This window comes from Vreelandella sulfidaeris Esulfide1, assembly GCF_054072535.1.
On the sequence record NZ_CM133364.1, the window covers coordinates 114,595 to 172,265 of the forward strand.

General features: G+C 54.1%; 52 protein-coding genes (2 of these 52 only partly in view). 36 read left to right on the top strand and 16 right to left on the bottom strand.

What is annotated here, in order from left to right; translation table 11 throughout:
• Positions 1-220, top strand: partial view of a flagellar hook-basal body complex protein FliE gene (fliE, locus tag ACW44H_RS00520; protein ID WP_457506193.1) — the 3' portion only. 113 nt of this gene lie to the left of the window's left edge; the window shows 220 of its 333 coding nt (coding positions 114-333); its start codon lies beyond the left edge, outside the window; its stop codon occupies positions 218-220.
• 45 nt (positions 221-265) lie between these two features.
• On the opposite strand, the gene ACW44H_RS00525 is transcribed toward fliE, so the two are convergent.
• Complete coding sequence (locus ACW44H_RS00525) at positions 266-631, bottom strand: flagellar protein FlaG (protein WP_113271029.1); 366 nt, start codon at positions 629-631, stop codon at positions 266-268.
• Between the two features lie 349 nt (positions 632-980).
• Between ACW44H_RS00525 and ACW44H_RS00530 the strand changes: the two genes are divergently transcribed.
• The 26 genes from ACW44H_RS00530 (at position 981) to ACW44H_RS00655 (ending at position 28,480) form a co-directional block, all read left to right on the top strand.
• Positions 981-2,672: an HD domain-containing phosphohydrolase gene (locus tag ACW44H_RS00530; protein WP_457506194.1), complete on the top strand. Its 1,692-nt coding sequence runs from the start codon at positions 981-983 to the stop codon at positions 2,670-2,672.
• Positions 2,673-2,883: 211 nt separating this feature from the next.
• A complete protein-coding gene (fliS, locus tag ACW44H_RS00535) occupies positions 2,884-3,300 on the top strand; it encodes a flagellar export chaperone FliS (RefSeq protein WP_113271031.1) in 417 nt (138 codons plus the stop codon).
• A gap of 7 nt (positions 3,301-3,307) precedes the next feature.
• Positions 3,308-3,712 carry a flagellar protein FliT gene (fliT, locus tag ACW44H_RS00540; protein ID WP_457506195.1) on the top strand — a complete coding sequence of 135 codons (405 nt, stop codon included), beginning with the start codon at positions 3,308-3,310 and terminating at the stop codon, positions 3,710-3,712.
• On the top strand, positions 3,709-4,983 hold the full coding sequence (fliK, locus tag ACW44H_RS00545) for a flagellar hook-length control protein FliK (protein ID WP_457506196.1): 1,275 nt from the start codon (positions 3,709-3,711) through the stop codon (positions 4,981-4,983). Before fliT ends, fliK begins: the two co-directional genes overlap by 4 nt.
• Positions 4,967-5,260, top strand: coding sequence for an EscU/YscU/HrcU family type III secretion system export apparatus switch protein (locus ACW44H_RS00550; RefSeq protein WP_457506197.1), 294 nt, complete (start codon positions 4,967-4,969; stop codon positions 5,258-5,260). Before fliK ends, ACW44H_RS00550 begins: the two co-directional genes overlap by 17 nt.
• Positions 5,261-5,366: 106 nt before the next feature.
• Positions 5,367-5,699 carry a flagellar transcriptional regulator FlhD gene (gene flhD, locus ACW44H_RS00555; protein ID WP_447045184.1) on the top strand — a complete coding sequence of 111 codons (333 nt, stop codon included), beginning with the start codon at positions 5,367-5,369 and terminating at the stop codon, positions 5,697-5,699.
• The gene (flhC, locus tag ACW44H_RS00560; RefSeq protein ID WP_113271035.1) at positions 5,696-6,238 is read left to right on the top strand and encodes a flagellar transcriptional regulator FlhC; all 543 of its coding nucleotides are present in this window, start codon (positions 5,696-5,698) and stop codon (positions 6,236-6,238) included. The genes flhD and flhC overlap by 4 nt, the downstream gene beginning before the upstream one ends.
• 252 nt (positions 6,239-6,490) lie before the next feature.
• Entirely contained in the window at positions 6,491-7,360 is an 870-nt protein-coding gene (gene motA, locus ACW44H_RS00565; protein ID WP_113271036.1) for a flagellar motor stator protein MotA, read from the top strand.
• The gene (gene motB, locus ACW44H_RS00570; protein WP_457506198.1) at positions 7,357-8,304 is read left to right on the top strand and encodes a flagellar motor protein MotB; all 948 of its coding nucleotides are present in this window, start codon (positions 7,357-7,359) and stop codon (positions 8,302-8,304) included. The genes motA and motB overlap by 4 nt, the downstream gene beginning before the upstream one ends.
• Before the next feature lie 42 nt (positions 8,305-8,346).
• Positions 8,347-10,434, top strand: a complete 2,088-nt coding sequence (cheA, locus tag ACW44H_RS00575) for a chemotaxis protein CheA (RefSeq protein ID WP_457506199.1) — start codon at positions 8,347-8,349, stop codon at positions 10,432-10,434.
• Complete coding sequence (cheW, locus tag ACW44H_RS00580; protein ID WP_113271039.1) at positions 10,431-10,928, top strand: chemotaxis protein CheW; 498 nt, start codon at positions 10,431-10,433, stop codon at positions 10,926-10,928. Before cheA ends, cheW begins: the two co-directional genes overlap by 4 nt.
• A gap of 133 nt (positions 10,929-11,061) precedes the next feature.
• The gene (locus tag ACW44H_RS00585) at positions 11,062-12,339 is read left to right on the top strand and encodes a methyl-accepting chemotaxis protein (RefSeq protein WP_113271066.1); all 1,278 of its coding nucleotides are present in this window, start codon (positions 11,062-11,064) and stop codon (positions 12,337-12,339) included.
• A 57-nt stretch (positions 12,340-12,396) separates the two neighbouring features.
• Positions 12,397-14,568, top strand: a complete 2,172-nt coding sequence (locus tag ACW44H_RS00590) for a methyl-accepting chemotaxis protein (RefSeq protein ID WP_457506200.1) — start codon at positions 12,397-12,399, stop codon at positions 14,566-14,568.
• The gene (locus ACW44H_RS00595; RefSeq protein ID WP_457506201.1) at positions 14,565-15,437 is read left to right on the top strand and encodes a CheR family methyltransferase; all 873 of its coding nucleotides are present in this window, start codon (positions 14,565-14,567) and stop codon (positions 15,435-15,437) included. The genes ACW44H_RS00590 and ACW44H_RS00595 overlap by 4 nt, the downstream gene beginning before the upstream one ends.
• A gap of 91 nt (positions 15,438-15,528) precedes the next feature.
• Positions 15,529-16,590 (top strand): protein-glutamate methylesterase/protein-glutamine glutaminase, encoded by a 1,062-nt coding sequence (locus ACW44H_RS00600; RefSeq protein WP_113271042.1) that lies wholly within the window; start codon positions 15,529-15,531, stop codon positions 16,588-16,590.
• A gap of 105 nt (positions 16,591-16,695) precedes the next feature.
• Positions 16,696-18,396, top strand: a complete 1,701-nt coding sequence (locus ACW44H_RS00605; protein WP_457506202.1) for a methyl-accepting chemotaxis protein — start codon at positions 16,696-16,698, stop codon at positions 18,394-18,396.
• Positions 18,397-18,468: 72 nt separating this feature from the next.
• Complete coding sequence (gene cheY, locus ACW44H_RS00610; RefSeq protein WP_113271044.1) at positions 18,469-18,858, top strand: chemotaxis response regulator CheY; 390 nt, start codon at positions 18,469-18,471, stop codon at positions 18,856-18,858.
• 41 nt (positions 18,859-18,899) lie between these two features.
• On the top strand, positions 18,900-19,595 hold the full coding sequence (gene cheZ, locus ACW44H_RS00615) for a protein phosphatase CheZ (RefSeq protein ID WP_445532413.1): 696 nt from the start codon (positions 18,900-18,902) through the stop codon (positions 19,593-19,595).
• Between the two features lie 104 nt (positions 19,596-19,699).
• Positions 19,700-20,866 carry a flagellar biosynthesis protein FlhB gene (gene flhB / locus ACW44H_RS00620; protein ID WP_457506203.1) on the top strand — a complete coding sequence of 389 codons (1,167 nt, stop codon included), beginning with the start codon at positions 19,700-19,702 and terminating at the stop codon, positions 20,864-20,866.
• Entirely contained in the window at positions 20,863-22,950 is a 2,088-nt protein-coding gene (gene flhA / locus ACW44H_RS00625; RefSeq protein ID WP_457506204.1) for a flagellar biosynthesis protein FlhA, read from the top strand. Before flhB ends, flhA begins: the two co-directional genes overlap by 4 nt.
• A 59-nt stretch (positions 22,951-23,009) precedes the next feature.
• Positions 23,010-25,193: a flagellar biosynthesis protein FlhF gene (gene flhF / locus ACW44H_RS00630; protein ID WP_457506205.1), complete on the top strand. Its 2,184-nt coding sequence runs from the start codon at positions 23,010-23,012 to the stop codon at positions 25,191-25,193.
• Entirely contained in the window at positions 25,190-25,756 is a 567-nt protein-coding gene (locus ACW44H_RS00635) for a hypothetical protein (RefSeq protein ID WP_457506206.1), read from the top strand. The genes flhF and ACW44H_RS00635 overlap by 4 nt, the downstream gene beginning before the upstream one ends.
• Positions 25,757-25,781: 25 nt before the next feature.
• A complete protein-coding gene (locus ACW44H_RS00640) occupies positions 25,782-26,210 on the top strand; it encodes a flagellar protein FlhE (RefSeq protein WP_457506207.1) in 429 nt (142 codons plus the stop codon).
• Positions 26,211-26,236: 26 nt separating this feature from the next.
• Entirely contained in the window at positions 26,237-26,938 is a 702-nt protein-coding gene (locus ACW44H_RS00645) for an RNA polymerase sigma factor FliA (RefSeq protein ID WP_113271051.1), read from the top strand.
• Between the two features lie 40 nt (positions 26,939-26,978).
• A complete protein-coding gene (locus ACW44H_RS00650) occupies positions 26,979-27,800 on the top strand; it encodes a motility protein A (protein WP_113271052.1) in 822 nt (273 codons plus the stop codon).
• Positions 27,801-27,805: 5 nt separating this feature from the next.
• The gene (locus tag ACW44H_RS00655; RefSeq protein WP_457506208.1) at positions 27,806-28,480 is read left to right on the top strand and encodes an OmpA/MotB family protein; all 675 of its coding nucleotides are present in this window, start codon (positions 27,806-27,808) and stop codon (positions 28,478-28,480) included.
• Between the two features lie 47 nt (positions 28,481-28,527).
• Here ACW44H_RS00655 and ACW44H_RS00660 read toward each other — a convergent pair whose 3' ends face one another.
• A complete protein-coding gene (locus tag ACW44H_RS00660) occupies positions 28,528-29,106 on the bottom strand; it encodes a hypothetical protein (RefSeq protein WP_457506209.1) in 579 nt (192 codons plus the stop codon).
• A 208-nt stretch (positions 29,107-29,314) separates the two neighbouring features.
• Between ACW44H_RS00660 and ACW44H_RS00665 the strand changes: the two genes are divergently transcribed.
• Together ACW44H_RS00665 and ACW44H_RS00670 are read left to right on the top strand one after the other, a co-directional pair.
• Positions 29,315-31,426 (top strand): adenosylcobalamin-dependent ribonucleoside-diphosphate reductase, encoded by a 2,112-nt coding sequence (locus ACW44H_RS00665; protein ID WP_447045202.1) that lies wholly within the window; start codon positions 29,315-29,317, stop codon positions 31,424-31,426.
• 60 nt (positions 31,427-31,486) lie between these two features.
• Positions 31,487-32,278: a ribonucleoside-diphosphate reductase gene (locus ACW44H_RS00670; protein WP_457506210.1), complete on the top strand. Its 792-nt coding sequence runs from the start codon at positions 31,487-31,489 to the stop codon at positions 32,276-32,278.
• 95 nt (positions 32,279-32,373) lie between these two features.
• Here the strand turns inward: ACW44H_RS00670 and ACW44H_RS00675 are convergent, their stop codons facing one another.
• Together ACW44H_RS00675 and uvrA are read right to left on the bottom strand one after the other, a co-directional pair.
• On the bottom strand, positions 32,374-33,117 hold the full coding sequence (locus tag ACW44H_RS00675; protein ID WP_457506211.1) for a Crp/Fnr family transcriptional regulator: 744 nt from the start codon (positions 33,115-33,117) through the stop codon (positions 32,374-32,376).
• Positions 33,118-33,315: 198 nt separating this feature from the next.
• Entirely contained in the window at positions 33,316-36,162 is a 2,847-nt protein-coding gene (gene uvrA, locus ACW44H_RS00680; RefSeq protein ID WP_113271058.1) for an excinuclease ABC subunit UvrA, read from the bottom strand.
• A 203-nt stretch (positions 36,163-36,365) separates the two neighbouring features.
• Here uvrA and ACW44H_RS00685 point away from each other — a divergent pair, with 203 nt between their 5' ends.
• The 4 genes from ACW44H_RS00685 to ACW44H_RS00700 all read left to right on the top strand — a co-directional run bounded on the left by ACW44H_RS00685 (position 36,366) and on the right by ACW44H_RS00700 (position 40,123).
• Positions 36,366-37,745, top strand: coding sequence for an MFS transporter (locus tag ACW44H_RS00685; protein WP_457506212.1), 1,380 nt, complete (start codon positions 36,366-36,368; stop codon positions 37,743-37,745).
• An 86-nt stretch (positions 37,746-37,831) separates the two neighbouring features.
• Complete coding sequence (gene ssb, locus ACW44H_RS00690; RefSeq protein ID WP_457506213.1) at positions 37,832-38,449, top strand: single-stranded DNA-binding protein; 618 nt, start codon at positions 37,832-37,834, stop codon at positions 38,447-38,449.
• Positions 38,450-38,501: 52 nt separating this feature from the next.
• The gene (locus ACW44H_RS00695) at positions 38,502-39,392 is read left to right on the top strand and encodes a sugar nucleotide-binding protein (protein WP_113269866.1); all 891 of its coding nucleotides are present in this window, start codon (positions 38,502-38,504) and stop codon (positions 39,390-39,392) included.
• Positions 39,389-40,123, top strand: coding sequence for a lysophospholipid acyltransferase family protein (locus ACW44H_RS00700; protein ID WP_113269865.1), 735 nt, complete (start codon positions 39,389-39,391; stop codon positions 40,121-40,123). The genes ACW44H_RS00695 and ACW44H_RS00700 overlap by 4 nt, the downstream gene beginning before the upstream one ends.
• Positions 40,124-40,224: 101 nt before the next feature.
• Here the strand turns inward: ACW44H_RS00700 and fabB are convergent, their stop codons facing one another.
• Both fabB and fabA read right to left on the bottom strand, forming a co-directional pair.
• Positions 40,225-41,442: a beta-ketoacyl-ACP synthase I gene (gene fabB / locus ACW44H_RS00705; RefSeq protein ID WP_457506214.1), complete on the bottom strand. Its 1,218-nt coding sequence runs from the start codon at positions 41,440-41,442 to the stop codon at positions 40,225-40,227.
• Positions 41,443-41,455: 13 nt separating this feature from the next.
• Positions 41,456-41,971, bottom strand: a complete 516-nt coding sequence (fabA, locus tag ACW44H_RS00710) for a 3-hydroxyacyl-[acyl-carrier-protein] dehydratase FabA (RefSeq protein ID WP_113269863.1) — start codon at positions 41,969-41,971, stop codon at positions 41,456-41,458.
• Between the two features lie 283 nt (positions 41,972-42,254).
• Between fabA and ACW44H_RS00715 the strand changes: the two genes are divergently transcribed.
• Positions 42,255-44,096, top strand: a complete 1,842-nt coding sequence (locus tag ACW44H_RS00715) for a putative bifunctional diguanylate cyclase/phosphodiesterase (protein WP_457506215.1) — start codon at positions 42,255-42,257, stop codon at positions 44,094-44,096.
• Positions 44,097-44,206: 110 nt separating this feature from the next.
• Here ACW44H_RS00715 and ACW44H_RS00720 read toward each other — a convergent pair whose 3' ends face one another.
• From ACW44H_RS00720 to ACW44H_RS00755, 8 genes are all read right to left on the bottom strand, one after another.
• Complete coding sequence (locus ACW44H_RS00720; RefSeq protein ID WP_457506216.1) at positions 44,207-45,475, bottom strand: class I SAM-dependent methyltransferase; 1,269 nt, start codon at positions 45,473-45,475, stop codon at positions 44,207-44,209.
• The gene (locus ACW44H_RS00725) at positions 45,472-46,236 is read right to left on the bottom strand and encodes a DUF1365 domain-containing protein (RefSeq protein ID WP_457506217.1); all 765 of its coding nucleotides are present in this window, start codon (positions 46,234-46,236) and stop codon (positions 45,472-45,474) included. The genes ACW44H_RS00720 and ACW44H_RS00725 overlap by 4 nt, the downstream gene beginning before the upstream one ends.
• A complete protein-coding gene (locus ACW44H_RS00730; protein WP_457506218.1) occupies positions 46,233-47,606 on the bottom strand; it encodes an NAD(P)/FAD-dependent oxidoreductase in 1,374 nt (457 codons plus the stop codon). The genes ACW44H_RS00725 and ACW44H_RS00730 overlap by 4 nt, the downstream gene beginning before the upstream one ends.
• On the bottom strand, positions 47,603-48,388 hold the full coding sequence (locus tag ACW44H_RS00735) for an SDR family NAD(P)-dependent oxidoreductase (RefSeq protein ID WP_457506219.1): 786 nt from the start codon (positions 48,386-48,388) through the stop codon (positions 47,603-47,605). Before ACW44H_RS00735 ends, ACW44H_RS00730 begins: the two co-directional genes overlap by 4 nt.
• Before the next feature lie 36 nt (positions 48,389-48,424).
• Complete coding sequence (locus tag ACW44H_RS00740; RefSeq protein ID WP_457506220.1) at positions 48,425-48,856, bottom strand: nuclear transport factor 2 family protein; 432 nt, start codon at positions 48,854-48,856, stop codon at positions 48,425-48,427.
• A gap of 60 nt (positions 48,857-48,916) precedes the next feature.
• Complete coding sequence (phrB, locus tag ACW44H_RS00745; protein WP_457506221.1) at positions 48,917-50,329, bottom strand: deoxyribodipyrimidine photo-lyase; 1,413 nt, start codon at positions 50,327-50,329, stop codon at positions 48,917-48,919.
• An 87-nt stretch (positions 50,330-50,416) separates the two neighbouring features.
• Positions 50,417-51,337, bottom strand: coding sequence for a MerR family transcriptional regulator (locus tag ACW44H_RS00750; RefSeq protein ID WP_196238093.1), 921 nt, complete (start codon positions 51,335-51,337; stop codon positions 50,417-50,419).
• Positions 51,338-51,575: 238 nt separating this feature from the next.
• On the bottom strand, positions 51,576-52,628 hold the full coding sequence (locus ACW44H_RS00755; protein WP_457506222.1) for an NAD(P)/FAD-dependent oxidoreductase: 1,053 nt from the start codon (positions 52,626-52,628) through the stop codon (positions 51,576-51,578).
• A gap of 159 nt (positions 52,629-52,787) precedes the next feature.
• Here ACW44H_RS00755 and ACW44H_RS00760 point away from each other — a divergent pair, with 159 nt between their 5' ends.
• Positions 52,788-53,696: a TIGR01777 family oxidoreductase gene (locus tag ACW44H_RS00760; RefSeq protein ID WP_457506223.1), complete on the top strand. Its 909-nt coding sequence runs from the start codon at positions 52,788-52,790 to the stop codon at positions 53,694-53,696.
• Here ACW44H_RS00760 and rapA read toward each other — a convergent pair.
• The gene (gene rapA / locus ACW44H_RS00765; RefSeq protein WP_457506224.1) at positions 53,693-56,638 is read right to left on the bottom strand and encodes an RNA polymerase-associated protein RapA; all 2,946 of its coding nucleotides are present in this window, start codon (positions 56,636-56,638) and stop codon (positions 53,693-53,695) included. The genes ACW44H_RS00760 and rapA overlap by 4 nt on opposite strands.
• 114 nt (positions 56,639-56,752) lie before the next feature.
• A complete protein-coding gene (locus ACW44H_RS00770) occupies positions 56,753-57,556 on the bottom strand; it encodes a redoxin family protein (protein WP_457506225.1) in 804 nt (267 codons plus the stop codon).
• Positions 57,557-57,621: 65 nt separating this feature from the next.
• On the opposite strand from ACW44H_RS00770, the gene ACW44H_RS00775 reads away from it, so the two are divergent.
• On the top strand, positions 57,622-57,671 hold the 5' portion of the coding sequence (locus tag ACW44H_RS00775; RefSeq protein WP_113269855.1) for a hypothetical protein. The gene runs 196 nt beyond the window's last position; only the first 50 of its 246 coding nucleotides appear in the window; its start codon is at positions 57,622-57,624; the stop codon falls past the right edge of the window.

Genomic DNA, 57,671 nt, shown 5'->3' on the forward strand with positions numbered 1-57,671 from the left:
CGGTTTTGGTGGTGAGCTACAGGCCTCGATTCAGCGCATTAACCGACTTCAACAGACTGCTAATAGTCAGGCGATGGCTTTTCAGGCGGGTGACCCTAACCTGCAGCTTAACGATGTGATGGTCGACATGCAGAAATCCAGCGTTGCTTTTCAAATGGGGCTTCAGGTTCGCAACCGCTTAGTATCTGCATATCGAGATGTTATGAATATGCAAGTGTAATGGTTATTGCCCTTGCTGATGGTGCGATGCTCGTTGCGTCGTGCTTTAGGCTTCCAGAGAGATTATCTGGCCTTGCATCTCTTCTAGCCGTTCAGCAATTTTTAATACTTCTTCCGCTGGGATCTGGCGTATTACTTCTCCCGACTCTCGGTCTACTACTCGCGTAATCACGCGTGAAGTATCTTCGCTTAACTCAAATTCTAAACCGCGTGGGCGCATTGCTTCGTTAATGCGTTGAATGGGTTCGATCAGTTCGCCGCCAGATATTTTTCGTTCGTCCTTGTCTGCGTGGTTAAGTGGTGCGTTCGTTGGTGCTAGTTGAGCCAGCGTTTTTTCTAGCCGCTGACTTGGATTTAAGTTGGCAAGCGTCGATGACAACAGTGTTGTTGCTTCGGTGGGTAGTGAGCTCATAGGGCACGTTCCTCTTTAAAGTCAGCTCCGGCAGCCAGTCGTGGTGCAGCAATGCAATGAGAAACGGCAGCCATAGCTCGGATTTTTATTTCTAGTTATACGCCACAAGATCATTATCGGCAGGACTTTAAAAATCTTTACCCTCCTCAGTGTTTAGTAGTGTTTGCTTACTTCTGAGAGCGCTACATATATATAACCGCCTGTCTTTGCTTGCTGCACTGCTTGCTATACCCCGCTTAATAAGCATGAGAATGATGCTCTTTTTGTACATACGCCAAGCTGATCGCATCTGATATGCTTCGTCGCTTTGCGGTGAGCTAATTAACGCATGAGAGCAAGTGAGGCGAAAATGGTAGCGCAGCAGGATGAGTTTGAAACAATAGCAAACATAACAGCAATCGAGTCTCTGCTGGGCACGTTAATCGAAGGCGGCGGTGTTTCACTTTGCCTTGATGCGGCTGGTGCTCGCCCTGAGCCCATTGTCTTAATGGAGCAGCACCCTGGGCAAACACTGGTGATGGATCTTTCATCTGTCAGTTACTTACTTCACCACCTTCAAGACGGGGCAGCTTTCTACTTACGCGCGCAGGCGCAGGGCAAAGTAGTCCAGACGCCGCTACTGCATTTGACAGAAACACGCCAGGCAGGTGGGCGTTTTCTGTGTTGCTGTGACTATCCTGCTACGTTGGCTATTTTGCAGCGACGCGAGTCATTCCGCGCTGAATTGCGCATGGGGATGGTGGTGATGGCAGGCCTGTATGGTAGCGATACGGATGTGGTAGAAGGCGAGTTGCGAGACCTTTCCCAAGACGGCTGCCAGCTTGAATTGCCTTTAGCGGCCAGTGGTCTATTGGCGGCAGCGGTGAAACCTCTAACACTCGCGTTCACTTTTCCCGATGGTACTTATTTTGAAGTGCTTGGAAATGCCCGTCATCAAAAAACAGATGCTGAACGCCATCTGCTGCGTGTTGGCTTCAACTTCGTTGAGTGCAGCGCAGAACAGGAACGGCAGATTTGGTATTTTGTATGTGAAATAGAGCGCGAGGCGGCCCGTTATAAAAAAGAAGAACAGAGCGAGCGTCAGCCTTCTCCATTATTTGCGCTGCCCAATAAGCGCTCTGGCGCGGGTGAAATGCTTGGGCGACGGGATATCAAGCGCTACGCTACGCCGATGGCGCGTCGGTTGGTAAAAGTAGCGGCCTACCTGGATGCGCAGCTGCTGTCGTTAAAGCAAGGTAGTGATATCGATGGTCGCCAGCTCTCTCGCTATGCTGATCGAATATTGGAGCTTCACGAAGAGGATCGTGAAGCGTTGCTATTTGCCTCTCGCTGCCTATCTCCTGAGCCCTTGTTAGTACGCCACTGTATCGCGGTGGCTATTCATTTGCTCGATTTTGTGGGTGCCAGCATGCCGCGTGAATTGCGCAAAGCAATTGTGGCCAGTGGCCTTATCCATGATCTTGGTAAAGCACTGGTTCCCCAGGTCTTGTTCAAGGCGCCGCACTTTGAGGCGAGTCACCGAGAGGCGATCAGTGAGCATGTCCAGCTGTTGTTTGATCGCTTACATAACTGCCAGTGGCTATCGGCGGGTATTGCACAGGCCGTTATTAGGGGAATTAATGAGCGTATGGATGGCAGTGGATATCCTGAAGGCGCGGACAAGGGTGACCTTAGTGAGCTGGCGAAAGCCAGTGCCGTCGTCGATGTAGTCGAAGCGATGCGGCGTGATCGTGCTGATCGTCCGGCTAAAACAGCGCAACAAATTTATCGGCATTTGCTCCAGCATCCGCACCACTTTGATATGCGCTGGATTAAGCGCTATATCGAGCATTTCAAGGCCTTGCCCGTGGGGTCGCTGGCGTGTTTCTCCAGTCAGCAGCAGGGGTGGGTTTTGCGCTTAGATGACAAGGGCAATCCTGTCGAGGTGCTGCTTGCCCCCACCGTAGAGCCGCCCATGCGTGACAACGTGGGGGCGGTGGTGCGGGACAATATCACTGAGCGCCTTGGACGAGCTGTGAGCGAGATAGCTGTCTCTACCTGAGAGGGTAAAGCGTGTTAGGCATGCGGGAATGATTGGCTTTTTGTGTCAGCAATAAGTTTTCTACATAAAAGCCGTGCTGTCGTTAAAGTCTATCTCTCTTGCGCCGATATAAAGCAGTAGCAGAATGAAGATTGCTATTTAATTAAACATTTAATATTCGTGATTAGCCTGCGTTAAAAGGGTATTAAAATCACGTACAGGAGTTCCGCTTATGACTTACTCTCGCGGTGGCGCCGCCTATGGGCGGGGGGCTAATGCTTATGCGCGCGTCGGCGTAGAAAGCGGAGTGATGTCGGCAGACCCTCACCAGCTTATCGTACTATTATTTGACGGCGCTCAGGCCGCTATCCGTGCTGCGCGAATTCATATGCAGGCAGGCAATACGGCTGAGAAAGGCAAGTCGATATCGAAAGCGATTGATATTGTTAATAGTGGCCTGGCAGCTGCGCTTGATAGAGAAAAAGGCGGAGAGATTGCCGAGCGTTTGGCATCGCTTTATGACTATATTGCGCGCCTATTGTTGGCAGCTAACCTGCGCAACGATGAAGAGAGCTTAAATCAGGCCGAGCGCTTGCTTGAAGATATCGCCTCAGCCTGGCGTGATATTGGTCAACGGCAGAGTGCGTGAGGCAATAATGTCAGCTTTCCCATCCGCTCATGATAAACGGGCTCAAGAGACGCTGCTCACTAGCTATGAAACGCTATTGAGCAGGGTTGAACACATGAATGAGCTGGCCAATGCCGAGCAGTGGGCGGAACTAATTGATCAGCGTACAAGCTATGTGGTGTTGGTAGAACAGCTGCGCGAGCTGGATTTAACCGTATCTCTTGATGCCACTGCCCAACAGCGCAAATCAGAACTGCTTGAACGTATTCTTGAGCACGACGTTAATATTCGGCGTCGCTTAGTGGCGCGCCGTGATGAGCTCGGTAAGCTAATTGAAGTATCGCAACGTCAGCGAGACTTGCACCGTGCTTATGCACCGCAGCAAGGCACTGCGGGGCCATATACAGAAGATGATGCGACGAGGTCGACGTGAGCGGTATTACACCTCTCATTGATACGCTCTTGCACCAAGTGCTGGGGCGACAAGGTGAGGTGTCTTTGAAGCGGGCGCTGGATCAGCCGGTGAAGCCTATTTCGTATAGCGAAGGGCCGCGTGCGGTAATGGGCGATTCAAATTTGGATGGTCGTTCATCGACATCGCCGCTCAATGATCTAAAACGTTTGCCTCTTCCTCTGGATGGAGGGCGAACGTTGCCACGTGGTGAGGCGTTGCCTTCATCACCTGGGTCAACGCAGACGCATTTTAGCCCTGCTGCGCGAACGATTGCCGATGTGCTGCTACGTTTCCCCGCGCCGCCCTCTGTGATGCGGCCCGACGTGGCTCTTATTACCAGCCAAGAAACACCCGGGGCCAGTGCGGTAGCGACGCGATTAGAAGCCAGTATTCGTGATAGTGGGTTGTTTTATGAATCGCACCTAAAGCGCTGGTTTCAGGGCGAGGGAACTCGCCAGCAGCTAATGAACGAACCGCAAATGAAGTCTGGATCTCGTCAGCATGCCGCCTTTTTGCCCACGGGTCAGAATGTTACACAGGCACTGATGAGTGCGAGGTTGGCGCCTCTAGTGGCGCAGCCAGTGGGGCAGGGGGGAATGGCAATTTTACCCAATGTGCCGTTAGTGCCTGCCACGGGTGATCAAGCCTTGTCTGCTCGGTTGGGTGGCGCGACGTCCTCTTTATCCACTGGTTCGACGGCAGCTTCGGCCGCCTCTCCCCAGGCTTCTGCTGCTCCTGTTCCTATGGCTGGCGGGGGGCGTGAGAGTAGTCAGGCTAAAGTAGAGTTAAGCCATGCAAGAGAAATGACAGAGCTGGTAGCTAACCGCCCAGCGCGCGAGATTGTGCATGAAAGCCTGCAGAGTTTGGTACGCCAGCAGCTTGAGATGCTGGTTATGCCGACTATCCGCTGGGAGGGGGATGTCTGGGCAGGCATCTTTATGGCCTTAGTGATCCATCTACCCGCCCGAGAGAAAGGGCAAGAAGATGGGTCGCATGAGGGCGAGCCGGAAGGCGGGTGGCGCTCTGACATGCAGCTAGATGTTCCCAATTTGGGGGCGTTCAACGCGTCGCTATGGCTTTATCGAAATGTGTTAAGTATCGATTTCACCACCGAAAGTACTCAGGCGTATCAGCGCATCGACGCTGGGCTGCCCATGTTAGAGAAGCGGCTAAGTGCCTTGGACTTACAAAAAGTGCAGCTGCGCGCACGCTTTATCGAAGTGGAGAGTGCCCATGGCCACCCCGGGTGAGCGCCGCCGACAAGCCGTTGCACTGGCTTATCAAGAGAATGACCGTGCGCCCCGAGTCGTGGCGAAAGGCTATGGAGATCTGGCCGAGCGCATCATGGCAGAAGCTCAACGACAGGGTATTTATGTGCATGATGCACCTGAGCTTGTGGCGCTGTTAATGCAGCTAGATTTGGACGCAGAAATTCCTGCAGGTCTCTACCAAATCGTTGCAGAACTGCTGGTGTGGGTGTTCGAACTATCAGAAGCAGGGCTAAGCCCTCGCAATACGACTGAGTAGCCAATTATAGACGTTGTATGCAACCATGATGGCTGGTAATTAAAAGTCATTAACGGCGCTAGTATAATGGACACAATGTCGCGCCTGAGTCATTTAATGGAACATCATGAGTCAAACCAACTTTCTCGATGAAATTCAGGAAATAAACTTAGCTTATTTGCTTCTGGCGCAGCGCTTGCTTGATGAAGATCGTGAGGCTGCCATGTTTCGCTTAAAAATAGATAGCGATGTTGCCGAGCTAATTGTGTCACTTAACGCTCGCCAGCTGACTAAGCTTGCACGAACCAGTCAGTTGCTGTGCCGCTTCAGCCAAACAAGTGCTGAACGCTTGCGCCAGCTCACTGACAATCCGCGTGATCAAGGTTTGGCCGGTTTGCATGCGTCGCTGATGTTGGCCAGTGAGCCGTTTGAGCCAATGCCGCCAGGAGAGACAAAGTGAGCCAGAAAAGCTTGGTCGATGAGATGCATCAAGTGCAACTGGCCATCGAATTGATCGAGCTTGGTGCGCGATTACAGGTGCTTGAAACAGAAACAGCATTAAGCCGCACGCGGTTAATTAAGCTGTATAAAGAAGTGCGCGGCATGTCGCCCCCAAAGGGGATGCTGCCTTTCTCCACCGATTGGTTTATTACCTGGCTGCCAAATGTTCATTCGTCGCTGTTTTATAACATATACATAAGCCTAAGGGAGAGGGCGAGCTGTGAGCGTATTGATGCCTTTGTTAAGGCGTATCGTCTCTATGATGAGCAAATGTCGCTTGACAATATGGAGTCGGTTCTTGGGCTGACACGTGCTTGGACATTAGTGCGCTTTTTTGAGAGTGATTTGCTGCAACTCAATGAATGTACGCGTTGCAACGGACAGTTTGTGGCTCACGCCCATAGTCCAGCTCAGCAATATGTGTGCGGAATCTGCCAGCCCCCTTCGCGGGCGGGAAAAACGCGCAAAGCGCAGCAGGATAATAGTGAAAAAATGTAACAATTCCCGTGCCGTTTCCACGAATGGCTGGAATTAGGGTATAAGAAGTAATAATAAGCGTGTAGTGATAAAAGATGAGTGTATCGGCCTAGATAGCTGCAAAATTCGGTGATGCTTTCCCATTAAAAAACAGTTTAGCCCTAGTATGATAAGGCTAATTTATGCTTGAGACGGAATGCTACTTAACCATCAGAACCGGCGGTTAGGTTTTGGTTCCCTTACTTAATACTGAATACCGCAAGGACCCTGCTTGTGCTGATACCTCTAGGCTATGTAATCGTATTGCTGTCTGTGTTTGGTGGCTATGTGCTGGCAGGTGGCAGCTTAGGCCCCCTGTACCAACCGCTTGAGTTGCTTATTATTGGGGGCGCGGGTGTTGGTGCATTTATCGCAGCGAACAATGGCAAGGCGATTAAGGCAACGTTCAAAATCCTACCGCGGCTCAAACGTGCTAAAAAATATAACAAAGCACTCTATATGGAGCTTATGGCGTTGCAGTACAAGTTACTGTCTAAAATTCGTCGTGAGGGCATGTTAGGCATTGAGCGAGATATTGATAATCCGCAAGAGAGTCCACTCTTCCAAGAGCATCCTACGGTACTCGCCGATCCTCATATCATGAATTTCCTGACGGACTATCTGCGCTTAATGGTAAGCGGCGGCATGGAGCCTATGGAAATTGATGAGTTGATGCTGCATGAAATTGAAGTCTTTGAGCAGGAAGCCCATGTCCCCATCGATGCGATTGCCAAAGTGGGCGATGCGATGCCTGCCTTTGGCATTGTCGCAGCGGTCATGGGGGTGGTTAAAACACTTACATATGCTGACGCTTCACCCAGTCAGATGGGTGAAATGATTGCTCATGCGCTAGTGGGCACCTTTCTGGGTATTTTGTTGGGCTATGGTTTCGTCAGCCCACTTGCAAGCTACATCGAACGACAGGCTAAAGAAGCAGAAAAAATGCTTCAGTGCATTCGCATTACGCTACTCGCAAGCTTGCACGGTTACGCGCCGCAGTTAGCTGTTGAATTTGGCCGCAAAGCCCTTTTCGCCGCTGAGCGGCCGAGCTTTACGGAGCTTGAAGAGTACGTAAGGGATGCGAAAAAGGCCGGTAACGCATGAGTAAGGGTGGTGACAAGCGTCCGATCGTCATTCGGCGCAAAAAAGTGGTTCATGCTCACCACGGTGGCGCTTGGAAAATTGCCTTAGCGGATTTTATGACCGCCCTGATGGCCTTTTTTTTAGTGTTATGGATCCTCAGTATCGCCAGCGAAGAAGAGCGGAGGGGAGTCGCTGAGTACTTTAGCACTCCGCTGGTAACCGCTATTACCGGTGGCGACAGCTCAGGTAGTACCAGCGTGATTCCAGGCGGCGGGCCAGACCCAACACACAGCGATGGAGAGCGGGCGCGCATTGATACCCTTCAGCGCACTCGTCCAAGTATGCAGGAGCGACGTTTTTTCAGGGACGTACAAGAGCGGATTGAGCGCGCCATTGAACTTGATCCAGAACTGCGCCAGTTACGCTCACAAATGCGCTTTGACTTAACCCGTGAAGGGCTACGCATACAGTTATTAGATACTGATCAGCGACCCATGTTTGAGTTGGGGAGTGATCAAGTCGCGCCCTACATGCGCAGTTTGCTACGCACGATTGCACCGCTGCTTAATGAACTCCCCAACGAGTTAAGTATTAGTGGGCATACCGATAGCGTGCCCTATGCAGGCGGCTATCGCGGCTACAGTAATTGGGAACTTTCCAATGATCGTGCCAATGCCTCACGCCGCGAGCTTATTTCTGGTGGGTTTGATCCAGGTCAATTGCTACGTGTGTCAGGCTTTGCAGATCGTGTGCTGTTGCCCGAGACTGAGCCAACCGACCCTATCAACCGCCGTATAGAACTGGTAGTGCTGCTACCTGAGATAGCCGATGCCATCCGTAATCCAACCATCATGGGGCCGGAAAGTGTATCGCCGGAAGCTTCAATCGATGCGCTAGAAGCTTCAGCCGAAGCGCAAATTGAATCAACACAACAAGACGAGCCTCAGGCGCAAGATCCCGAGTGACCAGAGCCCGTCATAAAATACGACGTTAAGGTGGAGCGGTGCATGGATATAGCGGATTTTTTTGACACCTTTTTTGAAGAGGCAGAAGAGCTGCTGTCGGATATGGAGCAGCATTTGTTAGAGCTGGATGTCGATGATCCAGACAGTGAGCAGCTCAATGCTATTTTCCGTGCCGCCCACTCGATCAAAGGAGGGGCCGGAACCTTTGGTTTTACCGTGCTGCAGAAAACCACACATATTTTGGAAAACCTTCTCGATTACGCACGTAAGGGCGAACTGACGCTGCGAGCCGACCTCGTCGACACCTTTTTAGAGGCTAAAGACATCATGCATGAGCAACTCGATGCCTACCGCAGCGAAGAGGAGCCAAATCAAGAGGCATTTGAGCGCATTTGCCAAACGCTGCAACAAATTGCCCTGGATGAAATAGGCGAACAGTTAGATGGGCCAGCGACGCCAGCCGCTGAACCACAAGCGCCGTCAGCGCCTGCGCCCAGCAGTGAGGCGAAAGAGAAGCTAGCCGACGGCCATCTGTTGGTCGCGCTGCTTAATGTTAACGATAAAGATCGAGTGTTGCTGGTTGAAGAGTTAGAGCAGCTAGGCGAAGTACAGTCCCAATCAGGCGACGCGAAGCGCTATGAGGTAATCCTCAAAAGCAGCGACAGTGCTGACGATATTGAAGCGGTCATGTGTTTTATTATCGAACCGGATCAAATTGAGATTATGGCCATTGAGGGCGCTACTGAGCCAGCCAGCGCTGTGTCAACAACCCATGAGCCAGAAGCGCCGGTGGCTGTAGCCCCTGCGCCACAAGTATCGACGGAAAAACCATCAGCTACGGCAGGGCCAGCAAAGGCAGTTGCCAAAGAGAAACCTAAAAAAGCCGCCGCTGAATCGTCTTCAATTCGGGTGTCTGTGGATAAAGTCGACCAAATTATCAACTTGGTGGGTGAGTTGATTATTACCCAGTCGATGCTTGATCAAACGGTGAGTGATTTAGAAGACCAGTCCGTGGGTAACAGCTCATTGCAAAATGGCATGAGCCTGTTACAGCGCAACGCACGTGACCTTCAAGAAGCGGTCATGTCGATTCGTATGATCCCAATGGAGTTTGTCTTCAGTCGCTTTCCCAGGGTGGTACGTGACACCGCCGGTAAATTAGGCAAAGAGATCGAGCTGATTACCGAAGGCAAATCGACCGAGCTGGATAAAAGTCTGGTTGAAAGAATTACCGATCCATTAACGCACTTAGTGCGTAACAGCCTTGATCACGGTGTGGAGATGCCGGATGTACGCGAAGCTATCGGCAAGCCGCGTACAGGCAAATTAACGCTATCGGCGCGCCATCAAGGTGGCAATATTTTGATTGAAGTGCGCGATGATGGCGCCGGTATGGACCGTGATCGTCTGCTAGCCAAGGCACGTGAAAACGGCATTAACGTATCTGACACCATGTCCGATGAAGAGGTCTTTCAGCTCATTTTTGCCCCCGGTTTCTCAACCGCTAAAGAAGTCACCGACGTATCCGGTCGTGGCGTGGGCATGGATGTGGTGAAGCGGAATATTCAAAGCATGGGCGGTCGGGTTGAAATCCAGTCGAAGCTAGGCGAAGGCACCAACACGAGGATCGTATTACCGCTTACGCTGGCTATCTTGGACGGTATGTCCATTAAGGTCGGCGGCGAGACATTTATTCTTCCGCTGTCTACCGTGCTTGAGTCACTTCAACCCTCAAAAGACGATATGTACGCCATGGCCGGAGACGACGTGGTGATCAAAGTACGCGACGAATATCTGCCGGTGATCGCTATTCACGAAGTGCTGAATGTCGAAAATGCGATTACTGATCCTACCAAAAGCATCGCCGTTATTGTGCAGGGCGAAGGTCGCCGTTACGCCATGTTGGTCGATGAGTTGATCGGACAGCAGCAAGTCGTAGTCAAAAATCTGGAAGACAATTACCGCAAAGTACCCGGCATCTCGGCCGCGACCATTTTAGGCGACGGTAGCGTTGCGTTGATTCTGGATATTACTGGTTTACACCGCCTGAGCCGATATAAAAAAGAGGCAGGCAAAAAAGTAGTAAACAATCAAAACCTATCATCTTTTAAGGAGGCTGAGCTGTCATGAGTCAAGCCAACAATGGTGCGGTGCTAGCCGCAGAAGCCGAAAACCGCGAATTTTTAGTGTTCTCACTAGGCGATGAAGAGTACGCCATTGATATTTTGAAAGTGCAGGAAATTCGTGGTTACGAAAACGTAACGCGAATTGCTAACGCACCTGACTTTATTAAAGGGGTCACCAATCTACGCGGCGTCATCGTACCCATCGTGGATCTACGCATTAAATTTCACTTCGATAAAGTCGAGTACGGTGGTCAGACGGTCGTGATTGTGGTCAATGTTGCAGATCGCGTGGTTGGCATCGTGGTCGATGGTGTTTCCGACGTCATGACACTGACCCCCGAACAGATTAAGCCGGCGCCAGAATTTGGTGTCACGCTCTCGTCTGATTTCCTGAGTGGATTGGGCAGCCTAGACGATCGCATGTTGGTATTAGTAGACATTGATAAGCTATTAACCAGCGACGAAATGGCGTTAGTGGAAAGCACCAGCAACCACTAAGACCCATCAAGCACGGCACAGGGAGTGTGCCCCCTCCGTTCTTCCTAATGATGCATTCTCGCGCTACGGAAAGTGCTTGCGAGTGCCGACTATGCGTGGAGTAAAAGGCGTGACACAGCGAATGCGGCAATTAATGAATAATATGACAGTTCGCTTAAGTTGGGGGCTCGTATTAGCAACCCTTTCGGTACTTGTCTTAATTGCCAGTGGTATCGGCCTTTATGCTTTGCATCATGGCGCGGCAATCGTGCAGGCATCTAACGATGTGCAAACCCAACAAGCTCTCTTCAGCGCTTTTGCCGCCACAATTCGTTGGGTGCTCCTCGGTATCGTGGTCATGACAATTGCCACGGTTATTGTGGTTATCTGGGGTGTAACCGCCAATGTATTACGCCCGCTGGATCGTTTAGTCAGTCATTTTGAGCGCATGGCCCAGGGTGACTTAAGCCAATCTATCACTTCGCCGGGTAACAATGAGATAGGGCGTCTTTATAGCGCTATGGCGCACATGCAGAGCGCTCTATCGCAAACGGTAGGCACCGTACGGACTAGCGGCACATCGATTTTCGAGCGCTCACAACAAATTGCCAGTGGTAATAACGATCTCTCCTCGCGAACGGAGCAGCAGGCATCTTCATTGGAAGAGACAGCTTCCAGCATGGAGCAATTGGCCTCTACGGTGGGCCATAACGCTGAAAATGCCCGCCAAGCCAGTCAGCTGGCCGGAAGCGCGACTTTGACGGCACGCCGCAGTGGCGAAGAAGTCGGAGAGATTGTTAACACTATGCAGGATATCAGCGCAAGCTCTCATCAGGTCGCTGACATCATTACCGTTATCGATAATATTGCATTTCAAACCAATATCTTGGCACTGAATGCTTCTGTGGAGGCTGCCCGTGCTGGCGAGCATGGTAAAGGCTTCGCCGTGGTCGCTCAGGAAGTTCGTAGCTTGGCCAGTCGGAGTGCATCGGCGGCAAAGGAGATACGCACGCTGATTGAGGCCTCGCTCAGTAAGGTTGATAGTGGCACCCAGCGGGTAAATCATGCCGGGGAAACGATGCAGGGCTTGGTGGCTGCTGTCCAGCGTGTCAGCGATATCATGGACGAAATCGCGGCAGCTTCTGAACAGCAAAGTAGTGGCATTGGTCAAGTGAATCAAGCCGTTGCACAAATGGATCAGGTTGTGCAGCAGAATGCCCAGCTGGTCCAACAGGCTGCAAAAAATGCCAATGAGCTTGAAAGCGAAGCCGCTCGCTTACGAGAAGCGGTGGAGCGTTTCCGTGTTGCTGGGACATCAAATCAAAACGCGCCTTCTTCCTTTTCTACGGTTGCTTCGCCTGAGGCATTGCAGCCGCTATTAGCTGGCCGTAGGCAGCCAGAGAAGCATGACGAAGAGTGGGCATCATTTTAAGCTGCCGAGTAGGGTCGGCACGCTTCTGTTAACAAAAAAACACTAATAAGGCAGTCTATGCGTAACAATCAGCCAGTCTCTCAGCGTGAAATCGAGCTAAAAGAAGATGATTTTTTAGTCTCGCGTACCGATACCAAAGGGCGCATCACTTATGCGAATCCTGCGTTTATCGATATTAGTGGTTTTGAACACGCAGAGCTGATGGGCGCGCCACATAACTTGATACGTCATCCGGATATGCCACCGGCTGCCTTTGCAAATCTCTGGCAAACCGTGCAGACAGGGGAAACGTGGCGCGGGCTGGTTAAAAACCGCTGTAAAAATGGTGATCACTACTGGGTGGATGCCAGCGTGACGCCGATTATTGAAGATGAACAAGTGGTGGGCTACACCTCGGTGCGTGTTCAAGCTGCGCGGGATGCCATTGAGCGGGCAGAGCGGGCATACGCTGATATTCGCGAAGGCCGCAATAAGCGGCTTTATTTAGATAATGGCCGTCTACGTCAAAAAGGGGTGTTCAACCGTTTGGCACGGGTGCGCTTCGACACCATCCGGGCGAAATTGACAGGCATGATTGTCGTGGCAGGGCTGCTGCTGATAGTTAGCGGTGGGCTAGGGCTGTATGGCTTGAATGCATCGGGAGAGCGTTTGGGTCAGCTAAATAATGATGGTTTACGTGACGTTATCCGTTTACAGCAAATCGACCAAACCATTGCCCAGACCCGTCAAACGATGATCGAGCCTGAACGCATGGATCTGATCAATACGCGCTTTGAAATGGGCGAAAGTATTGAGGCGAGCACTGCAGAAGTCGCCGCCGTATGGCAGGAATACTACTCTCGCGATGTCAACAAAACCGAACTTGCCACTGAGTTTAATCAACAGCTGCAGACTTTTTTACAAAATGGCATGGGGCAAGCGGCGAGTGTGCTTCAGGCGGAAGAGACCTACCAAGCTTTCACCGGCCTGGATGCGGTCATCGATGTGATGAACAGCGATGGCCGCGCCTTGTCAGGCATGGTCAACCAGATGATTGCCCAGAAACAACAAGCAGCTGAAGCTATGGCGCTTGACGCGCAACAAGACCAAACCACCATGTTGGGTGCGCAAGCCATCGTGCTTGGGGTTGGCTTATTATTGCTGATTTTGATTGGGGTGGTTACCTTGCGTTCGATTGTTCGTCCATTAAAAAGTGCAGCGCGTTTTACGCTGCAAATAGCGGGCGGTAACTTGGCGACGAAGGTGCCTCCTCAACGGCGCGATGAAGTGGGCCAACTGATGGACTCGCTGAATACCATGCGTAAAAGCCTCAGTAATATTATTGCTGACGTCAAGGGAGGCATTGATGTTGTTACTCCCGCCGCCCAAGACATCGCCAGTGGAAACGAAGAACTATCGTCACGCACTGAACAGCAAGCGGCTTCTCTGCAGCAGACTGCCTCCAGCATGGAGGAAATGACCTCTACCGTGCGGCAAAACAGCGAAAACGCTCAAGAAGCTCGCCGTCTAGCCGATAACAATGCTATCCAGGTAACGAGTACTGGCGAGCTGATGACGCAGCTGGTCGACAGTATGCAGCGCATTACCCAAAGCTCCCAGCAAATGGCCGATATTATCAACGTGATCGACTCAATAGCGTTTCAGACCAATATCCTTGCGCTAAATGCGTCGGTAGAAGCAGCACGTGCAGGGGAGCATGGCCGTGGTTTTGCCGTGGTGGCCGAAGAAGTCCGTAATCTAGCTGGCCGCAGCGCAGGCGCTGCACAAGAAATACGTGGTCTGATTGACGGCTCTAATCACGAGGTAAGCGCGGGGGCCAGTTTGGTAACTAAAGCTGAAGCGGCGATCAGCGAAGTGGCAGAAGCTGCGCGTGGTGTGACGCAAATCATGCACGAGATTTCGGCTGCTTCTGAGGAACAGAGCCATGGGATTGCCCAGGTTAACCAAGCGGTAGCAGAAATGGATCAAGCGACCCAGCGCAATGCGCTACGCGTACAAGAGACGGCACGTGCAGCGGTTTCCCTAGAGAAGCAGGCGGGGCTATTAGCGCTATCGGTAGAAGCATTTCGATTAAATAGTAACGCGGGATTACGTCCGCCTGCGGTGACAGCAGTCAAACAAGTGGCACAGATGCCTAACGTGCTTACTGCTCAACAACCTGGCGCAGCGTCGCCGAATTCGCCCGTTAAACGGCAAGCAGCCTCAGTAGAGGAGTGGGAAGCGTTTTGACCGAACAACGTGAACGGGTTGTAGAGACTGGCCAGTGGGCATCCAGTAATCAGATTGAGCGAGATCTGGTGCTCACCGATGCGGATTTTGCGCGTATTCGTGAGTTGATTTATCAGCGCGCCGGTATTGTGCTGGCTGAACATAAGCGCGAAATGGTCTACAGCCGCTTAGCAAAGCGGCTGCGTCATCATGGCATGACGCGCTTTACGGATTATTTAGTGCGCTTAGAGCGGCAGCCAGAGGCCAAGGAGTGGGAGGCGTTTACTAATGCGTTAACCACCAATCTCACGGCTTTCTTTCGCGAAGCACACCATTTTCCGTTGTTAGCTGAGCATATAAAAAACAAACAAGACCCGGTCACCATCTGGTGTTCGGCAGCTTCGACGGGTGAGGAGCCTTACTCACTGGCGATGACGCTGCTGGAAACACTGGGTGCTAAAGCATCGCAAGCTAAGGTGATTGCAACCGATATTGATACTGATGCCTTGGCAAAGGCCCGCGCGGGCGTCTACCCCCTAGAACAGGTACGTAAGCTCGATGAAGCGCGGGTAAAACGCTTCTTTCAGAAAGGTACCGGTAACCATTCGGGCTTTGCTCGAGTGCGGCCAGAAGTGTCAGCCTTAGTCGAGTTTATGCCGCTTAACCTGCTGGCGCCGCAATGGCCGATTAAAGGCCCTTTTGATGCGGTTTTCTGCCGGAATATCATGATTTATTTTGATAAAGATACTCAGTCCAAAATTCTTAAGCGATTTGCGCCACTGATGAAGCCCGATGGGTTGCTGTTTGCAGGCCACTCAGAAAATTTTTCATATATCAGTGATGCGTTCAAGCTGCGTGGCCAGACCGTCTATACCCTGGCTAAAAAATGAATAAATGTCGTGTCTTTATGATCGCTTTAGGCGCTGTTGCTCCGGCGGTTGCAATCACACATCAGGCGTCTATAGCAATAGGAGGCGTGCTTTGAGCGCAGCCAAGATCAAAGTTTTGTGTGTCGATGATTCGGCGCTGATCCGCGATTTGTTAACAGAAATTATTAACTCCCAGCCCGATATGGAAGTCGTCGCCGTCGCGCCTGATCCTATTGCGGCCAGGGATTTGATCAAGCAGCACAACCCTGATGTGTTGACCTTAGACGTCGAAATGCCGCGTATGGATGGTTTGGACTTTCTTGAGCGTTTGATGCGCTTGCGTCCCATGCCGGTGTTAATGGTGTCGTCGTTAACCCAAAGTGGTTCAGAAATTACCCTGCGTGCGCTTGAACTTGGCGCGCTGGATTTCGTCGCCAAACCGAGCCTTGGCATTCGTAATGGCATGATGGAGTACGCGAACGAGATCGCTGAAAAACTGCGCGCCGCGGCGCGTTCACGGCCTCGTCAGGCGCGGCATAAAAACACTCCGCCACCAGAAGCTTTGAAAGCCCCGTTAGTAACCAGTGAGAAGCTGATTATTATTGGTGCTTCGACCGGCGGCACCGAAGCGATTCGAGCGGTGCTTGAACCCTTGCCCGCCAATGCCCCTGCGATTTTGATTACCCAACATATGCCCGGTGGTTTTACTCGCTCATTTGCTGAACGGTTAGATCGGCTGTGTCGGATTACCGTGAAAGAAGCGACCGATGGGGAGCGAATTCTGCCCGGGCACGCCTATATTGCGCCGGGCGATCAGCACCTTAAGCTTGCGCGTAGTGGTGCCAACTACGTTGCGCGTTTAGATAGCGGCCCGCCGGTTAACCGCCATCGCCCTTCGGTAGACGTACTGTTTCATTCAGCGGCTCAACACGCAGGCAAGAACTCCATCGGAGTGATCCTTACCGGCATGGGAAAAGACGGTGCAGTAGGGCTGCTTGAAATGCGCCAAGCGGGCGCGCCTACCATTGCTCAGAATGAGCAATCCTGTGTGGTCTTCGGTATGCCCCGTGAAGCTATTGCGGTCGGGGGCGCAGTAGAGGTGGTTGCGTTAGATGACATTCCCACACGTATGATGGCGTTGATCGCAGCGTCAGGTCGTGCCCAGCGTGTGTAATGTTATCAATAAGTACTGAGTTAAAGTGCTTAGCAGAAATGCCTAGCATAAAAATGTTGCATAAACTCGGCATAAAAACCTAATAAGCTCGCAAGGGAATTTCCAATGAACCGTTTACTGCGTAATTTGAGTATTCACGCCGCTGTGATCACGGCGCTCGTCTGTTTTGTTGCCCTGATTTTAGTAATTGCGGGCATGGCGGTTGTGGCTGACCGTAATTCACAAAGTAACCTGACGACGCTCAGTAATATTAGCGATGCGCAGTTAAATGAAATTAACCGTGCCGACTCGCTGCTAAACCAAGCGATGCTGGCGATGGAAACCGCCTCAAACTATTTGATGGTCGGCCAGACCCAGCAATCTAATGCGCAAGTCGCGATTGCAGGCGATCGGATTGCGCGTGCCGAAGAGCGTTTTGAACGCTTTGCCGCAGTCTCTCTGTCGCCCCAAGGAAAAGCGTTAGGGGACGCTTTAACTGCTGATTTTCGGAGCGTGCTCGGGCTAGTTAAACAGCAACACGAAACATTCGAATATATGGACTTGACCAGCTTCAACAACCTGCGTGACGAGTTGGTTGAGCCCTTGAGCAATTTGGCGACGAGCATGACGGCGTTTGTGGAGTACGGTTTCCAGCGGGTAGATGCCATCCGCACGGATGCGGCGGCTCAGGGCAACCTGTTTACCATGATCAATGCGGGCGTCGTTATCTTCGCAATGCTGATGACCTTGGTCATTTATTTGGGCCTACGCCGTACGGTGATTTCACCTTTAGGTAACGCCGTAGAGCGTCTGGATGCCATCGCTGAGGCTGATCTGACTAAGCCGCTGCCGGAAGCAGGTAAAAATGAGATTGGTCGCCTGTTTAGTGCCATGGCGACCATGCAGCAGAATCTTACCAATATCGTTAGCCGCGTACGTGAAGGCAGTAATGAAATTCACCACGGCACCCGCGAAATTGCCAGCGGTAACGCCGACCTTTCATCGCGCACTGAACAGCAGGCCGCTTCGATCCAAGAAACCGCCGCCAGCATGGAAGAGATGACCGCCACGGTAAAGCAGAACGCCGATAACGCCCGCCAAGCCAGTACATTGGCAGCAGATGCCTCCACCACGGCAGAACGCGGCGGGGAAGTGGTGGCGCAAGTGGTTCAGACCATGCACGGCATTTCTACCAGCTCGAAAAAAGTGGCTGATATTACCAGCGTTATTGATTCTATTGCCTTTCAAACCAATATCTTGGCGCTTAACGCTTCGGTAGAAGCCGCGCGTGCTGGCGAGCAAGGCCGAGGCTTTGCGGTAGTGGCCGGGGAAGTGCGTAATTTGGCCAGCCGCAGTGCGGATGCTGCCAAAGAGATTAAAACGCTGATTGATGTCTCGGTAACGCAAATTCAGCAAGGTTCTACGCTGGTCGAGCAGGCAGGCACCACGATGTCGGATGTAGTCACCGCCGTTCGACGTGTGACGGATATCATGGATGAAATTTCCGCCGCCTCCCAAGAGCAGAGCGATGGTATTGAGCAGGTCAGTCAGGCCGTTGGCCAAATGGATCAAGTGACCCAGCAAAACGCGGCATTGGTACAAGAAGCCTCTGCAGCAGCCGCCTCGCTTGAAGAGCAGGCCAACCGATTGGAACAGGCAGTCGCCGTGTTCAAATTGTTGGGTATGCAGGCTGCGGCACACCAGGTGCTACCCTCTGCGTCCTCAACTTACACACCTCCCAACGCGATGCCTGCCCCTAAGGCCGGTCAGCAAGCCCGTCCACCTGCTCCGCAGCGGAGCGACCAAGAAGAGTGGGAAGAGTTTTAAAGAAACGTTTTAAACCCCTGACTGTGTATTTTCCAGTTACCCCTGTGCCATGTACTGAATAGAGGATGACCGATGGCAGATAAAAACATGAGTTTCCTGGTTGTAGACGACTTTCCCACCATGCGTCGGATCGTGCGTAGTCTACTTAAGGAACTAGGTTTCACTAACGTGGATGAAGCAGAGGATGGTCAGGATGCGCTCAATAAGCTGCGTGCTGGCAATTTTGATTTTGTCGTTTCGGATTGGAATATGCCCAATCTGGATGGCTTGGAGATGCTCAAGGAGATCCGTCAGGACGACGCTTTAAAAAGTCTTCCCGTGCTGATGGTGACCGCAGAAGCGAAGAAGGAAAACATTATAGCGGCGGCTCAGGCGGGTGCGAACGGCTATGTCGTTAAGCCGTTCACTGCCGCCACCCTGGAAGAGAAGCTCAATAAGATCTTCGACAAACTGGGTATGTGAGCGACTGAGCCTACGGGCTTGGTTAATGAGGAGACAACATTATGAGCCAGAATGAGCAGTCCGATTCTGCCCAGCTGTCCGAGCAAGCCGCTGAAGACCTAATTCATCGCATCGGTAAGTTGACGCGCATGTTGCGCGAGAACATGCGTGAATTAGGGTTGGATAAAGAGATTGAGAAGGCGGCAGTAGCCATTCCCGATGCACGCGACCGCTTGCACTATGTCGCCACCATGACGGAGCAGGCAGCAGATCGAGCGCTCAATGCCGTTGACCGTGCACAGCCGCTGCAGGATCAGTTGTCAGACCGAGCGGAAGCGCTAGATAAGCGCTGGGCCGAGTGGTTTGAAGCGCCAAAAGAGCTGGACGAGGCCAAGGCACTCGTCGTTGAGACACGCACTTATCTCAGCGACGTGCCCGATGTGGTGTCAGCGACTAACAAAGAGCTGATGGAAATCATGATGGCCCAGGACTTTCAAGACCTGACCGGCCAAGTGATCAAGAAGATGATGGACGTGATCCATGAGATCGAGCATCAGTTGGTGCAGGTGCTTATTGATAACGCGCCGGGCGCCCATGCACGAGAAACGTTGCAGCGCAAGGCCGAGGATCAGTGGAAAAGCGACAATGCACGGCGTAACGAAGAGCTTTTGAACGGGCCACAAGTGAAGGATAATGTTCCTGATACCGTCTCTGGACAAGACCAAGTAGACGACTTGTTGGATGAATTAGGCTTTTAAAGCGCGTTATTAAACGCCCTCTGGGCACGCAAGCACGCTATTCAGCCGTCCCTATGGGCGGCTGAATACGTGTTAAGCTTCGCTTCACCTGGCCGGATACCCGAATGGCAGATAACGATAGCGACCAGGAAAAGACAGAAGAGGCCACCCCCAGGCGAAAAGAAAAGGCCCGCGAAGAGGGGCAGGTGCCCCGTTCCCGCGAGTTAAACACCTTTTTACTTCTGCTGGGCGGCGTCATTGGCCTTTATAGCATGGGCAAAATGCTTTATGACCAGTTGGGGGCGGTGATGGAGCAGGCGTTTTTGTTTGAGCGTCGCCAGGCAATGGAAAGTACGCCCATGCTGGTCAATGCGCTGGATCTTGGTCAGCGCACTTTATTTACCATGATGCCGCTTTTTTTACTGTTAGCCGTGATTGCATTAGTAGCCCCGGGGCTGATGGGAGGCTGGTTGATATCGGCTAAGTCAATGCAGCCCAAGTTTTCCAAGCTAGATCCTATTAAGGGCGTAAAGCGTATCATCTCCACCCAGGCACTGATCGAATTGGCAAAAGCGATCGCCAAGTCGGTGCTGGTAGGGGGCGTCGCCGCGATTTTTTTGTATTTCAACATCGGCAAATTTATGGCGCTCATGGATCAGCCCATCCAGCAAGCGCTGACCAATGCACTGACCATGGCGGCTCAGGCGGCCGGGCTAATGGTACTGGTGTTGATCGTGGTCATTTTGATCGATGTTCCTTTCCAGCTCTGGGACAATGCTAAAAAGCTGCGCATGAGCCAGGAAGAGATCAAGCGTGAGCACAAAGAATCGGAAGGCGACCCGCAAGTGAAAGCGCGCATTCGCCAGCAGCAGCAGGCCATGGCGCGTGGCAGGATGATGAGTAAAGTACCGCAAGCAGATGTCATTATTACCAACCCGACTCACTATGCGATAGCGTTGTCTTACCAAGAAGGCAGCATGGGTGCCCCGCGGCTGGTAGCAAAAGGCGCCGATGCGGTGGCCGCGCGCATTCGTGAAATCGGCGAAGAGGCAGGGGTGCCAAGATTGCAGGCTGCGCCATTGGCACGTGCCTTGTATTATCACGTGGACCTAGAGGCGGAGGTGCCTGCCGAATTGTATACCGCAGTGGCGGAAGTAATGGCTTGGGCTTACCGCCTCAAGCAAGTAGCACACCAGGGAGGCGAGATGCCTCCAACCCCCGATAATCTGCCGGTTCCCCCGGATATGGAAAGCCCCGGGCATGGCGCCGGTGGTAATGAGGCGCAACCATGAAAGGCTTAAGTCAGCTAATAGGTCAGCGCGGCTGGGTGGGTGATGTGCACATGAAGCTGCTAGTCGGGCCTCTGCTCATCCTGATGATTTTGGGCATGATGATTGTGCCCTTACCCCCTTTCGCCCTGGATTTGCTTTTTACCTTCAATATCGCTCTGGCCATTATGGTGCTAATGGTCAGCATGTTTACGCAAAAACCGCTCGACTTTGCGGCGTTTCCCGCTGTGTTGCTATTTACAACGCTGCTGCGTCTGTCGCTCAACGTCGCCTCCACCCGCGTGGTACTAATGGAAGGACACCAAGGCGGTGCGTCGGCTGGTAAAGTCATTGAAGCGTTTGGGGCTTTCTTGGTCGGCGGTAATTTCGCCGTGGGCTTAGTGGTCTTCCTGATTTTGGTCATCATCAACTTTATGGTTATCACCAAAGGTGCTGGCCGTATTGCTGAGGTAGGTGCCCGTTTTACGCTGGATGCGATGCCCGGTAAGCAAATGGCCATTGATGCCGATCTGAATGCTGGCTTAATCGGTGAAGAAGACGCCAAAAAGCGCCGCGCAGAAGTCGCTCAAGAGGCTGATTTCTTTGGTTCGATGGACGGTGCAAGCAAGTTTGTCCGTGGCGATGCCATTGCCGGTTTGGTGATTATGGTGGTCAATATCATCGGCGGGCTGATGATTGGCATGCTGCAGCATGATATGGGCTTTGCCGCGGCAGGGCAGACCTACATGCTGCTGGCGATCGGTGACGGTCTCGTGGCACAAATCCCCGCCCTGGTCATCTCGACCGCAGCGGGTGTCACGGTATCTCGGGTGAGTACCGACACGAATGAAGACATTGGCCAGCAAATGCTCAGCCAACTGTTCGTTAACCCTCAGGTGCTAATATTAGCCGCCGTAGTGATGGGCCTACTGGGCATGGTGCCCGGCATGCCCAATTTGGTATTTCTGCTCTTTACTGCGCTATTGGGTGGTTTGGCGTGGTTTATTATACGCCAAAAAGATCAGGCGCTGGTTAAAGAGGAAATTGCCGCGGCCCCTGTACCATTACAAGAAACCCCCGAAGCGAGTTGGGAAGATGTGCAGTTGGTCGATACGCTTGGGTTGGAAGTGGGCCATCGCTTAATACCGCTGGTTGACTCGCGTCAAAAAGGCGAGCTGCTCGGGCGGATTAAAAGTGTGCGTAAAAAGTTTGCGCAAGAAGTGGGCTTCTTACCGCCGGTCGTGCATATCCGCGATAATTTGGAGCTGCCACCCAACACCTATGTGCTCTCTATGAAAGGCGCTGAGATTGGCCGTGCCGAGGCGCAGCCGGGTAAATGGCTGGCGATTAACCCGGGGCAGGTCTCAGGCGAGCTGCAGGGCACCCAAACCCAGGATCCGGCCTTTGGTTTGCCCGCTGTTTGGATTGATGCCAATCAGCGTGAACATGCCCAGGTATACGGTTACACCGTTGTTGATGCCAGTACGGTGATAGCGACTCACTTAAACCACCTATTGCATCGTCATTCACCCGAAATGTTGGGCCGCCAGGAAGTTCAGAGGCTGCTCGATAAAATGGGCGATGATCAAAAAACGCTGGTCGAAGAAGTGATTCCAAAAGCCATTTCGCTAACGGTATTGCAGCGTATCCTGCAAAATCTGCTCGATGAAGATGTCTCTATTCGTGATATGCGCACCATTTTGGATACCCTGGCGGAGTTTGCTGCGCAGCAAAAAGATCCTAATGAGTTAACGGCGCTGGTGCGGGTCGCCCTGGGCCGCGCGATTGTCCAGCAATGGTTTGCAGGCCAGGAGACGCTCAATGTAATGGGGCTGGATGCCCAGTTGGAGCAGGTGTTGGTGCAGGCCATGAATGGCAACGGTGCAATGGAGCCTGGGCTGGCAGAGACACTGATGACGCAGGCGCAGCAGGCGCTCGAACGCCACGAAAGCTCAGGCGAGCCACCTGTGCTGGTCGTGCAGCATTCGCTAAGGGCGGTGCTATCACGCTTCTTACGCCGTCGTCTACGCCATATGTCGGTACTGTCCCAGGCAGAGATTCCTGATGATCGTACATTAAGAGTGACTACCGTGGTGGGCGGACGATAGTAACCCCCTGCCGTGATAGGCTAACGTTGATCATTTCCAGTATAGGCAAAGGGTAAGTCATGAGTGTTAGACGTTTCGTGGGAGCCAACAGTCGTGATGTGATGCGCCAAGTGCGTGAAACGCTTGGTGAAGATGCCCTGATTGTGGCCAATCGGCGTACCGAAGGGGGCGTTGAAATCTTGGCCATGGCGGACGAAGCCATTGACCACTTTGAGCCTTCACCCGAGCCTACACCACCTGAATCGCCGGCCTCCCCCCCGGCGCAAGACCCGATGCAGGCAATGAGTGAGCGCTTACTGCGTGAAATGCAGGATATGCGAGCGCTGTTGGCAACCAATCAATCCGCCAATGCTGCCGTCTCACGCCAGGTAACGCCGACAGGTACGGCCGCAAGGCTGCGGCAGCTGCTATGGAACGTTGGTTTTAGCAGTGAGCTCGCTGATGAGCTGCTTGTAGGATTGCCTGAACCGCTAACCGCGTTAAGCGGGGATAGTGAAGCGCCGCTGCAGTGGCTGCGGCAACAATTAATGGAACGTCTCTGCGTGCTCAGCGATGAGCCAAGCTTCTTCGATCAAACCGGCATCGTCGCATTGGTAGGGCCAACAGGGGTGGGGAAAACCACCACTACCGCTAAGTTAGCGGCACGCTTTGTGTTGCGCCACGGCACGCGCCCAGTGGCGCTGGTTACCACCGATAGCTTCCGGATCGGCGCCCATGAGCAATTGCGCATCTATGCGCGACTGTTGGATACGCCCATGTACGCACTGGATGCCGAACAGCCCATCGACGATTTGCTGGGTCGTTTGCAGGGCAAACAGTGGGTGATTATCGATACCGTAGGCATGAGCCAGCGTGACCAGCGAGTCATAGAGCAAATTGCCCACCTTCAAGGGGGGCGCTCCCGAGTGCGCCTGGTACTACTGCTGAATGCGGCCAGTCAGCCGGAAACGCTCGAAGAGGTCGTGTTACGTTATCGGCAGGCGGCGCGGGCCGCGGGTGCAGAACTAGACGATTGTATTATCACCAAGCAGGATGAGGCGGGTCGCCTTGCACCGGTGTTGGATATTGTTATGCGCCATGGCATGCGCGTGCTGTTTGGGTCTTATGGCCAGCAGGTGCCGGAAGATATGGCGATTGCCAGTGCTGATACGTTGGTGGATCAAGCGCTGAAAACGGCGACGCCGAACCGTGAGCGCGTCCACCATGTTGATGCGCCAATGGGAATGCCACGCTGGTCGCGTGATGTATTGGGACAAGGGCGTCGCTTGTCGTCGCTACTGGCGCGGTTACGCCAACGGATTACTGGGTTTTCAGAATTAGAGGCGATCTGGGACTTGGCTTCACTACCGAGCCGTGTGCAGGAAGAGCGTTTGAATGCTTTGCTCGCCGGTTATCCGGCGGCGAATACTACCTTGGGCATGGCGTGGTCAGCACGGCGAAACGAACGCGGCTGTGATTGGGCAATGCCCGACATTGGCCTGGATACAGATGGCGCATGGCTGGCGTTACCCTGGCTACAGCATCGCCATGCCGCGGGCTGGCAGCCGCGCTTAGCCGCGCTGACTGAATCAAGTGGTGTAGCGGTACACTTACTACCACGTTTACCCGAGCCCGACGCGTTGGCGTGGCTGGAAGCCGAGCATTTGACCTGGGTCAGCCAAGTGGCCCCCAGTCATCGGGTATTCTTTCACCATGAGCGCCAGAGCATTCGGCAGTTGTTTAGTGACAGCGTGCTGACGCACCAAGTGGGTGTACGCTTTCGTGGTCAACCTGTACAACTTTGGACCGCCTACGCGGAAGTTGAAGACGCGACAGGCTATGCGCTGCTCGCTTGGTATGGAGAAATTCGCGACCCTGAAAGCGCGAAAGTGGTGACGCGCCGCTATTGGCTTACCCCGGCTCGATTAGGGACAGAAGTGCTCTCACTATTGCTAACACAGCTACAAAGCGATGGATTATCAACGTTGACGCGCCGCGCCTGGCAGCAGTTAAAAGAAGCCGACAGTGGGGATCTAAATGCCGAAGTGCGTCTGCTAATGGCCAGCGGTGTGGCGGCGGTCGCCGGGCACCTCGATGTTGCTGATGATGAAGGAGCACAAACGCTGCGCGGTGATCTACTTAGCCTATCAGGTACGAGCCGTCGTCGTCGCGATACCGGCATGCTTGATGCGCTGGTATACGCATTTATGGCCCGCGATGCGATTCGCCAAATGGGCAGTGTTAGTCGAGAGGGTGTGGCGTGAGTGGTCAAGACCAAGCCTCAGGGTTACGCAAGTGGGCAAATCTGCAGCGCCAACAGCAGCAGACTGAGGATGCAGTTGATGTCGCGGCGGCAGAGCATGTCTCCGAACACACCTCCCCCTTATTATCGCCGACGGTAGCGACGGTTGAAGAGACAACGATATTAGCGCCGCCCAGACCCAAAATTCCGCTTATTGTGGTGGGGCTACCCGGTCATGGTGCAGCCCAGGTGAACAAGGTCAAAGCGCGACTGGGACAGTGGTCAACGCAAGGTCGCAGCTGGGCGGGTACGCCTGATGACTGGGATATTCGTGCCGTCATGGCGGAAACTGCCGACCTGGCTCAATTACGTGAACAATATAGCCGCTGGGCGCTATGGATCAATAGCGACGCCGACGCCTTTGCCGCTATGTACCGTACCTTGCGTCAGTTACATGAACGGGGCGGCCCGCGCCGTTTGCTGGCGCTTCACGAGCCTAACTTGCCTCGTCAGGGGTTGCTCGATAACTTGCGCGGAGCTGCTGAGTACTACTTAAATATGGAACTATTGGTGCTTGCACGATGAGCATACTCCGCCGAGGAGGCTTAGCATGCTAAGCTGGGTAGTAAGAGGAACATTGCCACGAATTGTGCTGCTGCTGGTAGGCTGCCTACTGATAGGGTTAACGGGAAGTGCCCAGGCGGCAGCCGGCAGTTGGAGTGCCCAGATCCCTGGAATGATGGTGGCCATGAGTGATCGAGCAAGCGCTAGTCAGAACGCTTATCCGCCTGCCGGCATTAACCTCCAGTCAGGTCAGCTCGGTCGTATTCAGTGGCAATTTCAATCTCCCCCTGGTGCGCTGTTAAACGCCTGGTTGTGCCATCCTGAGCAGTGCGTTGCGTTAACAGGTATGCGTGGCTCTACTACCGCGCTAGCGGGACAAAGAGCCAATGCGCCGTTGTATTTTCGCTTCGCTTTACGCCCAGGCCAGCGGCCTGTTCGTGTGCAGGGGTTGCAAATGATTGTGAACTATCAGTGAAGGCTGTATAGCCGCGAGGCGAGAGGATGTACACAGCACAAGGCAGGATTAAACAAAACGAGCTGTTGACGCAATACATGCCACTGGTGCGACGTCAGGCCTTGACGCTTCAGGTCCGTTTGCCAGCCAGCATTGAGCTCGATGACCTTATTCAGGCCGGCATGGTGGGGCTGTTGGAAGCACTCGGACGTTTCGATGCTACCCAAGGCGCAACCTTCGCTACGTTTGCCAGTCAGCGTATTCGGGGCGCAATGATGGACGAATTGCGCACCCGTGATTGGCTACCGCGCAGTGTGCGTCGCTCAGCGCGTGCGGTTGACGGTGCCGTTCGCCAATTGGAACAACAGTTAGGGCGGGCACCGGAAGAACACGAAATCGCTCTGCATCTTGAGATGCCGTTGAATGAGTATCAGCAACTTCTCAATGATACCAATAGCGGCCAGTTGTTACCGTATGAAGATCTGGTTGCCGAGGGCGGTGAGCCAGTCAGTAGTGAACTGAACAGCTCGCCGTTTGAGCAATTACTAGAGGGTCAGCAGCGACAAACGTTAATTGAAGCTATCGAGGCTCTACCCGAACGTGAAAAGCTGCTAATGGCGCTGTATTACCAAGAAGAACTCAACCTCAAGGAAGTAGGGGCTGTATTGGGCGTAACGGAATCACGCGTTTCTCAACTGCACAGTCAGGCCGTAAGTCGTTTACGCGCACGTTTGCACGACTCGGCATAACACCGCTTTTTACTCACTTGTGACCGGCAAGGAGCCGTGGATGAATCCTTCGACGTTAATAGGCATCTTTGCCAGCATATTGCTGTTGGTCAGTGTGCTGTTTTTCACTGCAGAGTCACCCGAAAGCTTTATCAATTGGCCGGGTCTGGCCATTGTAGTGACCGGTACCTTGGCGGCAACTTTTATCAGCTACCCACTGAAAGAAGTCGTGCGTGTTGTGCGGTTGGTGGGCTTGGTATTTCGGCGCGAAAATACTTATATGCGTGACGATATCCGCGAACTGGTGGATATGTCGCGGCTATGGTTTAAAGGCGACGTGCGGGCGGTAGAACGCGAGCTGGAGCATACCCGTAATCCGTTCTTACGCACCGGCATTCAACTGGTGATTGCCAATACCAAAGAGGACGAAATTTTTGACATGCTGCGCTGGCGCATTGCTCGCCTTAAAGCGCGTGAGCATGCCGAAGCACAAATATTTCGTACCATGGCGACCTACGCGCCAGCGTTTGGCATGATCGGCACCCTGGTGGGGCTGGTGAATATGCTGGAAGTCATGGATGCGGGCGACCTGCAGGTGATTGGCCCACGCATGGCAGTCGCCCTGCTAACCACCTTCTATGGCATTTTACTCGCCAACTTAGTGTTTAAGCCGATTGCAGTGAAGTTAGAGCGCCGCACTGAAGAGCGCCTAATTACCATGAACATGGTGCTGGAAGGTATTTCGCTGATTACCAAGCGCCGCCTGCCGTCGTTTATTGAAGAGACCCTCAACTCTTTTGTCGCTAACTACCACGATGAAATTCGCGACAATAGTGTCAAGCCAAGACCTGATTCGTCGGTGAGTTCGGCGGCCAAGGGATAGCCAGCATGTTAGACCGTGATACGCGCCATGCGCTGGAAATGACGCCATCGCCAGGCGATGGCGATGATGGTTGGCTAACCAGTTACCTAGATGTACTGACGCTGTTAATCACGCTCTTTGTGCTGCTGCTTTCTCTGACGCCGCCGGGTGGAGGAGAAGCGGCTGATACTGCTTACATGCAGTCGACAAGCGCTATAACGTCGTTGCCGCTAGCCTCTCTGGCCACTGGTATACAGCCCCGCCATGAAGGATTGCAGCCCCAGTTTGCGGGGCTCGATATTCCCGGTGTCAGCGTTTCACAGGGGCGTGAAGGGGTCACTTTGCGGATTGATACCAGTCTATTGTTCCCCAGCGGTCAAGCAGTGTTAACGCCTCGCGGGCGGGGGGTGGTTGAAAGCCTTTTGGATGTACTCGCCAGTTTTGATGGGCAGATTTCGGTAGAAGGCCATACCGACAGCGTGCCTATTTCGACAGTGCGCTTCCCCTCTAATTGGGAACTTTCATCAGCGCGGGCTATCGCTGTCGTGCGCCATTTAGAGCGTCAAGGGTTCAATATTTCACGTATGCGAGCCGTCGGCTATGCGGACACCCAGCCCATGGAACCGAACACAACCGCAGATGGCCGCGCTGCCAATCGGCGCGTCGAGCTACTGCTAAGGCAGCAGGCCGAGGGGGAATAGGTGACCAAGGCGCATCTGAGCTTATGCGCTATACGTTATTTTTGCTGCTAAGCCGCCGGCCCATTATTTTCACACTGACCCAGCATCCGTGAAATCGCAGCGTCGGCGCCTTGCAGGCTAAAGGTCATATACCACGGCTCGCGCTCTTCCTGGTCAAAACCGAGAAACAGCTGCTCACCTTGGCGCATATCGGTCATCAGGGATTCCAGGTCGCTTAGGTAAAAGTGGACATAAAAGCCATCGTCACCCCGTTCGGTAATAAATTCTGCCATGGTATCAATCACCGGCTGCTCATCAACACGCAGCCGGGCGGGCACAAGGTTAACTGCGCGGCTTTCACCCTGCTGTTGTTCAAGGGTGACGCGCATCTCCAGCCAGGGTAAATCGCATACGCCTTGAGTCGCATTAAGGCTAAGCGTTGCGTCTGAATAGCTGTGGGTTTCTACCGCCCGGTAGTGCTGTTCTCCGCCCAGCGAGAGCGTCAGCGATTGCCAATGGTCATGTGTGGCTATCTCGTCCGTATTGAACGTGGCCGCATTAGCCGCGGGCATGGCGGCCGCCAACAGGGCCGTCACCATGGCAACCCCTGTTAGCGAGGAGAGGCGTTGGGAGTGAGTTGTGAGCATACTTGAAGCCAGTTAGCCAAAAAACACTAGCCTATAGCGTGTGGAGGCCCAGCAAAAGAGTAACGCGCTGATTTTTCTATATATGGTAGAAAGGAATAAAAAAAGCCCCTCATGTAGTGTGAAGTCAAGGCTATACTTCACGCCGATGGCACGTATAATCGCTCTATTTGAGCGCTATATTCACCCCGCTGTGAAGGAGTTTTGCGACATGAGTACCGCTGCTAAGGCTATGAAGACCTCTAATGACGTTCCGATGCAGGCCCCCTCGCAGGAAATCTGGGATGCCAAATATCGTCTCAAGGACCGTCATAGCCAACCAGTCGATCAGGATGTCGGTGCTACGTTTGAACGTGTTGCACGCGCCCTCGCAGCGGTAGAAGGTGACAAAGCGGAAGAGTGGTTACCGAAATTCCGCTGGGCGCTTGAAAACGGCGCCATTCCTGCAGGCCGTATTCTTTCTAATGCGGGTGCAGAGGCCTACAAGCCGGCGGTAAGTCTGATCAATTGCACCGTCTCGCGCACGATCCGCGATTCAATGCGCGATATTCTCGACTCGGTGGTCGATGCGGGCATGACGTTGAAGTCGGGAGCCGGTATTGGCTACGACTTCTCAACGCTGCGCCATAAGGGCGCGTTTGTATTTGGCGCTGGCGCAGGCACGAACGGCCCGCTGGCGTTTATGGATATCTACGACAAGATGTGTTTTACCGTGGCCTCTGCTGGTGGTCGTCGCGGCGCACAGATGGGCACCTTTGATGTAGGTCATCCGGATGTGCGCGAATTTATCCAGGCTAAACGCGAAGCGGGCCGCCTGCGCCAGTTTAATCTTAGCTTGCTGATCACTGATGAGTTTATGGAAGCGGTCAAAAACAATACTGATTGGCCGCTGGCCTTCCCGCTGCACCCCGGTGAAAAAGAGGACGTAAAAGCGGAAGATCTGATCTACCGCGATTGGCCGGTGGTCGAAGAGGGCTACACGGTGGATGCCGAAGGGCGCGTCGCCTGTCGCATTGTAGAAGTGATCAAAGCGCGCGAACTGTGGGACACCATCATGTCTTCCACCTACGACTACGCCGAGCCAGGCTTTATCCTGATCGATCAAGTTAATCGTATGAACAATAATTGGTTCTGCGAAGATATCCGCGCCACCAACCCCTGTGGTGAACAGCCGCTGCCGCCGGAAGGCGCTTGCCTGCTGGGTTCCGTCAACTTGACCAAGTTTGTGATCGATCCCTTTGGCGCCGAGCCGCGCTTTGACTGGGAGCGCTATCGAAAAGTGGTCGCTATCTTTACCCGTATGCTCGACAACGTGGTTGAGATTGCTGGGCTGCCGCTGCCCCAGCAGCAGCGAGAAATAGAAGCCAAGCGTCGTCACGGCATGGGTTTTTTGGGCTTGGGGTCGACGCTTACCATGCTCAAAATCCCCTACGGTTCCAAACAGTCGCTGGTGTTTACCGATGAAGTAAGCCGCCATTTGGCGATTGAGGGCTGGAAGCAGGCACTGGAACTTTCTCAAGAGAAGGGCATGGCGCCGGTACTGGAGCAGGAACATACCATTACCCCCAAAATGCTGCGTGAGCGCCCGCAGCTGGCCAAAGATGGCTACGAAGTGGGTGATCAAGTGCCGGGGCGTATTCTGCACGCCCGTTACAGCCAGTACATGGCGCAAGTGGCCGAGCTTGAGCCCGAGCTAGTCGCCCAACTGGCCGAGCACGGCGCGCGCTTTACCCACCACAGCTCTATTGCGCCGACCGGCACGATTAGCCTGTCAATGGGTAACAACGCCTCCAACGGTATTGAGCCCTCTTTCTCGCACCGCTACTTCCGCAATATTATTCAGTCGGGTAAGAAAACCAAAGAGCAGGTAGAAGTCGTCTCTTTCGAGCTAGCCGCTTATCGTCACTTTATTGCAGCTGATGCTGTCGACAGCGATTTGCCTGATTATTTTGTCACCGCTGATGCGATCTCGCCCGAGCAGCACGTCGCCGTTCAGGCTGCCGCCCAGCACTGGGTCGATTCGGCGATCTCGAAAACGGTCAACGTGCCTACTGAATTTCCCTTTGAACAGTTTCAAAACCTCTATTTACAAGCCTATGAAAGCCGCTTAAAAGGCTGCACTACCTTCCGCTTTAACCCCGAGGCTTTCCAAGGCGTGCTGGTGCGCGAGGATGATCTTAAAAACACCACCTACGTGTTTGAGCTGGAAAACGGCGAAACCCTTGAGCTGACCGGGAATGAGAAGGTGATTTACGACGGGGAAGAGCATAACGCTGCCAACCTGTTTGATGGCTTAAAAGAAGGCACCTACGGCAAATGGTGATGCCGCGCGAAGCGCCATCTATTTACTAACGCACACCTTTGCTAAACGGAGATATAACCCATGGCTGTTGAAATCACCTCCAAAATTGTCGGTTATCGCATTAAGCAGCAAGACCAGCCCGTGCCCACTCCCGAGCTGCAGGATGAAAACCCGCTAACGGTGCGTATACCTTCCCGCCCGGAAGGCACCTTGGAAGCCGTGTCAGAAAAGATCTCGTATGTCGGCGCGGAAGGGCGCAAAAAAGTCTATCTGTTGGTGTCGTTTATGCCGGTGGAAGGCGTCATTGGTGGTAAACGTGTCGTGATAGAGCGGCCGGTGGAGTTCTTCTTTCCATCGGGCCAGCTCTCCAGTGAGCATCAGTGGATCACCGCGACCATGCGCAGCCTCTCGCTAGCGGCGCGAGGCGGTTACGTCACCCAGGCGGTGGCGGATCTGCGCAAAGTGGCTTGGGATAAAGGCTTGGTTCGCTGTGGCATGAACCGTTGGAACAAGCCAATGTTCCACGATTCAGAAGTCGCCGCCATTGCCTGGTCGATTCAACAGATTCTCTATCGCCGCGGCTTTTTGGATCGGGATGGCAATCAAGTGCCGGTTGAGCAACTGGTTGAGCGTTACGCCCACCGTATGACGCATGGCCATGCGTGGCAGCCCGGTGCGGAGGAAGAGGTAGCTGACGCACCCGTAGAGGCGGGTGCGGTAGAACCTATCGGCGGGAAAGCAACGACAGAAAAAAAGCCTGAGGGCAGCGGCCCAGCCACAGTGGGTAACTGCCCCGAGTGCCGCGGTGAGCTTATCATGATGGATGGCTGCCCGACCTGTTACGCAGGCTGTGGTTGGTCCAAATGTGGCTAATAAGGCATTAGCCAGCTAGCAGGGGCGTTGTTAACTACTCTCTGGCGCTTCCATTGCTTCAACGAACCCGCGTGCTCAATAGCACGCGGTTTTTTTTAAGCTGAGTCGGCTAGCACCATACGAATATTGTCATTGAGATAACAGTCATCAAATCCCGCTTCGTCACATAGCGCTTGCAGGTCAGGAATCGTTAAATTGTGGCGGTCACGGAACACTAATCCATCTTCGCTGAGCCCTGTAAAGGTACGGCTAACGTGGACCGGGCTGAGGCCAAGAACATCGGCCAGCTGCTCTTGAGAAAGCGGCAGACGGAACTGATTACTAATGTCGGGGTTGGTTTGGCGCAGCCGCAGATACATTTCATAGAGAAAATGGGCCATCTTTTGGCGGGCGGTGCGCCTTGCCAGCGTGACTAACCGTTCAGTTAGCATCGCTTGCTGACGGCTGCCAATGGCAAACATTATAGATGTGAGTTTGAGTGACCGGCGGAAAATGTTCAACATACGCTTATGTGGGAAGTGGCAAACCACACCGTTATCAATCATGCGCACGTTTTCAAGGCGTTCGGAGAAAGCAAACTCCCGCAGCCCGATAATATCGCCCGGCAAAAACACCTCCAAAATTTGCCGGTCGCCATTTTCTAGATGACGATAGGAGTAGGCCCAGCCGCTTTTGAGGGTACAAAACTCATTGGCCGGATCGCCTATCTCCCAAAGTAATGCGCCTGATTTAATATTAGTTGGGCTCTCCTCAAGGGTAGTAAGGAGCTGCTTTTCCTCCTCGGTTAATGAGCAAAAGTGGCTGAAGTGTTTGATAATGCAGCTTTTTTCATGACTCATGACTTATCCCTTCAGAAGAGAATTACTTAATCCTGCTAATGATTATTGGCTCGCCACTATAAACAATGTGGCCACCTATTGCGTTGCCCACATGTACTCTCTAGCGCGGCTATTTAGTCTGAGGGAGGGCAGACGCCCCTCCTCAAAAGAACCAACACCCATAAAGAACAAAAAACCATAGATAACAGCAGTGTAGTGTCAGCGCTTCGTTGCGCGGTTTCCACGTTCCAGCAGGGGTGCTAAGAAACGTCCGGTATGCGAGACATTCTGTTTTGCAATCTGTTCCGGTGTGCCTTCGGCAATAATCTGCCCGCCACCGGAGCCCCCTTCAGGCCCTAGGTCGACAATCCAATCGGCAGTTTTGATCACATCCAGGTTGTGTTCAATCACGACGATAGTGTTGCCATGATCCCGCAGGCGGTGGAGCACCGTCAGCAGTTGGCGTATATCTTCAAAGTGCAGTCCGGTGGTCGGTTCATCCAATATATACAGTGTCTTACCCGTATCACGCTTGGCTAATTCACGGGCGAGTTTTACCCGCTGTGCTTCCCCGCCGGAAAGAGTCGTTGCACTCTGCCCCAGGCGAATGTAGGAGAGGCCCACATCGAGCAGGGTCTGCAGGCGACGAGCAATGGCCGGTACCGGGCTGAAGAATTCTAGCGCGTCTTCCACCGTCATGGTCAGCACTTCGTGAATGGTTTTGCCCTTGTAGTGAATATCCAACGTTTCGCGGTTATAGCGCTTGCCTTTACAAACATCGCAGGGCACGTAGATATCCGGCAGGAAGTGCATTTCTACCTTGATCATGCCTTCGCCCTGGCACGCCTCGCAGCGTCCACCTTTAACGTTAAAGCTGAAGCGACCGGGTTTGTAACCTCGAGAACGTGCTTCCTGGGTGCCTGCAAACAGCTCACGAATTGGCGTAAAAATGCCTGTGTAGGTGGCCGGGTTGGAGCGCGGCGTACGCCCAATCGGACTTTGATCGATATCGATCACTTTATCGAGTTGATCAAGCCCTTCGATCTTCTCATAAGGTGCGGCGGTCAGCGTGGTGGCGCGATTAAGCTCCCGAGCCGCGATCGGCATCAGCGTGCCGTTGATTAGCGTCGACTTGCCTGAACCAGAGACGCCGGTAATGGCGATAAACAGTCCCAGCGGCAATGTAAGCGTTACGTCTTGCAGGTTGTTGCCGGTAGCGCCGCGTACAGTCAACTGCTTTTCCGGGTTGCCGGGAATACGGTAGGGCGGCACGGCAATTTCGCGCGTGCCGATCAGGTACTGACCGGTCAGCGAGTTGGGATTGTCCATCACGTCCTGAGGCGTACCTTGAGCGACGATTTCACCGCCATGTACGCCCGCCCCAGGGCCGATATCCAGTACATGATCGGCGGCACGGATAGCATCTTCGTCGTGCTCAACCACAATGACGGTATTACCCAGGTCGCGCAACCGCTCAAGGGTTTTCAGCAGCCGGTCATTGTCGCGTTGGTGAAGGCCAATTGACGGCTCGTCAAGGATATACATTACCCCGACCAAGCCAGCGCCAATCTGGCTGGCCAAGCGGATGCGCTGGGCCTCACCACCGGAAAGGGTGTCTGCGCTGCGCTCCAGGTTGAGGTAATCCAGGCCGACATTTACCAGGAACTCTAACCGGGCGTGGATCTCGTGGACGATTTTATCGGCAATCTCGCCTTTGCGTCCCGGTAGGCTTAGATCGGCAAAGTAGCGCCAAGCTTCACCAATCGGAAAGCGTACGACGTCGGCGATATTATGGTCATCCACGTACACATGGCGTGATTCTTTACGCAGTCGTGAGCCGTTGCAGGTGGCACAGGGCTGTACCGCGATGTATTTGACCAGGTCATCGCGCACCATATTAGACTCGGTTTCCCGATAGCGGCGCTGCATATTGGGCAGCACGCCCTCAAAAACATGCTCGCGAGTAACTTTACGGCCGCGGTCGCCGACATAGGAGAACGGTATGGCCTCGTCGCCGCTACCATTGAGAATGATGTCCTGCTCGTGGCGGGCGAGCTCTTGCCAAGGCGTCTCTAGCTCAAAGCGGTAGTGCTTGGCCAGCGCCTGGAGCTGGGTAAAGTAGTAAATGTTGCGCCGGTCCCAGCCTTTAATCACGCCTTCCGCCAGCGATAGCTCCGGGTGGCTGATCAGCTTTTCGGGGTCGAAGTACTGCTGCACGCCCAGCCCATCGCAAGTGGGACAAGCACCCGCCGGATTATTAAACGAGAACATGCGCGGCTCAAGCTCCGCTAGCGAGTAGCCACATACCGGACAGGCAAAACGCGACGAGAAAGCAATATCATCGCGCTCGCCATCCATAAAGTGGATCATGGCGGTGCCGTCGGCGAGGTTCAATGCTGTTTCAAACGACTCCGCCAAGCGTTGGGCGAGGTCGTCGCGTACTTTGAAGCGATCAACCACCACGCTAATATCGTGTTTTTTACGCTTATCCAACGGCGCAATGTCGTCCAGTTCCAGCACTTGGCCATCAATTAAGGCGCGCACAAAACCTTGGGCTCGCAGCTCTGCCAATAGTTGCAGATGCTCGCCTTTACGCCCTTTGACCACCGGCGCCAGCAGCATGAGCTTGGTGCCTTCGGCAAGGTTCATGACCTGATCGACCATTTGTGAGATCGTCTGGGCCTCAAGGTCTTCACCGTGCTCTGGACAACGTGGCGTTCCCGCCCGGGCAAACAGCAGGCGCAGATAGTCGTAAATTTCGGTGATAGTGCCCACGGTTGAACGCGGGTTGTGGGAGGTAGACTTCTGCTCAATAGAGATCGCAGGCGAAAGCCCTTCGATGTGATCTACATCGGGTTTTTCCATCATCGACAGGAATTGGCGTGCATAGGTGGAAAGTGATTCCACATAGCGACGCTGCCCCTCGGCATAAAGGGTGTCAAACGCTAACGATGATTTACCTGAGCCGGATAGGCCGGTAATCACGATCAGCTTGTTACGGGGCAGTTCCACATCGATCTGCTTGAGGTTGTGGGTGCGTGCACCCCTGACCAGAATGCTGTCCATCAACACCTCGAATCGCGCGGCAAAAGCGTGATTATACGTTCGCCGGGCCCCTCCCGGCAAAACCGCTTTGCAACATGCGACAACCCGCAACGTTTCCAGCGCCTGCCCAAACCGCTAGAATAGAGGATTGTCTCAAGCCGTTACGTTTATTCGCTGCATGCTAATCCACCACATAGTTATTTTTCATCACACACAAGGGCATTATGCGCAAGGTTTCCGCACTATTGCTGGCCTCTGAACGTCGTGCGATCAGCGGTTTGGCCGGGCTTTATGCGTCTCGCATGTTGGGTCTATTTATGGTGCTGCCCGTGTTGGCGTTATACGCCGACACGTTAGTGGGCGCGACGCCTCTATTGGTGGGCGTTGCGTTGGGTATTTACGGCTTGACCCAGGCGACGCTGCAAATTCCGTTTGGGCTACTTTCTGATCGCATTGGCCGTAAGCGGGTGATCGCGATGGGGCTGGTGATTTTTGCTCTGGGCAGTGTCGTCGCCGCGCTCTCGGACACCATTTTCGGCGTGATCGCCGGGCGGGCGCTGCAGGGAGGGGGCGCCGTGGCCGCCGCTATTATGGCGCTGCTGGCGGATCAGACCCGTGAGGAAATCCGTACTGGTGCCATGGCGACCATTGGTCTCTCTATTGGCGTGTCGTTTGCCATTGCCATGGTGCTGGGCCCATGGCTAGCCGCCTGGGCGGGCCTGGCCGGTGTATTTTGGTTTACCGCACTACTGACGCTGGTGGGGCTGCTGGTGCTGTGGCGCTGGATACCTGCTGCGCCTAGGCGGAGGCGCCACCGCGATGTAGGGATGGACCGTCAGCAATTCAAAAGTGTGATAACGCGGCCTGATTTATGGCGACTGGATCTATCGATTTTTGCTCTGCATTTAGTGCTAATGGCGATATTTGTCGCGGTGCCTTTTCGTCTGCTAAACGCGGGTGTGGCTATCGAGTATCATGGGCTGGCTTACCTGGGCATTATGGCGCTATCGTTTGTCGCCATGGTGCCGCTGATTATTGTCGCTGAGAAGCAACAGCGCATGCGTTTGATGTGCCTAGTGGCGATCGGCGCTATTGTGTTTAGTTTAGCGGGACTAGGGTTGCCACTGTCGCCAGGCTATTGGCTGTTTGTATGGCTGTTTGTGTTCTTCACTGGCTTTAATTTGCTGGAAGCGACGCTCCCTTCCATGCTCAGTAAGCTAGCCCCGGCGGGCGCGAAAGGTACCGCGATGGGAGTTTACTCCACCAGCCAATTCTTTGGCGCTTTTCTAGGCGGTACGCTAGGCGGCTTATTAGCTCACTACGGAGGCCTTAATGCAGTTTTTATTGGCTGTGCCGTACTGGCGTTGTGCTGGTGGATTGCTATGTGGCGGATGCCCGCACCGCCACCGCTCTCTAGCGAGGTGCTGGCGCTGCATGAAACCCAGACAGATGCGCTTGACTTGCTGATGGAACGTTTAGCTGATGTGGTCGGCGTGGAAGACGTGATGGTGGTACCGGAAGAGCGTTTGGTCTATTTAAAGGTGAATCGTCAACAGCTTGACCAGGCTGCGTTGACCAAGCTGATGGCGCCACCCAAATCTTAGCTTAACCGGTTTTAATTCGGCCTGGCCGCAACACTGGCTACGGCTTGCAACTAACCCTACATAACACCCTATTAAAGGAGCGCCTTATGGCTCGCGGCATTAACAAGGTCATCTTGATTGGCAATCTCGGGCAGGACCCCGAGGTGCGTTTTACTCCAAGCGGTACCGCCGTGGCCAACTTAAACTTGGCCACTACCGATACCTGGATGGACCGACAGAGTGGTCAGCGCCAAGAGCGTACTGAATGGCACCGCGTGGTGATGTTTAATAAAACCGCTGAGATCGCCCAGCAGTACCTAAAAAAGGGCGCCAAAGTTTATATTGAAGGGCGCTTACAAACGCGTAAGTGGCAAGACCAAAACGGGCAAGATCGTTACTCGACAGAAATTGTCGCTAACGATATGCAGATGCTTGATGGCGGTCGCAGTGGCGATTTTCAGGGCGGCGGCGCAGGCCAGAACAGCTATCCCCAAAATGCGCCCCAAAACTCGCCAGCCCCCAATAATCAAGGCGGCGGTTATCCTCAGCAAGGCGGTGCACCTCAGGGGGACAACTACGGCGGGCAGAACTCACAGCAGCCTCGCCCCGCCCAGCCTGCACCGCAGCAGGGCAACCAAGCACCACCGCCCAATCAACAGAACAGCAGCTACGGTGCGCCTGATCCAGGCAACTTCGATGACTTCGATGATGAAATTCCGTTCTGAGTAGCTTACTAAACACGCCATGTAGGGCTGGGCGTGAAAAGGAGAGATTGTCTTGAAGCTGCTAATATTGGATGCCGGACATTGCTTAAGCTTGGCACTGGCTCGGGAAGCAAGCCGTCGCACCGATACGGAATTAGTCATCGAACAAGGCACCACCATCACCGTTAAGCGTTTGGAGGCGATAGCCCCCGACGCCGTGATCATTCCACCGTTGGCGCACCCGTTGAGTATGGCGCCAGCGGCAGTAATGGAACATGCCGATGCGGTGGATGCGTGTTTGGATGCCTGCCTTGCCCTGGATGTGGCATTGGTATGGTGTGTTTCTGACCAACTCTACGAAGACGGACTGGACGTGCCGATTGATGAGCACGTGGTGCCGGCGCCACGCGATGACAGCCTACGCCGCTTGGTGCAGACCGGCGATCGTATACGTGCAGAATTTCAGCGTCACTTGCTTGTTCGCCTAGGCCCGCTGTTTGCATTGGAAGGCAGCCACGCTTGGCTCAATGAAATCATCGATCATTTGGTGGTTGGCCAAGCTGTGCGTGCGGCAGAAGACGTGATCTTTTGCCCCACGTCAGCGGATGCTGTTGCTATGGCACTGATCGGCATGCTGCAGCAGCAAGCCAGTGGTGCAAATGCGTGGGGCGCCTATCACCTTGCGGGTACCGAACCGGTCAGTGCGTTTACCTTTACCTCCATGGTGCGCACTCAATTATTGACGCACCTTGAAGGCCGGGGCGAGCAGATTACTCTCGGAGAGGTGCAGCCGCTAAAGCATCACCATGATGCTAAGCTGCGTCGTGTCTTAAATTGTCGACGTGTGCTGGATGTTTTTGGTGTTCATCAAAAGCCGTGGCGTTTAGAGGCTGGTCGTATGTTAGATGCGTGGTGTTTGACCCGTGAAAATAACCGTGTCAGTAATACAGGAGCGTCGGCTTGATAAATGTGGTTCGCAGCTTGGTATTTTATGCCGGCTATTTCTTTGCCATGCTGATGATCGGTATTCTGTTTCTGCCTATCGCGCCCTTCCTTCCACTTTCTGGCCGTTATCGCTTACTCAATTTGTATAACTACTTTTTGATGGTGTGGTTTCGTATCGCCTGCGGTGTGCGTTATGACATACAAGGCCAGGAAAACCTGCCTAGTGGCCCCTGCGTGATTCAGGCCAATCACCAGTGTGAGTGGGAAACCGTATTTTTGCAGGTGATGAAGCCGCCGGTATGTACCGTGCTAAAACGCGAATTATTGCGCTTGCCTATCTTTGGCTGGGGATTACGCCTGTTACGCCCGATAAGCCTGGACCGCTCCAAACCGGCAAGGGCGATGAAGCAAGTGCTCACTCAGGGCGTCGAGCGTCTCGGGACCGGCCTGTCGGTACTGATTTTTCCTGAAGGGACGCGGGTAGATCCTGGTCAGCGTAAGCGCTACAACAAAAGCGGTAGCGTAGTGGCGTGTCGTGCTGGGGTGCCCGTCTTGCCCGTGGCCCATAACGCTGGAGAACGCTGGCCAGGACGCCATTGGGTTAAACGGCCAGGCGTATTGCGTGTTCGCATTGGTAAGCCAATTGAGACAACGGGGCGCATGCCTGACGAGGTGCTCGCTGAAGTCGAAGCGTGGATCGAAACGCAACTGCAGGAAATTTCTGATGTGCCGAGGCCTACTTCCCGTTAGTTAAAGGCTTCCTTTCTAGGCCTTAACCTATTCGTCTTGTTAAACAAAAACGGCGCCCGCTGGGCGCCGTTTTTGTCATCATGTCAGTAGTCGTATCAGCATCAGTTGTTAAAACGCTGGAAGACTAAGCATGCATTGGTGCCGCCAAAGCCGAAGCTATTAGACAAGGCGCGCTCAATTGTCACGTCATCGCGGCGTTCGGTGACAATATCAAAGCCATCAGCCTGCTCATCCAAGTCCGCGACATTCGCTGACGCTGCTACAAAGTTGTGCTGCATCATCAGCAACGAGTAAATCGCTTCCTGAACGCCTGTGGCCCCTAATGAGTGGCCAGTGAGTGATTTAGTTGAGCTCATCGCAGGCGTTGTGTTTCCGAATACTTCGCGTATTGCTTTCAGCTCGGCAACATCGCCCACTGGCGTGGACGTGCCGTGGGTATTGATGTAATCAATAGCACCATCGACCGTTGCCATCGCTTGGCGCATGCAACGCATCGCCCCTTCGCCCGAAGGTGCGACCATATCATGGCCGTCAGAGGTCGCGCCGTAACCCACCAATTCGCCGTAGATTTTGGCACCACGTGCTTTGGCGTGCTCAAGCTCCTCCAACACCAGCATGCCGCCGCCGCCAGCAATTACAAAGCCGTCGCGGGCTTTATCATATGGGCGCGAGGCTTGCTCAGGGTTGTCGTTATAGTGGGTAGAGAGCGCACCCATGGCATCAAACAAGCAGGAGAGGGTCCAGTGCTCTTCTTCGCCGCCACCGGCAAACACTACATCCTGTTTGTTAAGCTGAATTTGCTCCATCGCACTGCCAATACAGTGCGCTGAAGTCGCACAGGCAGAGGAGATAGAGTAATTGATGCCTTTGATTTTAAACGGCGTTGCCAAGCACGCTGAAACGGTGCTGCCCATTGTTCGGGTAACGCGATAAGGGCCAACCCGGCGCAGACCTTTTTCACGTAAAACGTCAGCTGCTTCTACCTGATTAGCACTTGAAGCGCCGCCTGAGCCGGCAATAAGGCCAGTACGTTCGTTGGACACCTGTTCTTCGCTCAGCCCAGCATCTTCAATTGCCTGAGCCATAGAAACGTAAGCATAGGCCGCCGCGTCGCCCATAAAGCGGCGCAGTTTACGGTCGATGAGTGCGTCAAGATCGATATCGACGCTGCCCGCTACATGGCTACGAAAGCCACGCTCGGCATACTCTTCCTTAAAACGAATACCGCTACGCCCAGTTTTGAGCGCGTCCAGGACCTGTCGTTGGTCGTTGCCAAGGCAAGAAACAATGCCAAGACCGGTGACTACCACTCGTCGCATGGGAGCCTCCTGTTTAGAAATTCGCAGTGGAGGTAAATAGGCCAACACGCAGATCATTAGCCTGATAAATGTCGCGTCCGTCGACGGTTACGGTGCCGTCGGCGATACCCAAGATAAGACGTCGGGTAATAATACGCTTAATATTAATGCTATAGGTCACTTTTTGTGCATCCGGCAGAATCTGTCCGCTGAATTTAACTTCGCCGCAACCAAGCGCACGTCCACGGCCTGGGTGGCCTAGCCAGCCCAAGTAAAACCCTACCAGCTGCCACATGGCATCCAGGCCTAAGCAGCCAGGCATGACGGGGTCGCCAGGGAAGTGGCAGTCAAAGAACCACAAGTCAGGCGTGATATCCAGCTCGGCGATCAGTTCGCCTTTGCCATGCTCACCGCCTTCTTCGTGAATGTGCTTGATGCGATCAAGCATCAGCATGTTAGGAGCCGGGAGCTGGGCATTTCCGGGGCCGAATAGCTCGCCGCGCGAGCAGGCCAGCAGTTCTTCGCGATTAAAGGAGTGTTGCTTGGTCACTGAATCGTTCCGAATATCAAGAAGGTTGTGAGGCTAGTCTACTTCCCGAAACCGCTGAATGCACGTAACTGACCATTTATCGTCAGTTACTACAGTATTTAGGCAGTTGGCCGATAACACTATAGCGAGGGGACTTAGTTAATCTGCTGCCAATTATGCACAATAAATACTGCATGTACCGTAATATAGATTATCTAGGTAGTTTATTAGGCGGCATGACCGGCATGGCACCTAGCGCAAATTTTTATCTACGTTAATTTTGTATAGGATGTAGCGAATCGCCATGTGGCTTCCTGTTTCTCTCAATCGTCCGCTAGTGTGGGTCGCAATGGCGGGGCTACCGGCCTGCGTTTGGATACCCGATACGGCGCTACGTTTGGTGGCTGCCACGTTAGTCGCGCTGGGGCTTTGGGATGCCTGGAACCAGGTTCGTCAACAGCGGCTACGCCTACGGCTATCACAGGATACGTTAGGGCTCGCCAGCGATGCCATGGTGATTACCGACGCGCAAAATCGGGTCATCGTGGTTAATCCGGCCTTTACCGAAATTACCGGTTATTCAAGCCAGGAGGTACAGGGGTTAAAACTGGAGACCCTGGCAGCGCCACGGCATGATAAAAACTTTTATCAAACGTTCTGGAGTGCGCTGAAAAGTACCGGCCGTTGGGAAGGTGAAATGTGGAGTCGCCGTAAGCACGGCGATGAGTACCCCGAGTGGTTAAAAGTGCGCGCCGTGACAGACAAACGGGGCAAAATCACCCATTTTATCCACCTTTTTACCGATATTACGGCGCAAAAAGCCCGTGAGCGCGATTTGCGCCGGATTGGGTATGAAGATCCCCTTACCGGTCTGCCCAATCGTCGGCGTCTTCATGATCTGCTTGCTTCTCGACTGCGCCACTTACGCGCTGGAGAGAGTTTGGATATGGCGCTGGTAGATATCGATGGGTTGAAATCAGTTAACGATAGTCTAGGGGTTGAGCAAGGGGATCGCCTGTTGGCGCGCTTTGCCCAGCGCCTGACAAGCTATGTCGTTGGGGGCGTGGTAGGTCGCTTGGGTGGCGATGAGTTTATGGTGATCCGCACCACGACATTTGACGATCATGACCAGTGGGTCGCCTCGCTGCGCGAACATATGAGTCGACCATTTGAAATTAACGAGCAATCGTTGCGCTTAGGGCTGACGATAGGCAGCTGTCGAGCACCTGAAGATGGTGACGACTCAGGTGTGCTATTTCAGCGCTTAGAGTCGGCGCTCTACAGCGCCAAACGGCTTGGACGTAATCTTAGCCAGCGTTTTCGCCCAGCACTGGATAAGCAGGATAATCCGCAGCTGGCACTGGTTAGCGACTTGCGTGCCGCGCTTATTTCCGGTGATCAGTTAGAGCTGCATTATCAAACCCAGCATGAGCCTAGCAGTGGTGAGGTCGTTGGCATGGAGGCGCTGCTGCGCTGGCGCCATCCTCGCGATGGAATGATTTCTCCGGGTGACTTCATTTCGTTGGCCGAGCGGCACGGCTTAATGTCCCAATTGGGCACTTGGGTAATCGAAAAAGCCTGCGCCCAGCAGGCGCATTGGCGTAATAGCGCCATGCCCAAGCTAACTATTTGGGTCAATATTTCGGCGCTGCAGCTCTTTCAAGGGGATCTAGAAAGCCAATTGGCGACGTGCCTCAGGCGCTACCAATTGAAGCCTTCGCAAATTGGTCTGGAGTTGACCGAGTCGGTACTTCTGGATGAGCGTGCGGGTGATATGAGGCCGCGCCTACAGGCGCTCCGTGACCAAGGCTATGCAATCGCCATTGACGATTTTGGTACTGGCTACTCGTCGCTTGGCTACCTGAAGCGCTTACCGGTCGATAAAATAAAGCTCGATCGTGCGTTTATTAAAGAGCTGCCGCATGATCAAGCGGACGCCTCCATTGTAAAGGCGGTCTTAGCGATGGCAGAAGGTATGGGGCTCGGAGTGATTGCAGAAGGGGTTGAAACCAAGGAGCAGTGCCAGTTTTTGGTTAAGGCCGGCTGTACGTCTGTGCAAGGGTTCTACTTCGCCCGCCCGTTACCTGCCGCGGAATTGGAAAAACGTTTAGTACCCATACCAGTAGATGTCCCTGCTGCTTCTTAACGTCTGTCAATACGGCTAAATAGGGCGAAGCCAAGTTGCAAAGTAACCCCCACACAAAGCTCAAAGCGTAGGGCATTTAGCAACAAAGCCTAGCAGTGACACGAGGCCATCTAGATGGCGCCAGTGAGGGTAATCGGTTTGGCCGCTGGTTTAGCCAGCAGTAGGTGACAGGTGCCAATGGAGCGCTCGATAAAACCACCCTCGCAGTAGCTTAAGTAGTAACGCCACATGCGGATAAAACGCTCGTCATATCCCAGCTTTCGTACCTGTTCCAAGTTTGCTTCAAAGCGATGACGCCACTCTCGCAGTGTGCGAGCGTAATGCGGGCCAATTTCATCCAACGCAATCACATTCAGCGATGTTTTGCGCATAATACTGCTTAACATAGCGTGGTGTGAGGGCAGGAAACCGCCGGGAAAGATATAGCGCTTGATAAAGTCCATATCGCGTTTGGCTTCTTCAAAGCGCTGATCACGAATCGTGATCGCTTGCAGCATTGCCTGCCCATCGTCAGTCAGAAGGCTATCCAGTTTATTAAGGTAAGTGTCGAGATATTGATGGCCGACCGCTTCAACCATCTCAACCGAAATAAGCCGTTCATAGCGTCCGGTTAATTCACGGTAATCCTGCTTGAGCAGAGTAATACTCTCTTCTAATCCTTCTTCCTTGATGCGCTGTGCAGTGTGGGCATGTTGCTCATCAGAAATAGTCGTAGTCGTGACACGACAACCGCGGGTTTTTGCAGCATGAATTGCCAGCCCGCCCCAGCCGGTACCAATCTCTAACAGATGGTGTTCGGGCTGTACATCGAGCTTTTCAAGCATCAGGTCAAGTTTATAGGTTGATGCCTCTTCCAGGCTGGCTTCCGGGTAGGGGAAAACAGCGCTGGAATACATCCAGTGGTGGCGGTCCAAAAATGTTGAAAATAGATCGTTACCAATATCGTAGTGGGCGGCAATATTGCGTTTAGCGCCGCTAAGGCTGTTACGTTGAAAACGGTAGGCGGCACCCAGCAACCAGCGTGTGATACGGGCACTGCCATTCTCCATTTTGCTATTTACATGCTCAAGGTTTGCAGCAAACAGCCGTACCAGGATGACCAGATCGTCGGCATCCCAGTCACCATCCATGTACGATTCGGCAGCGCCGACGGTACCGCCAAAGGCAAGTCGCTTCCAGGCCTTGGCGTGGCGTATCACCACGGTCACCTGCAGTGGCCCCTCTTGGCCTAAGTGATGGCATTGATTGCCCTCAATCAGCGTGATACGACCACCGTGAAAAGTGTCCAGCTGGGCCATTAGACGCAATTTGAGCCACTTGGTTAAGCGGTCTTGCTCAACAGGTTGACTATTCGGGGGCGTAGAACGCAGGGTCGTCACTTTGAAGTCTCCTTGCGCGTGGGGTGGTTATAAACCGGGACGCGCTTAAGCCACAGGCGTAGCGCTTCGAAATGAATGCCCGCGATAGTCTTCAGGTTCACCCATGGCTGGCGAGCTAACGTTTTTAGCAGTGTGCCGCGAGTAGCGGGTGAGGCCACGAGGGTTAACGTGGCATCAAAATGGCGCTGTTGGTCCTGCCAGTTTTCCATATGCAAAAAGAGCGTTTCGCAGGGGGCGTTAAACTTCCAGCGATAGGTCATTTCCATTGGGTTGAACGGCGAGACGTGAAGACGCTTATCAAAAAAAGCTTGATGGCTATGACGCGAAGGGTCTACAGCGCTGGCATAACGGGTACGCTCACGCCAAGGCATATTGGTGACTTCGCTCAATATGGCGGCCAACCTGCCCATATGGTCGTAGGCGTAGTAGACGGAGATAGGATTAAACATGCAGCCTAACGTGCGTAGCTGAGTCAGCACGCAGATTCGGCCATTCGGTGCGCTGCCCAGCTGGCGAATAAGCTCTTCGCGTACAGCCGTTTTTAGCGGCCGGTCGGTTGGGCCTAGATAATCCTCACGGCGAAAGCGCGCCAATGCTGGTCGACGGGCGCTAAAACCAGGCACCTTATCAAATAGGTCCGGCAGTTCATCCAGATCCAGCCACGCCATCCATAGTTGATAGCGAAAAGCGTGGGAGGTTGGCGTAAACCGCCGATGACGTAGGGTGCCACGATAGATACGTGACCGCGGTGTGGCGATCATACCAATCCCTCTACACCGTGCGGTGTCAGCAGCTCGTGAGCAAGTAACGTAGAAGGGGCCTCCGGCGGCGGGGCGGCTTCATCGCAACCCAAGGCCTGGGCTACTCGTAGTGCACTCCACACGCCGTCTTCGTGGAAGCCGTTACGCCAATAGGCGCCACAAAAGTGCGTGCGATGCGAGGTGGAAGATATTTCCTCGTGGCGCGCTTGAGCCGCTTGGCCTGATAAGGTGAACTGTGGGTGTGCGTAGGTATAGCGACCCAGCACTTTGCTTGGATCAATGCTGGCGCTGTCATTCAAGGTGACGCAAAAGGTAGTGTCGCTTTTAATCCGTTGCAGGATATTCATGGCGTAGGTAACCGAGATGCGCGCGTTAGTGTCTCGCTCGTCCAGGCGGTAATTCCAGCTTGCCCAGGCGCGTTTGCGGCGAGGTAGAAGCGAGGTATCGGTATGCAGCACCACCTCGTTATCCTGATACGGCATGGCGCCGAGTATTGATTTCTCAGCCTCAGTGGCATCGCCCAGCATCGCAAGGGCCTGATCGGCATGACAGGCCAGCACTACTTGATCAAAGTGTTGGCTGCCCGCGGGTGTGGTAATCGTAACGCCAGCACGCTCTCCACAATGGGTGCGAGTAATCCGGGTCACCGGTGTATTAAGGTGAATACGCGACGCGTAGGGGGCCGTCAGGTAGGGAATATAACTTTTTGAACCGCCCACCAATGTATACCACTGGGGACGGTGATTAACCGATAACAGGCCATGGTTACGAAAAAAACGCACGAAGAATGCCAGCGGGAAGGCGCGTAGATCGCTAATGCTGGCCGACCAAATAGCGGCCCCCATGGGCAGTAAATAGCGCTGTTGGAAATCGCGGTTATAGTGGTTGCGGTCTAGGTATTCACCCAACGTCATGTAGTCGGGCAACTGCTGACTCTCCAACGCTTTAGTCGTTTGCTTATTAAAGCGCAAGATATCGCTCAGCAGACGATAAAAGGAGGGGTTAAACAGGTTGCGTCGTTGGGCAAACAGCGATCCTAACGTATGCCCGTTGTACTCAAAGTCGCGCGCTGTCTCATGCACCGAGAAGCTCATTTCGGTGGCTTGTGAAGCAGCGCCCAGGGACGCCATCAAGTGCTGAAAGTGCGGATAAGTCCAGTCGTTAAAAACAATAAAACCGGTATCGATAGCGTACGTCTGCCCTTCCACCTCCACGTCCATGGTGGCGGTGTGGCCCCCCAGCCGCGAATCCGCCTCAAACAGCGTGACGTCATGCTGAGCTGAAAGATACCATCCCGCGGCCATACCGCTAATGCCGCTGCCTACAATGGCAATGCGCTGGGATGCCCTTTGCGATGCCAAGGTGCTCATGACGACTCCTTTTGCGCGCGGGTCATGCGCAGGCCAATCTGACGACGTAGGGCGGGAGGTAAAATGCCTAGCAGTTTGACCCAGTAGGTAAATCGGCGTGGAAAGTGGATATCCAGTCGGCCTTTGACCAACCCTTCGATAATGGTGTCAGCCGCTTGCTCGGCGGTGACCTGCATCGGCATGGGGAAGTCGTTATGTTCGGTGAGTGGCGTTTTCACAAAGCCAGGGTGGATAAGGCTGATATCTATGCCTTCCTGATCAAGATCCAAGCGCAGCGACTCCAAAAAGTAGCTCACCGCCGCTTTTGATGCGCCATAGGCCTCCGCCCGGGGCAACGGCACATAAGCCGAGGCACTGGAGGTGGCCGCTAAGCGGGCGGGCAAACCCTCTTGGCGTGCTGCCCGTAGCAATGGTAGAGCAGCTTCGATGCCGTATAGCGTGCCAAATAAATTGGGCGCAAAAACGCGCTCAACCAGCGCCATATCGAACTGCTGAGCATCGAGGTATTCACAAGTGCCAGCATTGAACAGTGCTAAATCTAACGCCCCTAGACGCTCATGGATGATGGTGCCAGCATTTAGCACCGCTTGACGGTCGCTAATATCAAGCGGGAGAGGGTGAGCATTGGGTTGGTTCTGGCACAAGGTGTCGAGTGCCTCAGCGTTGCGTGCACTGAGTACCACATGGTGGCCTTGAGCGATGAGTTTACGGGCAAGCGCCTCACCAATGCCGGACGTGGCGCCGGTTAACCAAATGCGTTGGGGCGTTTTCCATGTGCTCATCAAGCTTCCTCGTGCGCCCCGCTGTGATGTTGACGCTTAGGCGAGGCGTTTTTTTAACCAGTGAATGGCGCTTCCCATCAGCGGCAAATGTTCGTAAAGCATGGCGCCCGCATCGAAATAATCACGGTGCCGCTGTACGCGCCCGTCGCTTGCAAAAGTGAGAGCGCTACAGCCTTCAACTTTTACCGGTTTGCCACCTGACAAACGCGGATGAATAAACGTCATGGTCCAGGTAACGAATGCTTGCTGGCCTTGTAGCTGCCGAGCATGGTAAGTGAAGTGGCACTGCTCAACATTTTCATACAAGGTTGAAAAATAACGCTCTAACGCTTCGCGACCTTCAATATGGTGTAGTGGGTCAATGAATTGTATATCTTCAGTATAAACATGGTATAGCTTTTCTGTACAGCTATTGTCTAATTTATTGAAGAAGGCGCAAAACGCCTCTAGTGCCGCAGGCTCAGCCATGACGGACTCCTGGTTTAGGGAACTAGTGGGTTGCTGACTGCTAGAAGTAGGAAGCGCCAGCTATTTAGATAGCGCTTTGAATGCCCCTAGTGCGCGCTGGCGCGCCGCTTTGTGATCGACAATCGGCGCTGGGTAATCGGTATCGTTGAGCAGGTCTTGAGGTGGTGCATGGCGCGCTTTAGCGGGCAGTTTGGCAAGCTCAGGCAGCCAGGACGCAATAAACTCACCGTCCGCATCAAAACGAGTGGATTGCGTGGTGGGATTAAAAATTCGAAAGTAGGGCGCGGCATCGGTACCTGTGGAGGCAGCCCATTGCCAACCGCCGTTATTGGCGCAGAATTCGCCATCGACTAAGTGGCGCATAAAAAAGGCTTCACCGCGCCGCCAATCAATCAGCAAGTGCTTGCTTAAAAACATCGCCGTGATCATACGCAGCCGGTTATGCATCCAGCCTGTGGTGACTAATTGGCGCATAGCTGCGTCGACGATGGGGTAGCCTGTTCGCCCTTCGCACCAGGCTTGAAAGCCTTCTTCATCGTCGCGCCACGGCAATTGCTTGGTATGTTCCTGAAAGGGCTGATAGCGGCATACCTGGGGAAAACCCACCGCTACGTGCTGATAAAATTCGCGCCAGATCAATTCATTGACCCAGGTCGTCAGACCGAGATCGCCATCCGCTAAATGCCCCCCATTCTCTGCCATCACCGCTTGCAGGCATTGGCGATGGGAGATCATACCTAATGCCAGGTAAGGTGATAGTTCGCTGGTGCCGCGCACTTTAGGTAAATCGCGCTGGTCTTTATAGTGACGTCCACGAAAGCGTAGAAAGCGCGCTAAATTATCCGCAGCGGCATCTTCACCCGCAGGCCACAGGTGCCCATCAATCGGTATGTCGTTAAGTTCAGGCAGTGCAGGCAACGGGTCGCTATTAATAGCCAGCGCTGTTTGTGCCTTTGGTGTATCACGCAGCGTTAGCTGATCGGCGGTGATCTGCTTATGCCACGCTCTGGAAAAGGGTGTAAACACGCCATAGTAATCGCCTTTTCCGGTTAACAAGCTACCTGGTGCAAACGCCACCGCATCATGATAACCATGAGCCGCTATACCGGCCTGCTTAAAGGCACCCTGCACGGCTTGGTCGCGGCGTCGCTCATTGAGCGGATACTCATAGTTAAAGTGCAGTTGCTCTATATTATAGTCGCGTGCGATCTCAGTCAGCGCCGCTGGTGCTTGGTCATAGCGTTCAATGTCTCGGTGCAGCAACGGAATATTCAAACCGTTGAGCGCGGCTTTAACAGTGGCGACGCCCCGTGCCCAGAAATCCAGTTTATTGGCGCCATGACCGTGCTCTTGCCACTGAGAGAGGCTGCGTAAAAAAACCGCTATTACAGGACCTTTGGCCGCGGCGGCGGCGAGAGCACTGTTATCGTTAATGCGTAAGTCGCTGCGCAGCCAAACCAACTGACGTTTCATAGGATCTCCTGTCATAAGGGCTTCTGCGACGCAAAAAAATGGCCGGTCGCCGGGGGAGGGCGAACGGCCAGGATAAGAGTGGGTGGACTACAGTACCCCAAACTCGCGTAAAAGAGGGCGCAAGCGGGCAATCGCCTGGGGTAGATCATCGCCGAGCATGTGTACCGGGCTATCGCGCAAATCGGCTTCGCGCAGACGAGCAACTTCGCCACACACACCAATAGGCACGTTAAGTGCCTTGGCTGCTTTGGGTAGCGCTTGATGAATATAGCTATCACTTTCCCGCTGACCGCTAGAAAGTAGCACCATCGATGAATGTAGCCGAGCCACTGCCTGAGGGAGATCCTCCAACGGCAATGAGCGGTCAAGCAGTTGCACCCGGTAGCCTTGTTCACTGGCCATTAGCGCCGACATCAGCACCCATAAAGGGCCAGGATCATCGGGCATGGCGTTGAGCAAAATCAGCGGGCCACGGGTCGTCTGGTTGGCATAATGCAAGCGAATGCCCACTTGGCTGCGTAGAAACGCTTCCAAGGTACGGCGTACCAACTGATCCGCCTGAACAGCCCATTTAGCCTCGAGGGTTAAAATGACCGGCTGCCACAGCTCGTTGATCGCAATGCTCAGCGGGTAGAGCGCCAAACTCTGCTGATAAAACGCCTCTAACTTGGGCAGATCTAACGCTTCGATGATGGCTTGCAATTGGAGGCGCTGGCTTACCCAATCACCGGTATCAGGCGTAGGGGTATCAATTGTTTCTGGCTGGTCAAGCAAGTCGGCGACTTGACTGACCGGCACACCACGATTGAGCCACTGCAAAATGCGTTCGATGCGTGTGATGTCGTCTTGAGCATAAAGACGATGGCCTTTTGGCGTTCGCTGGGGGCGAATTAACCCATAGCGTCGTTCCCAAGCGCGAAGGGTGACCGAATTAACGCCCGTTAAGCGAGATACTTCGCGTATCGGATAGAGCGGCGTATCGGGTGGGTGGGTCGCCTTTAGACTCATGGGCGCCAGTACCTCTTAGTTAACTGTAAATTAGTTAACCGCATATGAGTTAACTGCAGCGTAACGCTGCAGGGGCCAGTCATTGTTCGCCGCGGCGAAGGTGATTCAAGTTCCATGTAACGATTGCCCGATGATGAAATACTAAACATTAGCACGATACTGTATGCCCATTTGTACAACTTGTCGCTACTCGGTACAACCTTTACCAAAATCCTTCTTAATCATTTAAGTGCTGTGCTTATTGAACCGACCGGCCTACTAGGGCTTCTCCTAATCGCTGGCCTGAAAGCCATGCATCCTCAACGCGACCGCTGCTAAAGCTGTCGCCGCATAAGGCCAAACCGTTCGTACTGTATAAGTATGTATGCTCACAAGGGTTAGCCGGTTGAGCGTAGCGCCAACGGTGTGCCCCCATTTCAATTAGCTCGGGCAGGGCGGTTGAGGCTGAAAAAATACTCTTTAGCGCGTCGACAAGTTGTTTGGCCACTTCATCGGCAGGCTGTTCTAAATGCGACTCGCTCCAGTCAAGTTGAGCCAGCAAGCTGAGACTTTCAGGTTGAGTGGTGCGCCCCGGTTTGGTTTGGTTGCGTGACACCACGCTTAGCACCTGATGTGTTACACGTGCCATTTGCCAGCCCGGATCAACCCTCGGTATGGCGGGAAGCGGTCCGTCAAAAATAGCCCACCCCGCCCAGCAGGCCCGCTGTTCTCGTGCTTGACACGCCGTGGCCAACTCGGTGTCCCATGCGGCTAGTAATGCATGAGCTTGGGGCGGTGGCGTGCTGATGACTACTTGGTCAAAAAGGCCATACATGGTCTGATCAACGTCTATCAATTGCCAGCCATTAGGGATCAAGTTAAGCGCTGCGATGGGAGTGCCCACATGCAACTTGGCATTGAACTGGGCCGTTAATGCATCAGCCATATAGCGAGTTAAGGCACTCATTCTCGGCGTGCCGGTATAGCGCTTTTGGTGATCGTTATGCGCCTGCCAGCCACTTGAGCTAGCCTGATAAGTAAGCGTTGGCCAGAGCGCTATGCAGCCAGCAGCGAGCCATTCATCCACGGCACGCTGAAAATGGGCGTCGCGAACGCTGAATGCCTGGGCACCTAAATCCAGGGTGGCGCTGGGTCTGCGTTTACTCGCCATACGTCCACCGGGGCCGCGGGCTTTATCAAAGAGTGTGATATTGGCACCGCTGTTGGCGAGTACTTTTGCGCAGGCGAGTCCTGAAATACCTGCTCCGATGATGGCAACCCTGCGTGTAGCCGATAGCGGTAGAGTAGCCATGATCCCTCACGGTGTTTAAAAAATGACCAATAAAAGCTGTCAAAAAACTTATGTGAAAAGCTACTGTATCATCATTGTATAACTAACGTACAATATTGTTGTCGATAGACTTGTCTCGCTAAGCTGACACTTAACAGTGGCACCAACAGGAGTAATTCCATGCGTGTATTAGTAACTGGTGGTAGTGGCTTTGTCGGCCAACGCCTATGCGAGCAACTGATTGAACAAGGCCATGACATTCAGGTGGTTTCCCGTCGCCCTCATCAAGTACGCGATCGACTGCCCAGCGGCTGCGACATTCGCGATAGCGCCCAGGCGTTTATCGAATCGCCGCCGGACGCGTTGATTAATCTGGCCGGGGAGTCCATTGCTGGCAAGCGTTGGAGCGATGAGCAGAAAGCCAAGCTGATTAATTCCCGCGTGGCGACTACAAAGCAGTTAGTGGTGTTGTGTGAACAATTGCAGGCCAACGGACAGCCGTTGCCGAAGGTCATGGTGTCGGGTTCGGCGATGGGCTACTACGGCGATCAGGGCAAGCGCGTGGTGACCGAGGAGACAAAACCAAATGATGAATTTGCTCATCGTCTGTGCAAGCAGTGGGAGGCGGCAGCTCAGCCGATTGAGGCCATGGGGGTGCGTTTAGCGATTGTGCGTACTGGTTTGGTGTTGGATGCAGGGGGTGGCAGCTTACAGAAGATGCTACCGCCGTTTAAGTTGGGATTAGGCGGCCGTTTTGGTTCCGGTGAACAATTTATGCCGTGGATTCACCGCGACGACTTAGTCGCGGCGATTCTGTTCCTTATCAATCAAGAGACCTTGAACGGTGCTTTTAATGGCAGCGCACCGCACCCGGTTACGAATGCCACGTTTACCAAAACCCTGGCCAAGCAGCTCAATCGCCCTGCTATTTTTCCAGTACCCGCTTTTGTACTAAAAGCGGGTCTTGGGGAGATGTCACGATTACTACTGACCGGGGCGGATATGCGTCCTGCGCGCCTTGAGGCTGCTGGCTTTACTTTTCAGTACCCCACCCTTGATAAGGCGCTTGACGCTATCCTTCGCGATTAACGGTCGGCATCAACGGTGATAATCACCCGCACTGAATCAAGCCGTAGGCGGGTATTCTCAATCGCTTCGCTGAGCGCCTGACGTTCGCTTTTAAGTGCGTCGATTTCTGCGCTGCGCACCGCTGGGTTATGCTCGGCCAGCGCGGTTAAGCGGGCAATCTCGGCGTCCAGTTGGACGCGCATACGCGCCTCGGCGTTCTCGACGATGCTGGGCAGCTGGCGCTCGGCTTCGCCTTCACCCTGCGTTAGCAGTTCACGCAGCTGGTCGTGACGGCTCTTAATCAAATCCCGTGCCAGCGACTTGTTAACCTTCTGCAGGTTCTTGCCTAAGCCGGTGAACGAGATCTTGCTGGTCAGGTTGGCGCCGGACTCATCAAGCAGCAGGCGCACGGCGGTGGGCGGCAGGAAGCGGTTAAGGTGCAGTTTCTTGGGCGCTGGGCAGTGGGTGCGGAACACCAGCTCGGCCATTAAGCGTCCGCCGGGAATGGCGTCGTGGCGTAGCAGAGCCAGCGCTGAGTTACCCATGGTGCCATCCAACACTCGGCCCATCATTTCTCGTAGCAGCGGGTGCTCCCATGAGAGACGTTGCACATCGTCCCGGGCAAGCGCCTGGGCGCGGCTGTAGGTGGCGGTAAAGCCCTCTTCGCCTTTGACCAGCCCCGGTAAGCCATCCAGCATATGTTGGCTGGGCTGGAGGTGCATCAGCCCTTTGCCGATCTCCTGGCTATCGACGCCGAAAACATCCAGCGCTCGCTCAATATAGCGCGGCAGGGCGGCGTCTTCGTCGAGTTCACGAACAGCGTCGATGACTTGTTGGGCGCGGGCGGGGCGACAGGCGTTGAGCTCCAGCAGCCGGTTGCGGCCCGCGTCGTGTTCCGCCAGTTTGGCGCTAAACATCGTGCGGGTTTCGGCGATGATCTCGTCAAGTGCCTCATCATCCAACAGCGCGTCAGCCAGGGCGTCGCCAAAGGCATCAAACAAGTCGTTGCCCACCCCGTGAGGCGCACTGAATGCGTCCATGCCTTCGTGGTACCAGCGCAGCAGGCGCTCGCCGGGGCTGCCTTCAAAGGTTGGAATATGCAGTTCGATGGCGTGGCGCTGGCCGATACGATCCAGGCGGCCAATGCGCTGTTCGAGCTGGTCCGGATGCTGGGGCATATCGAACATCACCAAGTGGCGACAGAACTGGAAGTTGCGTCCCTCAGAGCCGATTTCCGAGCACACCAGTACCTGGACACCCTCATCTTCATCGGCAAAGGCCGCCGCCGCGCGGTCACGCTCTATCAACGAGAGGTCTTCATGGAACACCGGGGCGTGGTAACCGCCTAGCACCCGCAGCCCTTCGGCAAGCCCTTCGGCGGTTTCCCGGTGGTGGGCAATGACCAGGACTTTCTCGTTGGCGAAACCACTCTCGCTGTCGTCGCTGAGCTTTTCCAGCAACCAGTTAATCCGCGGGTCGATGTGCCACCAATCTTCGCCGTTGAGCGGGTCATTGCTGAGCTCGCGGTAGGCCGCGTCGGGGTAGATCAGCACGTCGGGATGATCCATACCGGTCTCGATCAATAGCTCATCGAGGTAGTCTTCGTCGCGCTCTAAGCGGCGCACGACGCGACGGTAGGCCGAAGGCAGCGCCAACGGCACTAAGTGCAAGCGCCGTTCCGGGAAGCCCCCCACGTGACGGCGGCTGTTGCGAAACATCACCCGGCCTGTGCCGTGGCGGTCGAGCAACGCTTCGCTCAGCTGAGCGCGAGCAGCGTCCTGTTGGTCGCGGCTCGCCTCTTTATTGCACAGCGTGGCCAGTAGTGCCTGACTGTCGCGGTCATCGGCCACATTGGATACGTCTGCGCGAGCCGCAGGGTCGCCGGGAAGGGCATCCAGTGCATCGATGGCGCGGGCCACCTCGGTGTAGTGGCTCTCTTCGGTTTTGAAGCGCTCCAAGTCGTGGTAGCGCTCGCTATCCAGCAGCCGAAGGCGGGCAAAGTGACTTTTGATACCCATCTGCTCGGGGGTCGCGGTGAGCAACAGCAGGCCGGGAATGACAGCCGAAAGCTGCTCGACGCACCGGTAGCCGGGGCCGCTACCCTCTTCGCTCCAGTCGAGGTGGTGCGCTTCGTCAACAATCAGCAGGTCAAACTGGCTGGCCAGTGCCTGCTCCTGACGCTGGGTGTTGGCAAATAGCCAGCCTTGGCTCGCCAGCACAAGCTGGGCGCTTTCAAAGGGGTTGGCGCTGCCATGGGCCTGGCTCTGGGTTTCATCCAGGAGTGAAACGTTAAGTGAGAAGCGGCGCAGCAGCTCGACCAGCCACTGGTGGGTAAGGCTGTCGGGGACCAGAATCAGCGCGCGCTCAACGCGGCCATTGAGCAGCAGGCGGTGCAGAATCAGTCCAGCTTCAATGGTTTTACCCAGGCCCACTTCGTCTGCCAGCAGTACGCGGGGCGCATGGCGGTTGGCGACTTCATTGGCAATGTAGAGCTGATGGGGAATCAGGTCGATACGCGGCCCGGAAAAGCCCAGCGCGCTGTGCTGCTCGATACGCTGATAGTGGTGTAGGGTGCGAAAGCGCAAATCAAACCAGTCGTTGCGGTCGACCTGGCCGGTCAATAGGCGGTCACGCGCCTGGTCAAACTGCATGGTATCGGCGAGCTTGGCCTCAGGCAGTTCGCGCAGGTTGCCTTCACTGTCCTCGCCTATATAGGTAATCAGGCCACGGGACTCTTTGCTGTCATCGACGACCATTTGCCAACCGTCGGCGGAGAGCACGCGGTCGCCGCTACCAAACATGACGCGGGTCAGCGGGGCTTGGCGGGTATTGTAGGTACGGGTTTCCTGGCTGGCACTGAACAAGATGGTAACGCTACGGGCATCGCAGTTAAGCACGGTGCCGAGGCCAAGTTCAGCTTCGCCGTCGCTAATCCAGCGTTGGCCGGGAGAAAAATCGCTCATGATGCCTCGGGGGAGTCTGCAAAACGGGTCGACAGCCGCCGGAGGGGGAGCGCCGGCGGCATCAGGGCGGGGGATTCTAACGCAAAGCGGCGGGGGGATTAAGGTGTATCGTCATCAATCTTGTAACCAGCGGTCCAGATGAGCGCGGGTAAGCTCGCCAACATGCACATCCAGGGTGTTTCCCTGGTCATCAAACAGCACGGTGGTGGGCAATCCCGGGGCTTTAAACAAGGCCATCAGTTGCTGACTGGGGTCGCGCAGCGCATAGCGAAATTCAAGCTGCTGCTCATCCAAATAGCGCACGATAGGCAGCAGGTCTTCACCCTGATTGACGACCACTACGCTGATGCCCTCGCGCTGGGCGGTTTCCTCAAGCAGCGGCATTTCACGCAGGCAGGGCGGGCACCACGTCGCCCAAAGATTGACGATAATTAGATCACCGTTTTCAGCAAGCGATGGCAAATGCACTTGATTACCCTCTACATCTTCCAGCGTTACTTCCGGTAGGGAGTCAACCGCAAAGTCATCGCCCAGAGGCGCCAGGGTGATCAGCACCAGCCACAGGCTGGAAGCAGCCACTAACATGGCCATCGCACCGCCCATGGCCAACAGGCGTGCGCGTAGTGTCCAGGCCGTCCATACCAACCCGGCCACCATTCCCCACAGGCCATGGTAGCCGGGCTGCCAGACCTTTAGCGCTTCAAGCGGGGCATCGCTATAGCTATCCAGGTTGAGCAAAATATGGCCCACCCGAGCACCGACTAACCAGACAATAATGAGCCCAGTAAACCAGCGCTGCTGGTCACGCCGGGGGAGTCCCAACAGTAACCGGGCACAAAGTAGCAGCAGCAGTGCGCAGCCAATGGCATAGAGACGCGGTAATGAAATCAGTAGCGGGCCGAGAGCAATGGCGTTCATGGTTTTCTCGTGAAGCAGGTACACTGGCAGACCATACCATGCGAGCTGCAAATTACGGAGACGTTATGCCCCCACCCGCTTTTGATAAGCTGCGCGCGCTAGCGATCGGCTCCCA

What these genes read in the sequence shown, in the direction of transcription:
- ACW44H_RS00770 (WP_457506225.1), bottom strand. Translation starts at nt 57,556, where the DNA reads ATGAACGCCATTGCTCTCGGCCCGCTACTGATTTCATTACCGCGTCTC.
- flhB (WP_457506203.1), top strand. Translation starts at nt 19,700, where the DNA reads ATGGCAGATAACGATAGCGACCAGGAAAAGACAGAAGAGGCCACCCCC.
- ACW44H_RS00735 (WP_457506219.1), bottom strand. Translation starts at nt 48,388, where the DNA reads ATGAGCACATGGAAAACGCCCCAACGCATTTGGTTAACCGGCGCCACG.
- cheZ (WP_445532413.1), top strand. Translation starts at nt 18,900, where the DNA reads ATGAGCCAGAATGAGCAGTCCGATTCTGCCCAGCTGTCCGAGCAAGCC.
- ACW44H_RS00685 (WP_457506212.1), top strand. Translation starts at nt 36,366, where the DNA reads ATGCGCAAGGTTTCCGCACTATTGCTGGCCTCTGAACGTCGTGCGATC.
- ACW44H_RS00605 (WP_457506202.1), top strand. Translation starts at nt 16,696, where the DNA reads ATGAACCGTTTACTGCGTAATTTGAGTATTCACGCCGCTGTGATCACG.
- ACW44H_RS00645 (WP_113271051.1), top strand. Translation starts at nt 26,237, where the DNA reads ATGTACACAGCACAAGGCAGGATTAAACAAAACGAGCTGTTGACGCAA.
- ACW44H_RS00585 (WP_113271066.1), top strand. Translation starts at nt 11,062, where the DNA reads ATGAATAATATGACAGTTCGCTTAAGTTGGGGGCTCGTATTAGCAACC.
- fliS (WP_113271031.1), top strand. Translation starts at nt 2,884, where the DNA reads ATGACTTACTCTCGCGGTGGCGCCGCCTATGGGCGGGGGGCTAATGCT.
- motB (WP_457506198.1), top strand. Translation starts at nt 7,357, where the DNA reads ATGAGTAAGGGTGGTGACAAGCGTCCGATCGTCATTCGGCGCAAAAAA.
- flhD (WP_447045184.1), top strand. Translation starts at nt 5,367, where the DNA reads ATGAGTCAAACCAACTTTCTCGATGAAATTCAGGAAATAAACTTAGCT.
- ACW44H_RS00725 (WP_457506217.1), bottom strand. Translation starts at nt 46,236, where the DNA reads ATGATCGCCACACCGCGGTCACGTATCTATCGTGGCACCCTACGTCAT.
- ACW44H_RS00665 (WP_447045202.1), top strand. Translation starts at nt 29,315, where the DNA reads ATGAGTACCGCTGCTAAGGCTATGAAGACCTCTAATGACGTTCCGATG.
- cheY (WP_113271044.1), top strand. Translation starts at nt 18,469, where the DNA reads ATGGCAGATAAAAACATGAGTTTCCTGGTTGTAGACGACTTTCCCACC.
- uvrA (WP_113271058.1), bottom strand. Translation starts at nt 36,162, where the DNA reads ATGGACAGCATTCTGGTCAGGGGTGCACGCACCCACAACCTCAAGCAG.
- ACW44H_RS00730 (WP_457506218.1), bottom strand. Translation starts at nt 47,606, where the DNA reads ATGAGCACCTTGGCATCGCAAAGGGCATCCCAGCGCATTGCCATTGTA.
- cheA (WP_457506199.1), top strand. Translation starts at nt 8,347, where the DNA reads ATGGATATAGCGGATTTTTTTGACACCTTTTTTGAAGAGGCAGAAGAG.
- ACW44H_RS00675 (WP_457506211.1), bottom strand. Translation starts at nt 33,117, where the DNA reads ATGAGTCATGAAAAAAGCTGCATTATCAAACACTTCAGCCACTTTTGC.
- fliT (WP_457506195.1), top strand. Translation starts at nt 3,308, where the DNA reads ATGTCAGCTTTCCCATCCGCTCATGATAAACGGGCTCAAGAGACGCTG.
- ACW44H_RS00660 (WP_457506209.1), bottom strand. Translation starts at nt 29,106, where the DNA reads ATGCTCACAACTCACTCCCAACGCCTCTCCTCGCTAACAGGGGTTGCC.
- cheW (WP_113271039.1), top strand. Translation starts at nt 10,431, where the DNA reads ATGAGTCAAGCCAACAATGGTGCGGTGCTAGCCGCAGAAGCCGAAAAC.
- ACW44H_RS00640 (WP_457506207.1), top strand. Translation starts at nt 25,782, where the DNA reads ATGCTAAGCTGGGTAGTAAGAGGAACATTGCCACGAATTGTGCTGCTG.
- ACW44H_RS00590 (WP_457506200.1), top strand. Translation starts at nt 12,397, where the DNA reads ATGCGTAACAATCAGCCAGTCTCTCAGCGTGAAATCGAGCTAAAAGAA.
- ACW44H_RS00740 (WP_457506220.1), bottom strand. Translation starts at nt 48,856, where the DNA reads ATGGCTGAGCCTGCGGCACTAGAGGCGTTTTGCGCCTTCTTCAATAAA.
- flhF (WP_457506205.1), top strand. Translation starts at nt 23,010, where the DNA reads ATGAGTGTTAGACGTTTCGTGGGAGCCAACAGTCGTGATGTGATGCGC.
- ACW44H_RS00550 (WP_457506197.1), top strand. Translation starts at nt 4,967, where the DNA reads ATGGCCACCCCGGGTGAGCGCCGCCGACAAGCCGTTGCACTGGCTTAT.
- flhA (WP_457506204.1), top strand. Translation starts at nt 20,863, where the DNA reads ATGAAAGGCTTAAGTCAGCTAATAGGTCAGCGCGGCTGGGTGGGTGAT.
- ACW44H_RS00760 (WP_457506223.1), top strand. Translation starts at nt 52,788, where the DNA reads ATGCGTGTATTAGTAACTGGTGGTAGTGGCTTTGTCGGCCAACGCCTA.
- ACW44H_RS00755 (WP_457506222.1), bottom strand. Translation starts at nt 52,628, where the DNA reads ATGGCTACTCTACCGCTATCGGCTACACGCAGGGTTGCCATCATCGGA.
- ACW44H_RS00530 (WP_457506194.1), top strand. Translation starts at nt 981, where the DNA reads ATGGTAGCGCAGCAGGATGAGTTTGAAACAATAGCAAACATAACAGCA.
- fabB (WP_457506214.1), bottom strand. Translation starts at nt 41,442, where the DNA reads ATGCGACGAGTGGTAGTCACCGGTCTTGGCATTGTTTCTTGCCTTGGC.
- ACW44H_RS00750 (WP_196238093.1), bottom strand. Translation starts at nt 51,337, where the DNA reads ATGAGTCTAAAGGCGACCCACCCACCCGATACGCCGCTCTATCCGATA.
- ACW44H_RS00655 (WP_457506208.1), top strand. Translation starts at nt 27,806, where the DNA reads ATGTTAGACCGTGATACGCGCCATGCGCTGGAAATGACGCCATCGCCA.
- ACW44H_RS00525 (WP_113271029.1), bottom strand. Translation starts at nt 631, where the DNA reads ATGAGCTCACTACCCACCGAAGCAACAACACTGTTGTCATCGACGCTT.
- ACW44H_RS00715 (WP_457506215.1), top strand. Translation starts at nt 42,255, where the DNA reads ATGTGGCTTCCTGTTTCTCTCAATCGTCCGCTAGTGTGGGTCGCAATG.
- ssb (WP_457506213.1), top strand. Translation starts at nt 37,832, where the DNA reads ATGGCTCGCGGCATTAACAAGGTCATCTTGATTGGCAATCTCGGGCAG.
- phrB (WP_457506221.1), bottom strand. Translation starts at nt 50,329, where the DNA reads ATGAAACGTCAGTTGGTTTGGCTGCGCAGCGACTTACGCATTAACGAT.
- rapA (WP_457506224.1), bottom strand. Translation starts at nt 56,638, where the DNA reads ATGAGCGATTTTTCTCCCGGCCAACGCTGGATTAGCGACGGCGAAGCT.
- ACW44H_RS00670 (WP_457506210.1), top strand. Translation starts at nt 31,487, where the DNA reads ATGGCTGTTGAAATCACCTCCAAAATTGTCGGTTATCGCATTAAGCAG.
- ACW44H_RS00650 (WP_113271052.1), top strand. Translation starts at nt 26,979, where the DNA reads ATGAATCCTTCGACGTTAATAGGCATCTTTGCCAGCATATTGCTGTTG.